The sequence below is a fragment of the Nitrococcus mobilis Nb-231 genome, from assembly GCF_000153205.1.
Taxonomy (GTDB): domain Bacteria; phylum Pseudomonadota; class Gammaproteobacteria; order Nitrococcales; family Nitrococcaceae; genus Nitrococcus; species Nitrococcus mobilis.
The window spans coordinates 1,763,997-1,808,825 of sequence record NZ_CH672427.1; the positions used below are offsets into that span (position 1 = coordinate 1,763,997).

Genomic DNA, 44,829 nt, shown 5'->3' on the forward strand with positions numbered 1-44,829 from the left:
AAAACATAAGCCAGCGCCTTTCTACTACCCTATCAACGCCTTTTCCGGTTCAGCCTTTTCCAAAGACGCATGAGCCTGAAAAAGGGGCGCGATTCCAGGAGAGGTGAGCCTGAAGAGCCGGGTTCTGGGATCATCCGGAGGATGATCGTGAACCTCGGTGCCCCCGCCGCATTTGCACTCACGGCTTCCGGGTAGTATCGGGTTTCAGCTCTTTTGGCGCCCCTCACCCAGGCGTGCCTTCCTCGTATGCAGTTCCTGCTCGTCGGGCCGGGAAGTTTGCCTACAGCTGCCTTCAGATCCCGCCTCGCGGCAGACACCCTTGCCGTTCGGCTAACGCTTCCCGCTACCAGGGGTTCGCAGGAAACTTCCACCTCAAGTCATCCCCGCCGCCGCCACCACAGTGACCGGAACAGCGCCAGTCATGGCGCGTAGCGCCTTGACTGGCGCATACAAAAAAGAAAGGGAAGCGGATGCCCCCCTTTCTTGCTAAGAGTACCCGAATGGTTTCAGCTAGCTTTGTAGCGTCGGATGAACCCCAACCCTAATATTCCAACTCCTAACAGGGCCAAGACGCTTGGCTCGGGCACCGCCTTCGCAGCATCAGCCTCACTGGAAGACCGGATGGCAAGCTGATAGTCGGTACCAGCAGTCAAAGCAACCGTCGTTGCGCTGAAAGCACCCGCATTGGCAGTGCCCAAAGCAAGGCCCCTGAAGCTAGCCCCGTTAAACGGCGCGTTCCGGGAAACACTGTCATTCAGGCTGAAAGGATCTGTCTCCGCAGTGAGACCAAATGCAGACGGACCGCCAACATCAGCTCCTCCATTCGGTGCCCATGTGACCACATTTGCTCCGGTATCGAGGTTATCAATAGTAAAGATTAGGCTGTAGGCTGCAGAAGCGTTGGTCGGAAAGATTGCGTCCGCGTTGGTAAAGGCTTCCAGATAGGCCTCAGCGTCATAATCGATAATTAACGGACCACCCGAGCCCAGTGCAAAATTGAAACTAACATTTAATCCATTATTAGCTTCGGCAGAACCAGTGTCGACCTCAGTGAGAGAAACATAGGCGCCGTGGCTCGCCTCAGCGCCCGCAACAGCTGGCCCTATGCCGGTTATGGGCGCGCCATCCTGAAGCTGATCCGATGCGGCAAAGTGAGCTGAGGGATCTCCTAATGCACTGCTCTTAATAGGGAAGCTGTTATTGGGGGCTATACCTGGGCACCCGCTACCTTGACACGCGATGGGCAGGTCGATCCCGACGGCCGGGTTCACGCCAACGTTAGCTGAACTTCCCGCCGCACCGGCAACAGAGGCCAACGAGGCTGTGGTATCTGCGGTACTATTACCACTGAGGGCAGTAAAATCGGAGATATCTAACACTCCACCCGCGTCGGAGATCGTCAAGTCAGTGAGTCTTAATACTGACGTGCCAAGAGCGCCGGCCTGGGCGGACCCAGCGAACCCCACAGCGGTCAGCCCACCGACCGCTGCCGCGAGAACTGACTGTTTGAATTTGTTCATTGTCATCTCTCCACCATTGAATTAGTACTGATCGATAATTTATAAGCAGATTTTATGCCATAAAAAATAAATCAATATAAATCAATGTATTATACAAAAAAGGTAGCAATTACATTACCCTTCCCACAGAATATGTAAACTATTTTGACAAATCTCCCAGGTGGACCAAATTTGCCTTCGCCGTTGCACAGGACGTCGAACTGAATCTAACGATGATCTCATCGCCCGCCTCTGCTGGCATAGTCCACGCTGCTCGCCGAGCCCGGTCACATTACATCTATCGCCAGCTTGCAAGGTAGACTTGCATCGATCAAGCATTATGGAAGTTGATATTAAGCGAGCGACATGTAAAGTTTTTCAACACGTTCCTGCATCGGGGGAACAGTAGGGGGCGCGAGCCGCCTCGGACCCTCCCTGTCAGGATCAGGGCTGTTCAATGCTGAGAGAATGATGCAGATTGTCTTGTAACCTGCAGGATTAATAGTGGTACCCATGCAGCTCAAGGCTTATCTATCAGCGATTCCCGATCATCGCCGGGCTCAGGGCCGGATGTATGACCTAACTCACCTTCTGCTGTTCAGCATCCTGGCCGTGGTCTCGGGCGCGACCTCTTAGTACTACAGTTGCAAATAATAATCGACGGACATCTCGACGATGATCCCCGCGATTCGCTGCCGTCTCACCCAGTGGTAGAACTGAGCGAGGCGTTGGTGTAGCCAACGCCAGCGGCACCACTGTAACGCCTGTTCAGGCCCTCCGCGTCGCCAGGCGATGGGAGTGAGACACAGCCACCGTCGCAGCTCGGCCACAGAGAGGGCCACGGGCATTGGCCGCCCAGGCTGAGCAGCAGGTTTTTTTTCAACTGGTGCCGCCGCAGCGTGACCAGCAGAGCATAAGCCGCCATCACCAAAGTGATATGCCGGTGCCAGCCCGTCCAGGTGCGCACCTCGTACTGATCCAGTCCCAGCTGTGACTTGCTCTCCTGAAAACAGCGCTCGATGTTCCACCGTGCTCCGGCCGCCAAGGCCAAATCCGCCAGCTCCGTTCCGTTCGGAGCAAAAATGAAAAACGCCTGCATCTCCTGCTCGGAGTCCAAGCTGCGGCGGACCAGTACCGCCCGCTGCCAGCCTTCGAACGGCGGCGGGTTGACCGCTAAGCAGGTCCAGTCGTACTCCCGGGGACCCTGACTACCGGCCCCGGCACTGAGCCGTGACCAGCGCGCCTGCGCATCGCCCCTCAAGGCCTCCAACAGCTCCCCCACTTTGCGTTGTTTACAGCCCTGCCAAACATAGGCTTTGCGGCTGACGGCCAGCACATACCCTTGGCCGCGCTCCTCCAGCATCCAGCGCAGTCGAAAATCATCGCCGTAGAGCGCATCGGCTGTGACCCAACGGGCGCTTACCCCGCTGTCCAAGGCACGCACCAACATCTGCCGGGCCAATTCCGTCTTGGGCTGATGAACCACCTCGTCCGGTATACCCGCCCGGCGGCAACGCGCACGATCCTCCGACCACTCCCGCGGCACAAACAGCGCACGATCCAGTAGCCCCTGGCCCCAACAACTGGCATAACCGAGAAATACACCGATCTGAGCGTTCTCGATCCGACCCGCCGTACCGCTGTACTGGCGTTTCACTCCCGCCGAGTGTATGCCCTTTTTTATAAACCCCGTCTCATCCACCACCAGCACCCCGGCGGCATCCTTCAGGACCTCGTAGACACGCTGCCGCACGGCATCGCGCACGCCTTGCTCGTCCCAGCGGGCACGGTTGAGCAAGTGCTGAAATCCATACGGATGGGCTTCACCCTGGTATTCGGATAACTGCCAGCTATTACGACGCTCAACCTCGCCCAGCAGCCCCCGCAGGTAGGCCCCCACCCGCTCACGGGCTTCGGCACGCTTGACATGGCCACCCAGTTGCCCTACCCAGCTACCCAGCTCCGCTTCCCAAGCGCCCGCCTGCTCACGCAAACCCTCCAGCGTCAGGAAATGGTTCATCTCTACCGCCACTTCGTTCAACTATCTGATAACGAAGTATAGCGTATTTATTTACAACTGTAGTATTAGAGCCTGTTCACAATCTCCGGAGCAACAGTGCCAAGAACGCCAGATGGAAGAACTGCGAGCGTAAGCTCAATACCAGTCTGCAGTTCGTCCATCTGGCGTTCCTCGTTCTGCTCATTAGAAGATTGTGAACAGGCGCTTAGTGCGCTTGGAATGGATCGGAACAGCGCCGCGGTTGTCTTTGGGTTCAAAGTGGTGCGCGATGAGCTGCCATTGTTCGTCGGAGAGGTCACTGTCGTACACGAGCTGATCTCTTGTGTGAGATTTAAATATATTTATATGATAAATAACAGCGTTTTAACAAGACAGCTTCTTAGAACATCATGCTGCGCGTGCGAATCTACCGCTGAATTCTGCAGGCGACAGACACTCCTGGCAGCGGTAGGCCGTTGGCAGCAAACGGTGTCCATTGCTGAACAAGACGTGCAGACATACAATTGTTGAATATTTCAACAATTCAAGGAGTGCGCCATGGCCACTGTGAACTTCAGTGTGCCTGAATCGGTCAAGCAGGCATTCAACGAAGCCTTCGCGGGTGAGAACAAGAGCGCCATTCTCACTCGTCTAATGGAGCAGGCGATCGAAGAGCGACGCCGGCAACAGCGTCGGGCAAGCGTGGTAGCGCAACTGCTCGAGGCGCGCCGCGAGCAGGCCCCGCTATCCGATGAGGCCATCGCCAAGGCCCGCCGGCAGGGTCGTCCATGAAGCTGGTGATCGACGCCAGCGTAACGGTGAAGTGGCTCTTTCCGGATCCGGCTGTCGAGCCGCAAGCGGATCAGGCTGTTGCGATCCTGGAGGGCATCCGCCGGGGCACGCTGGCGCCGCTGCAACCACCCCATTGGCTCATCGAGGTCGCCGCCGTCATCAGCCGGCTGCGCCCGGCAATGGCCGAGCGGGCGATCGAGCTCTTGGATGCGATGGAGCTGCCCATAATAAACGACCCCGGAATTATTAGGCGCGCCAGCCGACTCGCAGTCCAGTTACAACATCACCTCTTCGACACGGCCTATCATGCGCTCGCCCTGGAATGGGGAGCGACGCTGGTCACTGCCGATCGGCGCTATTATCGAAAGGCCCGCGCGCTCGGAGGCGTACGCGATCTGACAGATTGGCACTGAGCGCTTACCGGACGGAGACCTGAACGCGGACTGAGGGTCGGCCCTATCATCGGCCCAATGCACTTAACAGGAGCAAAGGACATGCTGCAACGCTGTGCCTGGTGCACTAACGATTCGCTTTACCTCGACTACCACGACCAGGAATGGGGCGTTCCGCTGCACGACGAGCGACGCTTGTTCGAGCTTCTCATACTGGAGGGAATGCAGGCAGGGTTGAGCTGGCTGACCGTGTTGCGAAAGCGCGAGAACTATCGCCATGCGCTCGAGCACTTCGAGCCGGCGCGGGTGGCCGGATTCAGCGACGCGCAGATACAGGCCTTGCTCAACAACCCGGGGCTCATCCGCAACAAGCGCAAGATCGAGGCGCTGCGTCCCAACGCCCGCGCGTTCCTGAGCATCCAGGAGACCTTCGGCCGCTTCGCTGACTATTTATGGCGTTTCGTCGACGGCGCGCCGATCATCAACCATTGGCGCTACCAGATCGAGGTGCCGATCAGCACGGCACGCTCGGATACGCTCTCCAAGGATTTGAAGGCGCGCGGCTTTCAGTTTGTCGGCAGCACCATTTGCTATGCGTACCTGCAGGCGGCCGGGCTGGTCATGGATCATACCACCGACTGCTTTCGCCATGCGCAGCTCGCTCAGACGGACGGCGGTCACGCCACTGCGCGCCTTACCCAGCCGCAGCCCAGGCCGGCCGAGTAATTCAACGTTAGGCGAAGTGCGCGAGCGGCGCTGCTCATCTCTCCGCGACGCAGCTGCGTGCATCAGCGCACCGGCTGTCCGTCAAAGGCCATGAACGGCCGCCTGGTCTGCTCAGCGGCAAGCCACTGGGTAACCCGCGCGGTCTGGGCCTCGTTAAAGCGCAGCCCCAGCTTGCTACGCCGCCAAAGCACATCCGCTGCGGTAACGGCCCACTCGGCATCGACCAGATAACGCAGCTCTGCCTCATACAGCCCGGCGCCGAAGTGCTCGCCCAGCCCGTCGAGTCCACGTGCACCGTTTAGAATCTGATGGAGGCGGGTACCGTAGCTGTGCGCCAGCCGCCGAGCCAACGTCTGCGGCAACCAGCGATAGCGCGCCACCACCCCCCGATAAAACCCCTCGAAGTCGGCATGCGGGATATCGCCGCCGGGCAGCGGCGCCCGGCGTGTCCAATCACCCGTATCGCAACCGAACACCGAGCTCAGTTTCCGCATGGCCTCCCATGCCAGCATTCGATAGGTCGTGATTTTCCCGCCAAACACCGACAGCAGGGGCGCCGGATCAGTGCGCCACTCCAAAAGATAATCGCGGCTGGCCGCCGAGGCCTCGACCCCCTCGCGCTCATCATACAAAGGCCGCACTCCAGAGTAGGCCCAAACGACATCCGCTGGCCTTATCGGCTCCCGAAAATAGCGATTGACGGCCCTGCAGAGGTAGCCGACCTCGATCTCAGTAGTTCGAGCTGCGGCCGGATCACCGTGATAGAGCGTTTCGGTGGTGCCGATTAACGTAAAGTCCTGCTCATAAGGGATAGCAAAGACGATCCGACCGTCATTGTTTTGAAGAATATAGGCATGATCGTGCTCGAAACACTTGGGTACGACGATGTGGCTGCCTTGAACCAGGCGTACCGTATGCTCCGGCCGAACTTGAACCGCTTCGCCTAAGAAGGAAGTAACCCATGGCCCCGTAGCATTGACAAGCGCACGGGCAACCACCCTCCGCTCACTGCCATTGCCTGGGCCGCGCAGCAGGACGCTCCAATTCCGCCCCCTCGCGCACGCCGTCACGCAACGTGTCCGTGGCAGCACCGTCGCGCCGCGTTGCGCAGCGTCCATAGCATTGAGAAGCACCAAACGCGCGTCCTGAACCCGGCAGTCCCAGTAGCCGAACCCCTTGACCAAGCTCGGCACCAGCGCCCGCCCTGCCGCATGCCAGCGCAGATTGATCCCCTTGGAAGGCGGTAACAGCTTGCGCTCACCGAGATGGTCATAGAGCATCAAGCCGGCCCGGATCATCCAGGCAGGTCGCCGGGAAGCGTTATGCGGCATCACGAAATGCAACGGCGAAATGATGTGGGGCGCATTGCGCAGCAGCACCTCCCGTTCCTTGAGGGCCTTCGTTACCAAACCGAACTCGTAGTATTGGAGATAGCGAAGCCCACCATGGATCAGCTTAGTGCTGGCCGAGGAGGTAAAACTAGCCAGATCAGCCTGCTCGCAGAGCAACACCCGCAATCCGCGCCCCACGGCATCTCGCGCAATACCGGTGCCGTTAATCCCACCGCCGACGACTAGAAGATCGTATGTCTCCACAGCGCTCACACCCCAGGCTCGGCCCTATTGACCTTTTACCAAAACCATGCTTTTCACTCATCAGAAGCAGGCCAAGCGGACCAGCCTATGGTATTCTTTTTAATTCCACAGTGGGCTTGTATTGCGCGGCAGCGCAGACGGTTTGGCGTTGGGAACCAGCAATCGGCGCAGCTGGCGGCGTAGACAAAGCATACGCAGCAAATCATAGTTGTACCTAAACTTAGTTTGTCGTATGGCCGGAGGCGCCATGAAGGATGCACGTAGAAGAGCGCGTGATGTCGTGGATAAGTTTTTACCCGTATATCACCGTGAAACAAAAGAGCTGATCGGATATTTAACCGATGTAACGGTCGATGGCGGCATGCTGGAGACGGGTGAGCCACTGGGTGAGGAGTTCTTCCCATTACGGATCGAGCTTGCCGATGAAATTAGCGGCGGCCGCCATATCGACATTGATGCACGTTGCGTATGGACACGCAAAGACCGTAACGCGATTTTTCACAACTCTGGGTTCGAATTTCAAGACATTTCGAGCGAAACGCGCACCCGAATTGCCGAGCTTGCAGAACGTTATCGCTTAAACATCTCAAAATAATTCACGTTGTTAGCCGCATGAGACGTAACTTCTCATTAAGTCCGGGCGTAATGTATGCGGGGTGGCGGAGGTAAGATTACGGTCGTGCATTAAATGCAAAATTATCAAGTGCTTATTGTTGATGGTAAGCAACGAACCACTCTCTTCAATGTCTTCTTGCCCGGACTTAATGAGAAGTTACCATGAGACTATAGCGCTAACGAACTCGAAATCGCAGCGGCCCGGGTTGCGAGCCTTCCGCACATGCCAAGCATATTCGGCAGACCGATAAACCGCATGAAGCCGCCAGGTGGGCACCAAAGGACTTACGCTATTGCTGCGGATGTTCGTAAACGCCTGCCGCCTGGCGCCCCATGCATATGCTTGGGATCGGTGATGGCAAAGGTTATACTTTGCCATCATCGCCAAAACCAATTATTTAGAGGTTCGATATGCAAGTTGCCAAAGGCAAAGTCGTGGCGATTAGTTACACGCTGCGCACTAACGGCGTGATCCGCTATATAACCAAAGAGAACAAACCTTTGGAATATCTCCACGGCGCCGGCACCATCATCCCGGGGCTGGAGAAGGCACTGGAAGGCAAAATAGGCGGCGATCAACTCAGCATCACTGTCCCTCCGGAGGAGGGCTACGGCGAGCGCGATGAAAGCCTTCAGCAGAAGGTGCCCGCCGAAGTTTTTCAGGGCGTGGAACAACTCGAACCTGGGATGCAATTCCAGGCCCAAGGCGAGGATAAGAAGCGCCTCGAAACCGTAACCATCGTCGATGTCGATGAAGAGGAGCAGACCATTACGCTCGACACGAATCACCCACTGGCTGGCCAGACGCTGGAATTCGATATCACTGTGAACAACGTGCGGGAAGCCACCGAAAGTGAGCTCGAGCGGGGTTACGTGGCCTCTCCACGAGCGCCGAAACGTACCCGTTACCGCCCCCCCGAGCCTAGCCATGATCATCACGGCCATGATCACAGCCACGACGACCACCATGAGCATGGGCACTGAATTGCCCAGCAGGCACCGCGCACCATCATTTTATCGAGAAGGCAAAAACAAGGGGTGCCTCCGGGAGGCACCCCTTGTTTTTTGCAGCCACAACAGCCGCGTTGGCCGACAAAATTGCGCTATCGATCATTACTTATGCAAGGTGGTGAGCGCACTCTCCTCACGCGACAGATAGGCTGCAATGTCGTACATATCCTCTTCGGAAAGGCCAGCGGCCATCCCCGCCATCATGGGATTCTTCCGATCCCCTTCCTTATAGCCTTGCAGGGCCTCAACCAGGTAGTCGCTATATTGTCCCGCCAAAATCGGGAATGTTGGGGCAGAGCTGCGCCCGCCTTCGCCATGGCAATTGGTGCAGCCTTTCTGTTGGTATTTCTGGCCACCCGCCCTGGCATCGCCGAATTCGATGGCAAAAGCCTGAACCGAAAACAGGAGGCAGGATAAGAGGCCGAGCGAAAAGACAAGTCTGCGCGTCATATTTTTGAACTCCCTAATTCGTTATCGGCTCGACTACACTACTTCCCGGCCCGGGCAAAATAGGCTGCGATGTCCTCCATATCCTGTGTGCTCAACTGATTCGCTTGAGCGCGCATCGTTGGATTATCGCGATTTCCGTTCTTGTACTCCTGCAGCGCAGAGACGATGTATGCCGCGTGCTGCCCCCCGACCTTTGGTACGTGGAATACCGGGGACTTTGTAGAAGAGTAACGGTAACCCGGGATAGCATGGCAACCTAGACAAGTCTCCGCCTTCTGCTGCCCTTTGGCCGGATTACCTGCGGCTTGTGCTGCAGTGGCCGCCGCGATCATCAAGCCAATAAAAATCAAAAACTTCGCTCTCATGGTTCCCTCTTAAAACCTCTGGAGGACCAAAATTACCGACGACGTAGCACCCATCCCGAATACCCTATGGCCGGCCGCCGGGCACTAAATAACTCGCCGTGTAACGCCGTTTTTTATGATAACATAAATTATATTGGAAGTAAAGGCATCAGGTCAACCCGACAACGCCGTTTCTCGAAAAAATAGCTGCCAGTCACACAATGTCGAATCCCTGGATGTTGGGGTCCGCTGCGGACTCGACCTCCACGGCCGTGACCCGGGACTGCGAAGGCCCCCTGCGCAACCACACGACCAGAGCATCAATTGCACGCGTCTCACCACAAGCGAGCACTTCGACGCGACCATCCGGAAGATTTCTGACATAGCCGCACAGCCCCAACCGGATGGCTTGCTTACGCGTACTGGCCCGATAAAATACACCCTGCACCTTTCCGGAGACATAACAACGGATGCACCGTATGCTCATAAGCGAAACGGATTGATCCAAATGAATTGCGCAGAGACTATCGGAGTTTCTTTGTTATATTGCAACCAAATTATGCGCCTCGAGGTGGGAAACTCAATTTGCTCTCATGCGGCTATGGCGTGCGTTGCACGGCCAATGCCGCCTTGCGCGCGGCAATTGCCCGCGCCCGAGCTGTCAATGCGGTCCGTCGCGCCAGTTTATATTCACCCCGATACAAGCTCAGCATGGCCTGCTCCATCAGACTCTGCGCCTCTTGAAAGCGCTTGGGCGAATATTGCGGGCTCCCAGCTGCGCGAGCCGCCTCGATAGCCTGGCGTGCATCGCTCATCTCCTGCACGGGTGCTTGCTCAGGATCGGCCGGCAAAGTAGCGCAACCCGCCGCCCACATGGCAGCGCCCAGCGTCACCGCAAGCAGGACACCCCGCACTACACCCGTTTGCCTACTCATCCACCGCAACTGCACTTTGTGATTTGATCGTGTGGCGAGCCCACAACGAAAGCCCCGTTTCGCAGTTATCTATTCTAAAACAAACCTGCACCGATCTGTTACAGCACCCATTGGGTAGGCTACACCGCTACCCCACGAGCCATGCTCGTCGCAGACCCGACCACGAAGCGAACGTAGGCGGCTACGGGCGATGACTGGCGGAAAGTTGTATTATCTCAGCTTTGGTTTTACTGCCCAGCCCCGGCCCCGCCTAGGAGGTAACCATGGCTGTTCGCATTTATCATAACCCCAACTGCTCCAAGTCCCGCGCTACACTCGAGCTGCTCCGAGACCGCGGCGTCGAACCCGAGATCATCGAATATTTGAAGACTCCGCCGAGCGAGGCCGAGCTGGAGGCCATTCTCACGGACTTGGGATTCACTCCACGGGAGTTGATGCGCCGCAATGAACCCGAATACCGCGACCACGCGTTGGACAGTGATTCATTAACACGCGAGCAGCTCATCCGCGCCATGGTTCAGCACCCTCGACTGATCGAGCGGCCGATCGTAGTCAACCGAGGGAAAGTCGCAATTGGTCGCCCCCCAGAGGCTGTTTTGAAGATTCTATAACAGCCGCGCCGCTTACCCGCTCCGGCAGAGATCGGCGGTCTCAACCCTCTGCGCCGAGGTAGAATATTATGTTAAATGTCCCCGTAGCAGCGTTGCTGTGATCTAATCGTTGTTCGCCTCGGCCAGCACCTTTTTGACAAACGGAACAGTAAGGCGACGCTGCGCTTGCAGCGATGCCGCATCGAACTTGTCAAGCAGCTGAAAGAAATAGCCCGTGTCGCGCCGGCAATGGTTGAGCAGATAACGCGCCGTCGCCTTGGGCAGTTCCAGACCGCGGCGCTGTGCTCGCCGAGATAAAGCCAGCACGTTGTCCTCGTCGCCGAGCTTCTCTAACCGTAGCACCAGCACCCCTTGCAGACGTGAAACAAGATCGGGCAAGGCTAGGCCCAGCTTCGCCGGACGCCGTGGGCCGGCCATGAGCAGTTCTCGGCCGGCGTCCTGCAGCCGATTGAATAGATGAAAGGCGGCCTGTTGCCACTCGATGGCTTTGGTCAAGCAGTCCAGATCGTCGAGCGCCACCACATCGACCCCTTCCAACTCTTGCAAAAGCCGTGGTGAGCGATTTACCAACTGCCGGAGAGGCAGATAAACCACAGCCCGCCCCCAAGCGCTGGCTTCGCCGCAAGCCGCCTGCAGCAAATGCGATTTGCCAACTCCAGGCTCGCCGTAGAGATAAATCACACGCCTACGATCACCCTTCCCGATAAGTTCCAGAGCCGCCACCGCCTCGGCATTTGGGCCAGCAACGAATCCGGCAAAATCGAAACGCTCATCCCATTGGAAATCCAAAGCCAGCTGCCGCCCACAGCTGCAATCATTGCTTCCTGTTCCGACCATACCAACCATCGCTCTGCAAATGGAACCTACCGCTTGCTACCAGTACCACGACGCAGCCTCTTTTAGCGTCGAGCTGAATACATCGGCACACTCTACCGCTCCTAATCCAAGACGCTAAGAGCAGCGGCAACAACAGAACAATAAGCGCAACCGCTCCGCGCCAACGGCGCTATGGCTCACTTTGCCCAAGAAAGCGGATTGATTCATCGGATCAGCCGATAGGTAAGCTCACTCTGAGCCGAGGACGGATTGTCGGCGGCACTTCCATCGGACGAGGCGAGCGGCAACGGGGCGGAGGATTCCAACCTTGGGTGATGCGCCAACTCCTGCTCAATCTGACTGCGGGCCACGTTCAGTGAGAGTTTTATGCTGACCCACTCCGCCTCGGCCCGACGTAAGTGTATCGCAGCCACACCTGGCAAACTTGTCAGCAGTTCCTCAAGCGCTGCAAACCGCTCCAGCGAGTCGACCCCGCCGATCCGGATCTGCAGCCGGCTGGACGCGGCCAGATCGGGTAACAGCGTGTAGCTGGAGCGCAGCCTCGCGGCCAACACCGGCACGCCTTGCGCCAACGCCTGCTCGATGCTGACACCCCCGCTCTCCCAGCTGCTATTCGAATCATCTTGATACAGCGACCAACGTCCCTGCCAGTTGCCCGAGCGGCTCCGAGTGATCCGCAGTATCAGCACTAACTCGGTCGAATAGCGGCGCGAGGCCGCCAGCACCGGCTCACTGAATCCATCGGCAACATCACTGTAGCTCACGCGCTGCCGATCCTGGCTATCCAAGAGTGGGAAAATCACCGGTATCCCAAGCTCGGCAACGGCCCTGCTCAGCGCCTCGTGCAGCTGCGACCCAGCCGCCGCGTTGACCAATTCCTGCTCACCATTGGAGTCAAATGCAAACCACACCAGCACTGGCGGCCGCGCGGCCTGCCAAATGGGAATCCCACGCTGGATCAAGACACGGCGCAGGCTCTGCCCATCGAAGCGCGTGATCAGCTCGAGTCGCCCCCCTTCGCCATGCTCGTAGTGATATTGCTGCAAATACGGCTGCGGGCTCGTCATCAACGAGGCTACCGGCGCCGCATGAGCAATATCCGCACGCCCGGTCAAGCGCACCAGAACTTGGGTAATAGCGGCCCTTAGCGCTTCAGCGCGGGCACCGGCACTTTGGTCGGTAACTGCCACCCGAGCGGTGGGCAAATCCTGCCCACAGGCGGTACGGCTTGAGCCGGCATACAGCAAGGTCAAGCCAATGCACACTATGAAAACCCTTGCCATGAGACCGGCGCCCATCGCCTTACCCCCCTCCGAGGCATACTCGACCACGGCTCGCATTTCGCTCACCTACGGTAGCATGAACACTAGGCAGGCCGTCCCCCGGCATTCATATTGCCGAGCTCGGGGACTACCATTAGGGATCTTGCAAGGAGACACATCGTGGCTGAGGACACCTCTCGGGCAAATCTGACGTACCGGGACGCCGGCGTCGACATCGACGCCGGCGCCCAGCTTGTGGAACGCATCAAGGCGGATGTGGCAACGACCATGCGCCCCGAAGTACTAGGCGGACTCGGTGGCTTCGGCGGACTGTTCGAGCTGTCACTGCAACGCTACCACAATCCCGTATTGGTCTGCGGCAGTGACGGGGTCGGGACTAAACTGAAATTAGCCATCGAAACAGGCTGCCATGAAACCATCGGGGTCGACCTAGTGGCGATGTGTGTCAATGATATCGTCGTCACGGGCGCCGAGCCGCTGTTCTTCCTCGATTATTATGCAACCGGCCGGCTCGAGTTGGATGTGGCGCAACGGGTGATTCGGGGCATTACGCGAGGATGCCGCGAAGCCGGTGCCGCACTCATCGGCGGCGAAACCGCGGAGATGCCAGGTATTTATGCGAGTAACCACTACGATCTGGCGGGCTTTAGCGTCGGCATCGTGGAAAAAGCCGCCATCATCGACGGCAGCCGCGTGCGCCCCGGTGATGCGCTGATCGGTATCGCCTCCAGCGGCCTGCACTCCAACGGCTACTCGCTGGTGCGACATGTGCTGGAAACCCGTGGCATCACCCTGGCCACCGAGCTGAATGGCCAAGCTCTAACGGAGCTGCTAATGACGCCGACCCGCATTTACGTCCGTGCGGTACGCGCCCTCATCGAGGAAGTGGAGATTCGCGCCCTCTGCCATATTACCGGCGGGGGGCTGCTCGACAATCTGCCGCGGGTCTTGCCGAGCAAAACGCAAGCCCGGATCGATGCCCACACCTGGGAGTGGCCCACGGTCTTCAGCTGGCTCCAGCGCGAAGGCGGCATCTCCAGGCAAGAGATGTACCGGGTATTCAACTGCGGGGTCGGAATGGTGGTTGCGCTCGCGCCACAGGACGTCGATCACGCACTGGGGGTGTTGCGAAGCGCGGGCGAAACCGCTTGGCAATTGGGTGAAGTGGCGGCGGGACCCACCGAGCGGCCACTGGTGCGAATCGAGGAGTGAGCAATGCCTGCAGCGGCGTTGCGCGTTGTCGTGCTGATCTCGGGCCATGGCAGCAACCTACAGATTTTCATCGATGGCCAAAATTCCGGGCACCTGCCCATCGACATACAAGCCGTGATCAGCAACCGAGCCGATGCCTATGGGCTCGTGCGCGCCGAGCGGGCAGGCATCGAATATGAAATTCTGACGCAGCGGGATTTCGCTGACCGAGAACACTACGACCGCGCCCTACGGGACCGAGTAGCCCACTACCGAGCGGAGCTGGTCATCATGGCCGGCTTCATGCGTATTCTCACGCCGGTATTCGTCTGCGCCTACGAGGGGCGCCTGATCAATATTCACCCCTCGCTGTTGCCCGCCTTGCGCGGGCTGCATACCCACGAACGGGTGCTGCAAGCGGGCCTGAGCGAGCACGGCTGCAGCGTGCACTACGTAACCCCGGAGTTGGATGCCGGACCGGTGATCGTTCAGGCCCGGGTACCCGTGCAGCAGGGTGACCGCGTAGAGTCTTTGCAGCAACGGGTGCAGCGCCAGGAATACCGCATCTACCCGCTTGCCGTTCGCTGGATCGCCGAGGGGCGTATCGAGCTGCGCGACGGCGCTGTCTGGTACCAGGGGCGACGCCAGGACCAGCCCCCGGTCGTGACCGCTGACGATGACCTGGACCGTCTTTAGCGAACAGGCCCGTCCCGTCAAGGTCGCGGTAAAGTAACGCCACGCTGGCCCATGTATTTACCGCTGCGATCCTTGTAAGAGCGCTCACAGACCTCATCGGATTCGAGGAATAGCATCTGCGCAACCCCCTCATGGGCATAGATCTTCGCCGGCAGCGGCGTGGTGTTCGAGAACTCCAACGTGACGTGCCCTTCCCATTCGGGCTCGAGCGGCGTTACGTTAACGATAATCCCGCAGCGGGCATAGGTGGATTTGCCCAGACAAATCGTGAGGACGTTACGGGGAATGCGCAGAAACTCGATGGTCCGCGCCAAAGCAAAGGAATTCGGCGGGATGATGCAGACATCGGCCTTGACGTCGACGAAGCTCGACTCGTCGAAGCGCTTCGGATCGACGATGGCCGAGTTGATGTTCGTGAAAATTTTGAACTCATCGGCGCATCGCACATCGTAACCGTAACTCGAAGTACCATACGAGATCAGCCGACCGGCCGAGCTCTGGCGGACCTGCTCCGGCTCGAAGGGCTCGATCATGCCCTCCGCCGCCATGCGGCGGATCCAACTGTCGGGCTTGATACTCATTCGCTCACCGGCCGCAAAACGTCCGACCCACGGCTAGCGGCCTTGTGCAGCACGCGCCGGCGCGGCGCCCATAGCAACATTTTCAATCCTCCACCACGATCTGGGGAAATGGGCTCGAAGGCGCCGCGGCAAGCTTCGAGAGCTGTGCGGCCGTGCGCAAGGCGGCTTGCCGATAAAGTTCGGCAACCCGCCCATCGGGCTCCGCGACCACACTGGGTCGGCCGTTATCCGCTTGCTCACGGATGCGCCCGTCCAGCGGCAACGCGCCGATCAATACCACGCCTTCCTCCTCCGCCAAGCGCTTGCCGCCGCCTTCCCCGAAGATGTGCTCCGCATGACCGCACTGACTGCAGGTGTGGATGCTCATGTTCTCGAGCACCCCCAGCACGGGCACCCTGACCTTCTGAAACATCCGAATGCCCTTGCGGGCATCGAGCGTTGCGATTTCCTGCGGAGTCGTCACTACGACGGCCCCGCTGACTGGTACCCGCTGCGCCAGAGTCAGTTGGATATCACCGGTACCGGGCGGCAGGTCCACGACGAGGTAATCGAGATCCTGCCAACGTGTGTCGTTGAGCAACTGGGTCAAGGCTTGGGTAACCATGGGACCCCGCCAGACCATCGGCGCCTCCTCTTCGATGAGAAAGCCGATGGACATGACTTGGACCCCATAATTCTCCAACGGCGTGATGCTCTTGCCATCGGGGCTCTCGGGACGCCGACCGGCCACGCCCATCATGCGAGGCTGACTCGGACCGTAGATATCGGCATCGAGCACCCCGACTCTGGCCCCTTCATCGGCGAGTGCCAAAGCCAGGTTGGCGGCGACCGTCGATTTACCCACTCCGCCTTTGGCCGAGGCGACGGCGATGATGTTGCGCACATTCGCAAGCGGCTTCAACTTCACTTGCACGGCCCGCGAAGTAACCCGCCAGCCGACTTCTACCGTAACCTCTATCCCAGGCAGCGCTGCCGTTACCACATCGACCAAGCCCGCACGCAGTTGCACCTGGTAGCGCCCGACCGGAAAACCCAGCCGCAATAGGATACGAACGCGCCGGTCTTCCGTTACGATCCGCTCGACCGCGCCGGCCGTAAGCAAATCCATACCTAAAAACGGTTCGGTCCACCGCTGGATCGCCTGCTCGATCGCCGTGCGGCTTACTTCAGCCATAACCGTGCCACCTTTTAGCAACGAATTCACCGTATAAATTCTAACCCCGGAGGCGATCCGAAACCCACCGCAGATTCGGCTCGCAGCGGCGCCCGCACGGTTGCGTTTCATCGTGTTTTCTGGCGCTATTGCGCGGTGTAACTGTCGTACCAACCACTGCCCAGTTTACAGGGATCTTCGAATGGCCGATGAGCGCAACAATATCGTGCTGATTGGTATGCCCGGCGCGGGCAAAAGCACAATCGGGGTGCTGCTCGCCAAGCAGCTTGCCAAGAATTTCGTCGACACCGATGTGATCATCCAAAGTGTTGAGGGGCGCACCTTGCAACACATAGTCGACCACGAAGGACATCTGGCGCTGCGCGCCATCGAGGAGCGGGAGTTGACCCAACTCAGCTTGTCCAACCATATCATTGCAACCGGCGGCAGCGCCGCCTACAGCGAGCGCGCAATGGCCGCTTTGCGCCGTAATGGGGTCATCGTCTATCTCAAGGTGGGTTATCCGACATTGGCCCGTCGCGTAACCAATCTTGGCAGCCGCGGAATTGCCAAAGCGGCCCACCAAACGCTCGCGGATGTCTTCGCCGAGCGTATCCCTTTATACGAACAACACGCGGATATCGTCATCGACTGCGACTCCCTGAACCAAGAGCAAATAGTCGAGTCCATCTGTACTGCGCTTGGCAACCACCCGCACCGGCAATAGTTGGCTGCTCGGTAGAGTTGGCTAAGACAGTGCTTCCATTGGAACACCGTCGACGAAAACGGCACGATGCACTCGCCCTCTTTGCCTGCGTGCCGCAGACACTTCACAAAGCTGGCCTTAAAACGCATCTGTACAGGAAAAAAACCACCTTACAACTATACTGGAAAAAGTGCGGGCACACCGGAAGGAGGAGGTGTAAGGACAGGGTAGATTGTTATCAGGTCGATCCATACGAACATGGTGGAGGCCAACATGTACACGGATCAGATCACAGGCAACTGGCATATCTTCAAGGGCAAGGTCAGGCAGCGCTGGGCAGAGTTCACCAACGAGGATTTGGACCATGTCATCGGCGGGTTCGAAGAAGAACTCTCCGGAAAGATCCAAACGATCTATGGCATCAGCAAGGAAAAGGCGGACCGGGAAATCAAGGAGTGGTTAATGAGCGATCATGATCCGCACTACTGGAGCGGCGGCGCATCAAGCGGTGGCGGAGGCTCTTGCTCGAGCGTTTGACTCTTTCACATAAAAATGTCGAGGGCAGGTGGGTAAAGTTTCTCTTGCCTTGGCGGGTGGGGGAAAAGAGGTATGAAGTAATCTCCCCCACCCGTGGCAGTAAGTGAGGAGAGAGCATTTTGGATTTTCTCGGTTAGCCGGAACTTTTGAACCCCACCGGCTCCAGCATCCAACCGCACCGAAAAGCATGTATCGGCGTGATGCCGAAGAGCTCCCCCAATTGCGCAACTCACCCAAGCACTCTGCGTAACGGAAATCGGCTGATCGTCGCCTGCCATGCCTTTGGTCGCGGTTTCGTATTAAGATTCCCCGTCCGCCCAATTACTGACAAGCCGCACGAAACCCATGCTCTGGCACAAAACGCTGCATTTCCTGACGATCGGGCTGATTTTGCTGCTACTCACCGGCGCGGCGGTGGCCGGGGTTCATCATAAGCTGCACATCACGCTGAAGCCGGATGGCCACCGCCTCGAGGCGGTCGATACGGTTACCCTGCCCGAGCATCATTCGACACCGGTGACATTCCGTCTGCATACTGGTCTCGATCCGCGCATCCAAGAACCCGACGTGCAGCTGCGCCGACTCGGCCACAAAGGCCTCACCGAGAAATACGCAATAGAGATCGATGCGTCCGTCCGTCGCTTCACCGTGGCGTACCAGGGCGAGATCTTTCATCCCGTCGCGTCGGCCAGCGAAGAATATGCACGCAGCTTTAGCGGCTCTGCGGGCGTGATTGGGCCGGATGGGGTTTTCTTGCCCGGCGCGAGCTTTTGGTATCCCCAACTGGGGGATGATCTCGTGACCTTCTCTCTTACGGTCACGCTCCCGCCGGGATGGCGCTCGGTCAGCCAGGGTGTGCGTACGCAGCCGGCTGCGTCCGACGCAGGCCGGGCGCGGGAGGAACTCTGGTCGATCGAGCACCCCCAGGAGGAGATCTACCTGATCGCAGGCGCGTTCACGGAATACCGCGCGCAGGACGGCGAGGTGGCCGCCATGGCCTTCTTGCGCGAGCCGGACGCCGCCCTGGCCCGCAAGTACCTCGCGGCCACCGCCCGCTATATCGAGATGTACCGCCGGCTGATTGGCGCTTATCCCTACCGGAAGTTCGCGCTGGTGGAGAACTTTTGGGAGACCGGCTACGGGATGCCCTCCTTTACCCTGCTCGGCCCACGTGTCATTCGCCTTCCCTTCATTCTGCGTTCCTCCTATCCCCACGAGATCCTGCACAATTGGTGGGGGAACGGGGTCTATGTCGACTACGCCACAGGGAATTGGGCCGAAGGGTTGACCAGCTACCTAGCCGACCATCTGCTCAAAGCGCAGCAGGGCCAGGGCGCAGCATACCGCCGAGAGACATTGCAGAAATACACCGATTATGTGCGCGAGGATCGGGATTTCCCATTGACCGAGTTCCGCGCCCGGCACAGCTCCGCCTCCGAAGCCGTCGGTTACGGCAAGGCCATGATGCTGTTTCACATGCTGCGCGAGCAACTCGGCGATGCGGCCTTCATCGAGGTGCTCCGGAAGTTTTATCATCAGCACCTGTTTCAGGTCGCAAGCTTTGAGGATTGGGCGGCCACCTTCAGTCGAGTGAGCGGCCAGCCTTTGCACGCCTTCTTCGAGCAATGGGTGGCACGCACCGGTGCCCCTTTGCTGCGGGTTTATGACGCCCGGGTCGTACCAGTAGGCGATGGCTATCGCCTCACGGCCACGGTCGAGCAGATTCAGCCCGGCGCAGCCTACCGACTGGAGCTACCGGTTACGGTTTATTTGGCAGGCCGAGATGCGGCCTACCAGACTCGTCTCGCTATGGCGGAGAAAACGCTGCGCCTCACGCTGCGCTTGCCGGCTCGGCCGCTGCGCCTGGATGTCGATCCCCAGTTCGACCTCTTCCGTCGACTCCACCGTGATGAGATTCCGCCCGCACTCAGCCAGATCTTCGGCGCTGAGCGGGTCCTAATCGTGTTATCGGCCGAAACGCCCCAGGCGGTGCAAAAAGGCTATGCGGCGCTTGCTCGGGCCTGGCAACGTGAGCGGGGCGAGCAGTTGCAGGTCACCACCGACGCCGCGCTGAGCGAATTGCCCACTGATCGGGCGATATGGCTGTTCGGATGGGAGAACCGCTTCCGTCCGGCGTTGGATCAAGCGCTCAAACAGGCTGTCTTCAGCGCGGCTGCCGAACGCGTGCAGATCGCCGGCTCCGAGCTCGAGCGGGCTCGGCATTCGATCGTGGTCGTCGCCCGCCAGCGCCAGAACCCCGCTCATGCCCTGGCCTGGCTTGCGGCCGACAACGTGGCCGCGCTGCCGGGGTTGGCCCGCAAGCTGCCCCATTACGGCCGATACAGCTATCTGGGCTTCACCGGTTCGGCCCCCGAGAATGTCATAAAGGGTCGGTGGCCAGTGGTGAGCTCGCCCATGTCGATCCCGCTCGGCGGCGCGCACGGCCCTCTTAAGGCCAGGCTGGCACCGCGCAAACCCCTGGCGGAGCTGCCGCCTCTGTTCAAACCCCGGCGCATGATGCGAGACATCAGTTACCTAGCCGACCCCGATATGGCGGGGCGGGGGCTGGGTACGCCGGCACTCGACCGGGCGGCCCGCTATATTGCCGAGCAATTGCAGGCCGCTGGGCTCAAACCGGCCGGAGAAGACGGCAGCTATTATCAGACCTGGACAAGCCGGGTGACTGGGCTCGGACGCCGCGTGGCCCTGCGCAATGTCGTGGCGCGTTTCCCTGGCACCCATCCGGAACGCCCGGCGGTAATCGTGGGGGCCCATTACGATCACCTAGGACGAGGCTGGCCTGATGTCCATCGGGGAGATGAGGGCAAAGTGCACCCCGGCGCCGATGACAATGCCAGCGGCATTGCGGTTATGCTGGAGCTGGCCCGCACCCTAGGCCCGGCCTGGCATCCCGCGCGCACGGTCGAATTTGTGGCCTTCACCGGCGAAGAAGCGGGCCAGCTCGGCTCGACTCACTATATGGAGCACTTGGCCGAGAATCCGGCAAGCCGCCCCATGGCCATGATCAACCTGGACACCGTTGGCCGTCTCGGCACAGACAAGCTCCTCGTGCTCGCCACCGGCTCGGCCCGAGAGTGGCCGCCCCTTTTCCGCGGGGCGGGCTTTGTCAGCGGCGTTCCTATCAAAATCGTCGCCCGTGACATCGGTTCGAGCGATCAAACCCCCTTCCTGAAGGCCGGCATTCCGGCGGTGCAGCTCTTCACGGGAGCGCACGGCGACTATCATCGCCCCACCGATACCGTCGACAAGATCGATTCGGCGGGTTTGTCCGGAATTACTGCCGCCCTGAAAGAGGTGGTGGAGCATCTGGCCAACCGAACTGAGCCCTTACACTCCGAGCGGCTCGCCGCCACCGCGCAGGCGACGCGTGCTACCCTCGGCACACGCCGGCCCGTGCAGCTGGGCTGCGTACCGGATTTTGCATGGGCGGGCCAAGGTGTGCGATTGTCGGGCGTCACGCCCGATACTCCGGCCGAAGCGGCCGGCCTGCGCGCCGGCGATGTCATTATCCGACTCGATGGCGCGACCATCGACACGCTGGCCGATTTCGCCAAGATCCTGCGCCGCTTTGCGCCAGGCCAGTCGCTGGTCATTGAATTGCTGCGCGATGGCAAGCCGCGGACCGTTACGGCGCGGGTGGTCGCGCGCTGACTTCGAGGAGCCGAGATGATGCAGACGATCAACGGCCTGACGGCCTGGCTGCTGCTGGTGGCGGTCTTGGGAGCCGGCGCTACCGCACGAGCGGCGGATAGCTCGGCGCCGACTGAGCAGCCGCTGCACTATACAGGTGAAAAGCATTTCCAGCACATCCGCCAGCTAACCTTTGGTGGGCAGAATGCCGAGGCTTATTTTTCCTTCGACGGCACCGAACTCATTTTTCAGTCCACCCGCGACGGTCGGGCGTGCGATGCCATCTACCGCATGGACACCGAAGGCCATAACGTACGCCGGGTCTCTTCGGGCAAAGGCGCGACGACTTGCTCGTTCATCGCACCGAACGGGCGCTCCATCATTTATGCTTCCACTCACCTTGCGGGCGAGCGATGCCCTACCAAGCCGGATCGTTCGCAGGGCTACGTTTGGCCTTTGTATCCAGGCTACGACATTTTCCGCGCTGGCCCGGAAGGGGAAAATCCGGCCCGCTTGACCGACACCCCGGGCTACGATGCAGAAGGCGTCTATTCACCTTTGGGAGACAAGATCGTTTTCACCTCGATGCGCACCGGCGATCTGGAACTTTTCATGATGAATCCGGACGGCAGCACCGTCGAGCAGTTGACCGACGAGCCCGGCTATGACGGCGGTGCCTTTTTCTCCCGCGACGGGCAGTGGCTCGTTTGGCGCGCCTCGCGCCCTCAAGACAAAGCGCTCGAGGATTACCGGCGCTTGCTCCGCCAAGGCTTGGTCCGCCCGGGACGGCTGGAGATCTACATCATGAACCTGAACGAGCGCCAACCCATCCAGCTGACGGATAACGGCGCGGCCAACTTTGCCCCCTATTGGCACCCGGACGGCCAGCACATCGTCTTCTCATCCAACATGCACGACCCGAGCGGGCGCAATTTCGATCTCTACCTCATGGATGTGGAGACGCGCGCCCTTGAGCAGCTCACCTACTATCCCGGCTTCGATGGCTTCCCGATGTTTTCCCATGACGGCAAAAAGCTGGTGTTTGCCTCGAATCGCAACGGCACAGTAGCCGGTGAGACCAACGTGTTCATAGTGGACTGGGAGCCGCGTTAAGCGGCGCTCTTCAGCGAATCGAAGCGCCCCCAAAGAAGTTTCCAAGCAAGCCAGAACAACAGCCCGGAACCGATGGCCAGCATGCATTCACCGAGCCGCTGCTGATCGTTGAGCAGGTAGTTGTTGCACAGCCGCACGGGCGAGGCCAGATACAACCAGCCCAGGCGGAAACACGTGGCGATGAGCTCGGCCAGCAACACGCCCCTGACGATGAAGCCCATGCGGGGCCAGCTCAGCGCGAACGGCAACCCGATCAGCAGCGGCGCCGACAGGTATTTGGCCACCGCCAACAGCGGCACCGTGGTGGCGGCATCGAGTACGCGTGGCAGCATCCAGTAAGCAGCGGTGAGAGTCGCGAGAACGAGCCCGGCGATGCCGCGATAATTCCAATTCTCGGTCCTTGCGAGTATTCGTTCAGGTACGGCAGCGCGCAATAACCATCCCACGGCGATCAGCAGCGGGATCTGCACCAGCACCTGCGCAGTCAGGCTCGCCTCCAGGGCCTGTTTCACCGGCGGCATCAGCAACACGAGAAAGAGCAGCGTCGCGCTGCCGGAGGAGCAGGACTGTGCTCGGATTATCATTGACCGAGCTCCCGCAGCAGGATCCGGGCGACGCGGCCAGGGTTTCCCCGGTCGAGGATTGCAACCAGCCGGCCACGCGGATCGACGATATGAATGGCAGCGTTGTGGGTATAGCCGCCTTGAGCGTTGGGGATAATGGTGATGCCGAATACCCGTTTGATTTGCGCGAGTCCCTCCGGGGTAACCGGCCGTGCCGCGAGCCAGCCAGCAGCGCGGCTGCGCGAGCGCTGCAGGTAGGTGGCGAGCCGCGCCGGCGTATCGTGCGCCGGATCGAAGCTGATGCTGAGCAACCGCACGCTGCCGCGCGCCAGCGGTGCGCCGAGCCGGTCCTGCAGCTGTGCAAACTCGTCTCCCAGCGCCACGCAAGAGGTCGAGCAACGGGTATAAATGAAATCGATCAGCAGCCACTGGCCGCGCAAATCGGCGAGATTGATGCGTGCGCCGGACTGGGTCTCTAGCATCACCACCGCCGGGGTTGCTACCGGATGCTGGCGGAGCGCGACGCGGCGCGCCGTCTCGGTGGTGAAGGCCTGGAAACGGTCGGTGGCGCCCATCAGTATGGTACCACCGGCCGCTGCCACGATTACGCTAGCCAGCAGGGTGCGCTGGATCGACATGAGCCGGCGCCCTCAACAATCCGGCGATGATGCGCCCGGTAAACAGCAACATCGCGGCGATCACCAGGATGGCGGCGATAGAACTGGCCTGATCGTACGGCACCCATTGCGGTAAATGCACCGCGTAGCGCCGTGGCGCGCTAACATGCCCTGCGGCCAGGAGCGCAACAGCGAATGCCAGGCCGCCGACGGCATATATTGGAAAGCTCAGCTTGTCGGTGGTGGCATCGGCGAGCGATTGTGCGCGGCCGGCGATCACGTGAAACATCAGTGCGAGAATCATCGGCAGCACCCCGAGCAGTAGATAGAAATGAAAGTGACCCGGCACCCACTGGGTGTTGTGCATCACTTCGTTGATGCGGATGGTGGCGTCGATGATTGCCGGCACGATGCCCGCGGCCCAGCCGTACATCGACAGCATCATAAGTTTTGCCGGCATGCGCCAGCGTATTCCGCAACGATAGACGTTGGTCAGCGCGCCGTATGCCGTTACCACGAACACCGGTAGCCCGCTCGCATAGGAGACGATCTGGCCCATCACCAGCATCCAGTGCGGCATGACATAATCCATCAGCAGGTGGTGCGGATAGACACTCAGAACCATGACGGTGCTCGCCGCCCACGCCCACAGGAACGGGCGCGAGATGCCATAGGGCCGTCCGCTGTAGCGTGGCAAGAGTTCGTAGACCGCGATCACCCCCATGTAGATGGTGGCGTTGATGAACGTGTGGCCGAAGAGGTAGATCAGATTCTTGGCGAGCAGCGCATTGAGCGCCAGCTCCGGGAAATAGGCATTGATGATCGACATCACCAGCACCACCGCACCGGCTAGGGTACCGATGGAGTTGGTGATGATCACCATGGTGCTCGCCACCACGGTCTTCGGGTGCACCGGGTCGATCTCCCCACCGAACAGCCATTGCAGACCCAGTGCCCGGCCGAGATTGCCATAGACTCGGATGACGCCCGCCATTGCATCCAGATAAAAGAGCAGGAAGCCGACGCCGATTGCAATGTAGCCGAGCATGAACAGCACCGCGGCATGCACGGTCCATTCGCCCATGGAATGCACCGGCAGGGGGTACAGAAACGTCCACGCGCCAGCGTAGCCGCCGATGAAAACAGCCGCCAGAATGGCCAGTGCGCCGAGCGTGAACAGTACATAGTTGGTCAGGAACGCCCACAGATTCAGACGCACGTATTTGCGCAGGAAAAACCACATCACGGCACTGCTCGCGAGTCCCATTGTGCCGACCGTGCCTGCCCCGTGTGCGGTCATGATCTGGTAGAAAAGGGTGGGCGGAAGGCTGAGCCAGGTACCCTGCGCCATGCGCATGACCAGCCCGAACAACATCATCAGGACAAACACCACCAGCGCGGTGATGATGTAAAGGTTGAAAACGACACGCTCGCCGCGCGTCAGCCTTTCGTCTTCGGGGTAGAGCGTGGGCACACTCATGATTGATCCCCCCTGGCAGCGGCGACGACCTCGAGCTCCGCCATCATAGCGTGATGCTCCAGGCCGCAGTACTCGAGGCAGCGGATGCGGTAAGTGCCGGGTTGGCGGAAGGTGTACAAGAGCTTATTGGTGAACCCCGGCATGGCCTGCGTCTGAATGACGATTCGCTCATCCGGGGCGTAAATCGCGAAGCCGTGATTAACGTCGGCGCTGGTCACCCGGAACTCCACCGGGACTCCGGCTTCGAGCTGATTTCGGCTCAGTTGCCAAGCCCACTGGTGCGCCACCACGTTGACAACCTGCGCGGCCTTCAGGGGCGTGTGCTGGTCGGGGATCGGGAACGGTTTCAAGGTAGCCCAGGTGACGCCGATGCCGAACACCACCAAAGCCAGGAACCACCATCGCCGTATTGCGTTGGCAGTGTTCTGCACCCGGTTCGAATCGGTGGGCTTTCCGGCTTGGGCGATCACGAAGATGAACCCCAACGTGACGGCCGCCAAGCCCAGAAGCGTGATCAGCCAGATTTCGTTCTGCAAAATCATAGCAGGTCCCAATAAACGCGAAACATGCATGAAAACTATTGAAATATAGACGGCCTCTGAGCGACTTTCAGCCGGCGTCGCTTAGCAGCGGCAGGGGATTCGCAATGAAGAACCCGGAGGCTGAGCTGTGGAGACAAGTGTTACTCGGCCTTGGCATTGTCTTCGCGCGGCTCGCCAAGCAAGCTCAGAGGCTTCGAATGGGGGAGGGCATTTGATGAACCATGCCAGCAAGGTGGGCGTAATGTTGCCGCCGGCGCCCCGCGGCATGCTGCCGCAGCTCACGGTCAAGGCCGTGATCCTCGGCATCATACTGGCGATAGTGATGGCAGCCGCCAACGCCTACCTCGGCCTGTTCACCGGAATGACGGTGTCGGCGTCGATTCCAGCCGCCGTCATTTCGATGGGCGTTCTGCGTTTGTTCCGCCACTCCAACATCATAGAGAACAATATCGTGCAGACCGGCGCGTCGGCGGGGGAGGCGCTTGCCGCCGGCGCCATTTTTACGCTGCCAGCACTGATTCTGCTGCACCACTGGAGCCACTTTCATTATTGGTGGGTCGTTGGCCTCACCGGGGCCGGCGGGCTACTCGGCGTACTGTTCACGATCCCGCTGCGCCGCTCGCTAATCGTCGATCAGAAGCTGGCATTCCCTGAAGGAACGGCGACCGCCGAAGTGCTTAAGGTCGGCGACCATCCGCGGGCCGGGCTAAACGCGCTGGCGCTCGCCGCGTTGCTCGGCGCACTGGCCAAGCTCGCCACGACCGGCTTGCAACTCTTTCCCGGCATCGCTGTAGCCGCCGGCTATATTAGTCGCCGTGCGGTCGGCTATGTCGGCCTGCATATTTCACCGGCACTGCTCGGAGTGGGCTACATCGTCGGGCTGAACATCGCGTCGCTGGTATTCCTCGGCGGCGCGATCTCCTGGTTCGTCGCCATTCCGATTTTCGGCGCGTATTTCATTACCACGGATCCGCAACTGGCAGCGTTGGCGGCTACGCATCCGGGCGCAGCCGATCTTGCCAGAGAAATCTGGTCGACTCAGATCCGCTACCTTGGTGTTGGCGCCATGCTGGTCGGCGGCCTCTGGGCGCTGCTCTCGCTGCGCGCGTCGCTGTTTGTCGGCATCAAAGGCGGCCTGGAGCAGCATCGCGCTGGCCGCGCGGCGCTTGCCAATCGCTCGGAAACGGACAAAGACATACCCATGCAATGGGTGCTGATAGCGGTTGCTGCCTTGGTCGCACCGCTCTTCTATCTTTTTCAGAGCATCACCGGCGCGCTCGTCGTCAGCCTGCCGATGACCGGCATCATGCTCGTCGCCGCATTCCTGTTCGCGTCGGTCGGCGGCTACATGGCCGGCCTCGTCGGCTCGTCGAATAACCCCATCTCCGGGATTACCATTACAACCATTCTGTTCGCCGCGCTGGTGTTGTTATGGCTGATGGGTGCGCGTTCCACAATTGGCCCGGCCGCGGCCATCCTGATCGGCGCAGTGGTCTGCTCGGCGGCTGCAATCGCCGGCGATAATTTGCAGGATCTGAAAGCCGGACATCTGATCGGCGCGACGGCCTGGAAGCTGCAGATAATGCAGGGCGTCGGTGTGGTCTCGGCGGTGCTGGTCATGGCGCCGATTCTGAACCTCCTCCTACGCGCTTACGGCTTCGGGGCGCCGACCACGCTGCACCCGCAGGCGCTACCCGCGCCGCAGGCAAGCTTGATGGCTGCAGTCGCGCAGGGGGTGTTCGGCGCGGGGCTACCATGGGCGATGATCGGCACCGGCGCGGGCATCGGTATTGCCGTCATCGCCTTCGACGAATGGCTTAAGTACCGCAAGGCCCGCTGGCGTGCGCCGGTGTTGGCGGTAGCTGTTGGTAGCTATCTACCGTTGGAGCTCGCGACACCGATTTTTCTCGGTGGCTTGGTCGCGTACGGCGCGCGTCGCTACAACGGGCGACGCCACGGGCTGGGGCACACCGAGGAGCACATGCGCCGCGGCATGTTATTCGCAGCCGGGCTCATCACCGGTGAAGCGCTGCTCGGGATCGCGCTCGCGGTACCGATCGTGATTACCCATGACGCGAATGTTGTCGCGCTGCCGGAGGCAATACGGCAAGGCAGCTGGCTAGGATTGCTCGTGATCGTGTTGATCGCAGCGGGGTTGGCACGGGTCGCGATGCGTGCGTAAGCTGCTCCGAGCCATAGCCACTCGGGTGAGTATGCCGTATAGGTTGGAATGTTTGGCCCGCTCACACAGTTGTCTTAGCCGGGTTGTTGAACTAGCTTTGCAGGTCACCTATGCGCGGTTAGATGCCTATCACACCCCAATCCATGGGAGTTGCCACTATGGATGAGCTCATTGCCTTGGTCGCCGAGAAGACCGGCCTTTCGCCCGAGCTGTCGCAAACAGCCGCCGAGACGGTACTGGACTTTCTCAAGGCCAGACTGCCCGAGCCGCTGCCTAGACAAATCGACGCTGCGCTGGGCAACTCAGGTACCAGCAGTGGCGAGGACGCCGCCAATAAAATGGTCCGCAGCCTCTTCGGAAAAGAATAGGCGGAGTCCAGCACGAAGCGTACCTTACCGAGCGCGCTCGGCAAGGTACGCAGAGGAGAAGACTCTCCGTTCGGTGTCACCGCTTATTCCAAGGCTTGAGCCGGCCCGAAGAACTCGAAGTGACGCCGGTGTTGCGGCACGCCAACTTGGCTCAATAACCGCAGCATCTTACGCATGAATGGCACCGGACCAAGAAAGTAAACCTCGCTGTCGGGCAGCAGATATTGCGAGAGCACTTCTGCGTTCACCTGCCCATATACATCAGCATCATCGCCTTGATCTGCTTGATCGTAAAGGTAGCAGCGCTCGATGTGGTCATGAGACTGTGTCAGCTGATCTACATGATCACGAAACGCATGATGTCTCTGCTTGGTGGCGGCATGCACGAAGCGAACGGGGCGCCTGCTGCCGGCAAGTGCGTTGAGCATGGCGATGGCCGGTGTGATACCGACTCCGCCGGTGAGCAGTACCACCGGATGATCCCCCTCACGTAGCTTGAAGTTGCCGCTTGGTGGATAAAGATTAAGGGTGTCACCGACTGCAACGCTCTCATGCAAATACCCCGAAACTCGGCCCCAAGGCTCGCGCTTGACGGAGATTCGGTAGTGCCGACCATTGGGGGCGTCGGAGAGGGAATAATTACGCCGCACGGGCTCCCCGTCGACGATCACATCCAAGCCGATGTATTGCCCGGGGGTGAAGCCCATGATCGGACCACCGTCTACGGGCTCGAGGTAAAAGGAAGTAATGACCTCGCTTTCGGGCTGCTTGCGAGCGACGCGGAAGGTTCGTAGCCCGCGCCAACCACCCAGCTGACGTTCGCGCGCCCCGTAGAGGGCCTCCTCGCGCTCGATAAGCAAATTGGCGAGCTGCCAATACGCGGCCTCCCAGCTTTCAGCGAGCTCCGGGGTTAACGCATCGCCAAGCACCTCGGCCATTGCCTGCAACAGGCAAGTACCGACGATGGGGTAATGCTCAGGCAGAATGTTCAACGACACGTGCTTGTTGACGATCAATTCAATCGCATCGTTGAGGATCTCCGGCTGCTCAATGTGGCGCGCGTAGGCCAGGATCGCGCCGGCCAGCGCGCGCTGCTGCGCCCCGTCGCTCTGATGGGTCTGGTTGAACAGCGCGCGTACCTGCGGGTAATCCCGGAACATGAGTTGATAGAAATGGCGCGTCAGCGACTCGCCGTGTTCAACCAAGGCAGGTATGGACGCTTTGATCAATTGAGTTTGGTGTTCACTCAGCGACATATCCGATTGCCTTCCTTCAGCTTGTGATGAGATGTAGCGGGCTGACCCAACCGACACTAGCGCGTGGAAACAGCCATAAAATGCCTTCCTAATCGATTGCTAGGCGCATCGGCCCTTTTCTGGGACAGGTCTTTCACTACCGGCGAAGACAGCTTTGACCAACAATCGGGAACAACTATACATGAATAAGAAATATTTAAAATATTTTTTTAGAGGGCGGCCCCCGAGCTTACCCTGAGTCTATTCACAGCATCTCTCGACCCTCGCCTCGCCGTAGGGCACTGAAAATCGCTGGATACCGCGGATTAACCGACATCGACATGGCTGAACTTTGGTGCGTAGTCAGGAAAATTTAATGCTGCATTGAACCTCTAGGCGATTCACCAAGGCTATGGTATGGTCAGCGCGGTTGTGAGTATGGTTGTCAACTGACGGCTTTTTTGCAGAGACCCCTATCCGGTATTAGCGCAATGCTTTCAACACTGCAGTTCCTGCAGCCTTGGGAACCATCGCTAGCGATCCAGCTGCTGTGCACACTCGCCGTAGGTCTCTATATAACAGGGCTGGTGGAGGGGTATCGCAGCGGTCATCGCGAGGGGTTTTGGAAGCCGTTCGCTTTTTTACTCGGCGTGGCGCTGATGTATTTCGTCACGCAGACACAGTACGACTATCTCTCGCAATACATGTTTTTCATCCACCGGATTCAGCATCTGGTGTTGCACCACATGGGGCCTTTTCTGATAGCGCTATCAGCCCCGGCCGCTGTGCTGGGGCGTGGCGTGCCGGATAGCATGCGCCGCCATGCCGGTTTTCTACGGCCGCTTCTGCTCCCCGTGCGGATTGCTTATCGCATTCTACAACAGCCGGTCATTGCCACCGTGTTGTTCGTTGGTCTGATTTTTTTCTGGTTGACCCCATCGATTCACTTCGATGCCATGCTCAGCGCGCAGCGCTACGCCCTAATGAACTGGAGCATGGCGGTCGATGGGCTGCTGTTCTGGTGGCTGATTCTCAATCGCGCCCCGGATGGGTTAACACCGCAGCTGAGCTATGGCCGCCGCATTCTGATCCTGGCGGTGATCATGCCACCGCAGAGCATTCTCGGCGCTTATATTGCGTTGAGTAGACAGGATCTCTTCGATGTCTATGCGGTCTGCGGTCGTGCCTGGCCGGTGAGCCCGATAGTCGATCAGCAGATTGGTGGATTGGTTACCTGGATTCCTGCTTCCATGATGAGTGTGGTGGCCGCCGTGATCCTACTTAGTTTCATGTTCCGTGAGCACCGGTCCCGCCGGTCCACCCCTATGCCGGCCTGTTCACCGAGCAATCCGATCTCCTCGACCACCCCGGTTTGAATTGACATCATGACTCTAAAACGCCGCCGTATTCTAATCAGCCTTGGCCTTTGTCTGCTGCTTGCCGCCTGTGGCGACGGTATTAATTGGCAAACCAAAGGGATTGCCGGACTGATGCCACCATTGCGCTTTGCGTTGACGGAAGACAGCGGCAACCCGGTTCAGGCCAAGGACTTCCGTGGTCATATCACGTTAATGTACTTTGGCTATACCCATTGCCCAGACATTTGCCCGACCACTTTGGCCAAGCTGAAAGCGGCTATCAATCGGCTACCGGAATCGGCCGCACAGAATGTGCGAGTGCTGTTCGTTACCGTGGATCCAAAGCGGGATGGACTCGAACGCTTGCGCGCTTATACGGCGGCGTTCGGGCCGCAGTTCGTGGGCCTGCGGGGCGGCGATGCCGAATTGACCCAACTGACTAAACGCTACCGCATCACCTACGGTTACGGTAAGCCCGACGCAAACGGCGATTACGAGGTTTCCCATAGCAGCGCGGTCTTTGTTTTCGACCGTAGCGGGAAGGCACGCCTTATGGTCCGCGACTCCGACGGAGTGGATGCCCTCGCCGCGGATCTTGAACACTTGGAGAGCACGGCGTAGGTACGCATGACCTCAGCCGTCGTGCTCCAGCCCCCGTCGGGGCCACCCTGGAGGGTGGTCGCATCAGTCGAATAGATCTTTGTCCGTAACCGCTCCAATGCTCGCCGAGGAGACCAACTTGGCGTACTTCGCGAGCACACCGCGACGATAAATAGGCCGTGGCGGCTGCCAGGCGGCTCGGCGCTGGACAATTTCCGTGTCGGCGACATGGAGCATCAGCAGATTGCGATCGGCATCGATCGTGATTTCATCACCCTCCCGCACCAAGGCAATCGTACCGCCGACTGCCGCCTCTGGTGCAACATGACCGACCACCATCCCATAGGTACCACCGGAGAAGCGCCCGTCGGTAATAAGACCTACCGCATCACCCAAACCTTTACCGATGATCGCCGAGGTCGGCGCCAGCATCTCGCGCATGCCCGGCCCACCCTTCGGGCCCTCATAACGAATCACGACGATGTCACCCGCCACGATTTGATCCGCCAGAATCGCCTCCAGGGCACCCTCTTCGGAGTCGAAAACCCGTGCCGGACCTGTGATCCGGCGCTGTTTGATGCCGGTGACCTTGGCGACGGCACCCTCCTCCGCCAGATTGCCGCGCAGGATGGCGAGATGTCCCTGCGGGTACAGCGGCTGCTTGAAAGGCCGAATGATATCCTGGTCGCTCGGCGGCTCGGCCGGTATGTCGGCCAACAATTCAGCAATAGAATGCCCGGAAACAGTAAGGCAAGCGCCGTGCAATAAGCCGTGGGCCAAAAGGATCTTCATGACCTGCGGAGTACCGCCGACCTCATGAAACTGGCTGGTTACGAAGCGCCCGGAGGGCTTGAGCTCGCAGAGCACGGGCACCTGGCGGCGGATGGTTTCGACATCGTCAATGCTAAAATCGACCTCCGCAGCGTTGGCGATCGCCAACAAATGCAGCACGGCATTGGTCGATCCGCCGAGCGCCATGACCACCGCAAAGGCGTTTTCGAACGCCTGGCGGGTCATTATGGCACGCGGTAAACGCTGTTCCTGGATGGCGTCTACCAGGACTTGAGCCGAGCGCCGCGCACTCTGCACTTTCTCCGGATCCTCCGCGCACAGGGTGGAGGAGCCCATCAGGCTCATACCCAAGGCCTCGAAGGCGCTGGACATGGTATTAGCCGTGTACATCCCGCCGCAGGCACCGGCACCGGGGCAAGCGTTGCGTTCCACGCCCTGCAAATCCTCGACTGAGAGTTTGCCGGCGGCATACTGTCCAACCGCCTCGAAAGCGCTGACGATGGTCAGATCCTGACCCTTATAGCGACCCGGCTTGATGGTGCCGCCATAAACGAAGATCGCCGGAATATTCATGCGTGCTATGGCAATCATGGCGCCCGGCATGTTCTTGTCGCAACCACCGGTGGCGAGCATGCCATCCAGGCACTGGCCGTTGCCTACCGTTTCGATGGCATCGGCTATGACCTCGCGCGAGACCAGCGAGTACTTCATCCCCTCCGTGCCCATGGATATACCATCAGAAATAGTGATGGTGCCAAAGCTGACCGGCATGGCACCGGCTTCACGCAGCGCCTGTTCGGCCTGAGCCGCTAATGCACCGATGCCCACATTACAGGGTGTGATGGTGCTGTGGGCATTGCCCACTCCAACGATCGGTTTATCGAAATCAGTGTCGGTAAAACCGACAGCGCGCAGCATGGCCCGATTAGGCGTACGGGCCACACCGTAGGTGATCACGCGGCTGCGGCGATTATCGGCCATCATTTCTCCTCGCGGGCACTCGGAAATCAGATCAAGTAGACAGAACGATGTATTGTAGCAGGCAAACCATCATAGGGTCCGTCGCCGAATTACCGTATGCACTGCCCACTCGCAGAAGGGATTCGTCCCACTCCCTCCTACACGCTGCCGCTCTCTCGGTGATCTGTTACAGACCTACACATTCATCATTTCAATCAGCCTGCCGGTCGACGCCCTGCAAAAGACGATCACACGCTGTTTAACGTGAACGGATCGAGCCGTCTAAAATCTTCTTGTGATCTCCTAAGAATATTACTTAACTTCCCATGTTAATTATAAAATCCTGGGTATTCCACAGATTCTGTGGATAACCCTGTGGACGAACTGGGGGAACATCGACCGAAGCGGCGCTCTACAAGGCTTCTTGTTAGTTCGGCCAACTTTTCATCAGCCAAAAAATTTTTTTATAAAACAATAAATTATAATTGTGGCTGCAATTCGAGCCAGCCAGCCAGCACCGCCGGCCCGAGGCCCGATCGAACTGTGCATAACTCGATTTGTCAAGACGAATAGACCCTCAAAGCATCAATGCGGCAACATGCCGAGCGACACTGCGCGCCAGCGCCTGCAGATTGTAGCCGCCCTCAAGCGTGGAGACGATTCGACCCTGGCAGCAAGCCTCGGCAACTGCGACCAGCTCTTCGGTCGCCCACTGATAGTCATCATCGGTCAGTGCCAGCTCGGCCAGGGGATCGGATTCGTGGGCGTCGAAGCCCGCTGAGACCAGAATCAGGTCGGGACGGAAATCCGCTAGAGCGGCTATGATTTCGCTGCGGAAGTGCTTCCGGAACGCCGCGGAGCCGGCTCCAGGCGGCAAGGGGATATTGTATAGCACGCCGGGACGGTTCTCCTCGCGCCGCCCCGTATTCGGAAACAGCGGCTGCTGATGCGTCGATGTATAGAGAAAGCCCTCGCGGCCAGCCAACATGGTTTGAGTTCCATTGCCATGGTGGACGTCGAAATCCACGACAGCAATATTGCGCGCCGCATATCTGCAGCGGGCCTGCAGCGCACCCACAGCCACATTGTTGAACAAACAGAAACCCATTGCCCGGGCCGGCTCAGAATGATGGCCGGGCGGGCGCACCGCGCAGAAAACCCGTCTGGCCGCACCGCTCATCACCGCATCCACAGCTTGCCTGACTGCGCCAACCGCTCGCAAGGCCGCCTCACCGGAGGCCGGACTGATCATGGTGTCCGGATCGAGGGAGCGCCAGCCCGAGGCGGGAATCATCATCAAGATTTGCTCTATGTAGCGCCGCTCATGGACGCGCCCAATCTCCTCCAGAGTAGCCGCTTCGGCTTCACACCGCACCAGTTCGGCAAAGGCGGGGGTGTCGAGCGCCGCGAGAATCGCCCGTAGCCGATTAGCGCATTCGGGGTGATCATAGCCCGTGTCATGCTGCAGGAAAGCGGGATGAGTGATAAGCCACGTGGCCATTTTGTCTACATGCTCCTGGCCGAATTGACGAATATTGCCCGATCCGCTGGCGCCGAACAATTCAGTCCTCTTGATCGAACGTCAGCTGCGGCAGAAGCGGTAAATTGCGATCTCGGCGAGCAGATTCGGCAGCACACCGGCGATTACCGGGCGACGCAGATCATGCGAGAGGACTTCGCGTTCCAGAATACGGATGCCTTTTTGCAGGCACAGTTCCTCGAAGTCTTTGATCGAGCACAAGTGGATGTTCGGCGTTTCGTACCAAGTGTAGGAGAGGGCGCCGCTCATAGGCATACGACCTAGCACGGTCAAATAGTAACGCAGACGCCAAAAGGCAAAATTGGGGAAGGTGACGATCCCCATGCGGCCTACCCGCAATATCTCGTCGAGCAACAAATCCGGGCGGCGCACCGCCTGCAGGGTCTGAGTCATGACCACGTAATCGAACGATCCAACATCAAAATCCGACAACCCCTGGTCGAGATCGGTCTGAATCACGTTCACGCCGTTACGGATGCAGTGAACGATTTTCTCGGCATCGATCTCCAGCCCGTAGCCGGTGACGGACTGGTTGTCCTGCAGGTGGCGCAGCAGCGTACCGTCGCCACAACCAAGATCAAGCACCCGAGCACGGGGCGTGATCCAGTCCGCCACGATTTGCAGATCGGCTCGCAGTCCGTTCACACCCCGCTCTCCGCGCTCTCCGCGGCCACCTTATCCATGTAGGTGCGGAATACTTCCAGGTACTGGGGCACCGGCATCAGGAACGCGTCATGGCCGTGATCGGCTTCGATCTCCGCATAACTGACCTCCTTGTCGTTATCCAGCAAAGCCCGAACGATCTCCCGTGAACGAGCCGGCGAGAACCGCCAATCGCTGGTGAACGCGACAACTAGGAACTGCGCCGCAACACCCACCAACGCCTTGGCCAAATTCCCTTCAAATGCCGCGGCTGGATCGAAATAGTCCAATGCCTTGGTCATCAGCAGGTAGGTGTTGGCATCGAAACGATTGACAAACGACTCGCCCTGATAGCGTAGATAGCTCTCTACTTCGAACTCTACCTCGTAGTGAAAATCGAAATCATCCTTGCCCCGCCGCAAATCGCGACCAAATTTCGCTCGCATCGCCTGATCCGAAAGGTAGGTGATGTGCCCCAGCATCCGTGCCAGCATTAATCCACGACGGGGCACAACCTGATGATTCTGGTAGCGGCCGCTATGGAACTCCGGATCCGAGCGGATGGCCTGCCGAGCCACTTCGTTGAAAGCGATATTTTGAGCCGACAACCGCGGCGCGGCGGCAATCACCACTGCATGGCGCAGCCGGTGCGGGTATTCGATAGCCCATTGCAAGGCCTGCATGGCACCCAGACTGCCTCCGGCTATCGCTGCCCAGCGATCGATCCCCAGATGATCGGCTAGGCGCGCCTGGCTATGAACCCAATCCTGCACGGTGATGATGGGGAAATCGGCCCCGTAAGGCTCACCCGTGGCCGGATTGATGGTCGTGGGACCGGTGGAGCCATGGCAACCGCCCAAATTGTTGCAGCAGATGACGAAGAAGCGGTTGGTATCGATGGGCTTGCCGGGGCCGATACAAACTTCCCACCAGCCGGGTTTGCGATCCGCTGGGCTATTGTACCCCGCCGCATGGTGGGTTCCGGACAGCGCATGACAGATCAATATCGCGTTGCTGCGCTCCGCGTTGAGTTTCCCGTAGGCTTCGTAGACGAGCTCATAGCTCGGCAGGCTACGGCCGCACTCCAGCGTCAGCGCCGTATCGAAGCGGGCGCATTTGGGCTCGACCAGGCCCACTGAATCGGGCGGAATCGATTCAGGCATCGTCCCCGCTGCCATGCTGATGAATTGAGAATTGGGATAAAAGTTTAAAATGATAACAGAGCGCTATTGCAACGCAACTGGACCCCGGACGGATTTGTTCTCCACAGGGTTCCCTGCTCTGCCAACGACTTAAAATAAATATTTGGACATCCGCGCCACGCCCGGGCATATGAGAAAATGCTCTCAACTTAAGCCCTCCTTCAGCATTGTAACCGGTAGGCGCTGTAGGCATGTGGCTTAGTTGAGGGCGGGCATGGGTAGTGCCGCCCGGCTGGATGCGGCATCTGGTTTGCACGATGACGGCGAGTGCATCGCAGAGCGCTGCCAGGCAGTGCTTCACGTTGAGCAGGCAACCGGCCAGGATGGGCTTGAGGGTAGCAAGTGCATAGGTGCGGTTGGGGCGTGAGACGAGGCGCGCGCAAGCATCATCATCATCGTCTGACAGCGCTCACCCTTGCAGCGCGACTCATGCCTCGAATACCAGCCTTGCGCATCAACCGGCTGAGGTGCGCTGTGGCCAATACGCTAGCCCTCATCCCTGAGCTCTGGATAGATGCGCTTCCCATAGAGTGTTTGGAGCGCAACGCACCGGCGCCCGTTACTGAGTATTATTGCCTCAAGCTATCAGGTGGGGGCAGTAATGCGAATTACCCGTCAAGATCTCATCGACGCCGTCGACGACGGAACCTTGACTCGTATCCAGGCCGAATTGCTTTGGACGCGGTGGCAAGCACGGGGTTTGCACCGCCCCCGCTTCGATTTTTCCCACGTCGCTTGGTATCTCGGTGCTTTGATAGTGATCTCGGCCATGGGTTGGTTTATGACCGAGGCATGGATGCGTCTCGGCGGTGCGGCACTCACCGCGATTGCCATTCTTTATGCGATCGGTTTTGTCGCTGCTGGGCATACTCTCTATTTCCGGCAAGGTCAGTCTGTATCAGGTGGGTTGCTGTTCACCCTAGCCGTGTGTATGACGCCGCTTGCCATCTTCGGCATCGAACATGCGACCGGTTTCTGGCCGCAGGGGGATCCCGGCGAATATGCCGCCTACTTCCACTGGATCAAGGGAAGTTGGTTGTTGATGGAGGTGGGCACTATTGTGGTTGGCGCCCTAGCGCTGCGGTGGGTGCGTTTCCCTTTCCTCGTTGCACCCATCGCGTTCACGCTTTGGTACCTTTCCATGGATCTCACACCATTATTGTTCGGCAAACTGGAGTTCGCTTGGCACGAGCGGCTGTGGGTTTCGTTATGGTTCGGCCTTGCAATGCTGCTGGTAGCCTGGTTTGTCGACCGCCGCACTCGCGAGGATTATGCTTTCTGGCTCTACCTGTTCGGACTGATAGCTTTTTGGGGTGGGTTGTCGCTCATGGACAGCGACAATGAGTTCTCGAAGCTCTTTTATTGCCTGATCAATGTCGCGCTAATGGGATTTTCGCTGTTGCTCCAGCGGCGGGTGTTCATGGTTTTTGGCGCCGTTGGTGTGTTCGGTTATATCGGCCACCTAGCCCAGTCGGTGTTCCGGGACTCGCTGCTATTTCCAGTGACGCTCACGCTTGTGGGACTAGGAGTGATTTGGGCCGGGTTGCTGCATCATCGCCACGGTGCGCGCTGGGAGGCGGCGCTGCAGGCACGGATGCCAACCTGGTTGGGGCGGTTGAGCGGTCGCCTTGGCTCCCTCGATCAATAGCGTATCTCTCAAGCCGGCGCTCAGATTGCGGCCCCGATCAGCAACTTGCCATAAGCGCTTATTTGATCTGCGTTTGTCGGTGGCTATTTGGGCAGGTACGATCAAACGAATTGGGAATGCCATGAAAAGGCTTTGTATCTATTGCGGCTCCAGCCCGGGCCGTGATCCGGTCTATCTAGAGGCTGCGCAGGCGCTGGCGCGGCGCCTCGCGCATCGAGGTATTGGCATCGTTTACGGTGGCTCCAGCGTTGGCCTCATGGGTGCAATGGCGGATGCCGCGCTGGCCGAGGGAGGTAAGGTGATCGGCGTCATTCCTGACCCGCTCATGGACCGAGAGCCAGGCCACCCTAGCCTGACGGAGCTTCACGTGGTGGTCTCCATGCACCAACGCAAAGCTATCATGGCTGAGCTAGCGGATGGTTTCATCGCCCTTCCCGGTGGGCTCGGCACATTAGATGAGCTGTTCGAGATTCTCATCTGGGCTCAGCTTGGCCTGCACCGCAAGCCTTGCGGCGTGCTCAATGTAAAGCACTATTATGACCCCTTGATGCGCCTCCTTGATCATGCGATGGAAGCCGGTTTCGTGCGGCCACAACACCGCGGGATATTGGTGTTGGAGGCCGATCCGGAGGTGCTGCTGATGCGTTTCGAGGAGCGTATCGCCTTCGGCTAAAAGTTGCAGAGGATCGATCGGAGCGATATCTGAAGCGGTTTCGGATACCCTTGCCGTAGGAGCAAGTGTGTGGCAGGCAGGTTTCCGCATCGGTGCCCGCCCCTAAAAAAGCACTCAGCGGCGTTCAAATCACACCGAACGAAGACGAGAGCAAAGGCCCCAGAATATAAAATGTTCCGGCTAAGGCAGCCTTTCGTGCCGACGAGTCTAGTTTTCACTGCTTACCGGGTTGTGAAGTACGGTTTTTGTCGGTCAGCGCGCCGAGGAAGGCGGTGATATCGGCAACCTTTCGGTCGGGCAGTTCGAGCCCCAGTTGCAACCAGGCCATTTGGCGTACTGCCTCCGTCAGGCTAGATACGGCCCCATCGTGGAAATAAGGGGCGGTAATCGCCACGTTGCGCAGCATCGGCACCTTGAATAGATATTTATCGCTCTCTTTACCCGTCACATCGTAGCGCCCAAGATCCGCCTCATTGCTATACGGGTGCGCCACCCCCATCTTTCGGTAGCCCATACCGCCGAGCAACGGCCCTTTATGGCAGGCGGTGCAGCCGGTAGCCATGAAAGTTTTCAGGCCCTTGCGTTCCTGCTCCGTCAGGGCGCGGTCGTCACCGTTGAGGAAATCATCGAAACGATCATGCGTGATCAGCGTGCGCTCAAATGCGGCGATTGCCTTGGCTACATTGTCGTAGGTTACCGAATTGGCGGTATTCGGGAAGGCCTGGCTAAAGGCAGCGACATATCCCGCGTTACCGGTGATACGCTCAATCACGGTGCTCTCATCCGGCATGGCCATTTCCACGGGATTGAGAATCGGCCCCTTGGCCTGCGCCTCCAGCGTTGGGGCACGACCGTCCCAGAATTGGGCGATCTGGAAGCCGGCATTCAAAACGGTAGGCGTATTACGGGTGCCCGGCTCGCCGTGCGCTCCCAGCGAGGTCGGCGTGGGGCGGATGTCGGCGCCACCCAGGCCGTTGTCTAGGCGGTGACAGGTATTGCAGGATTGGGAGCCGTTAATTGATAACTGTTTGTCGAAATACAAGCGCTTTCCCAATGCGATTAGCGCGGGGGTATCTTGCTCCGCACCGGGCATGGTTTCAGGCAGCGTGTCGAATACGGCCTTGGCCTGGTTACGCAAACTCGCCGCATCCGCCGCTAACGCGCCGGTTGTGCTCAGTGCCACGGTGGCAAGCAGAATCCAACTCATCTTCATTGGATTATCTCCTTATAAAATGCGGGCTGGCTGAACTTAACAGAGGCTTTCTGGGCGGGCCAACCTGGCGTGATTTTAGTGCGAGTGCGCGCACATCCAAAGCCCCCCCGCAGGCCGATCTTGCCGCATTATCGATTGACACGTGGTGACCGCCCGGCTATCTGAAGCGATTACCATGGGTTGCAAAAGAAAGGCGGTGTGCAGCAATATCTGAAAATCCTATTTATTCGCAAGCAAGTGTATTCGGCTCGGCGGTCATGAAGTGTGGCTGCGTCTTCGATGGTCGGTGTGCGCTTGTGTTGCCTCCGTGACCAACCGGGCGAGTGAGGTTTTGCAATGCCTGAACAAGAGACGGCTTCTGGACTCTGTTACGAGGATCTGGTACTCGGCAAAGGGAAAAAAGCAACCGGTCGCGGCGAGACCGTGTTTGTTCACTATACCGGCTGGTTGGAAGATGGTACTCGGTTCGATTCAAGCCATGATCGTGGTGAGCCGCTCGAATTCTCCCTAGGTGCCGGCTTAGTGATTCCCGGCTGGGAAGAGGGCATTATCGGGATGCGGGCTGGCGGGAGGAGAAAATTGACGGTGCCGCCCGAACTCGGCTACGGTGCCCGTGGCGCCGGCACTGTGATTCCGCCCAATGCCCGCTTGATCTTCGAGATCGAGCTTTTGAGCGTAATGGGAAAATTCTGAATCTCAATCAAGTGTTGCATGTATTGAGTAACTAGCGACATTCAAGTCAGCCGTATGAAAGCAGCGACGAGTGCAACAAAAGCCGAGAAGCGGCTGACGGGTTTCTCATCATGATAAAACCGGGGGCCATGCCCGATTACGCCAATCTCACCGCCCACCTGGTGGAAACCGCGCAACTACACCAGTGACACCCTTGCTGTTCAGCTAACAGTTCCCGCTACCAGGGACGGGGGCTTCCACCCCAAGTCATCCTCGCTAGCACAGTGACCGGGACAGCGCCACGCATGACGCGTAGCACCTTGACTGGCGCACACAAAAAAAAACCCCCGCGTAAAAAGGCGGGGGTTTTGCATTAAACGCCTAGCGATGACCTACTTTCACACGACAGCGAGGCCGCACTATCATCGGCGCTGAGCGGTTTCACTTCCGAGTTCGGGATGGTATCGGGTGGTTCCCACTCGCTATGGTCGCCAGGCAAACCAGCTTCTTGTTCCCCTTAAGGGAACAAGAGAAATAGGGAAGTTACCTTGGTATGCCTTCGTCAGGACAACACAAATCGCCAAACCGTTTGGGTGTTATATGGCCAAGCCACACGGGCAATTAGTACCGGTTAGCTTCGCTCATTACTGAGCTTCCACACCCGGCCTATCAACGTGGTAGTCTTCCACGGCCCTTTAGGGACCTCATGGGTCCGGGAGACCTTATCTTGGGAGGGGCTTCCCGCTTAGATGCTTTCAGCGGTTATCCCTTCCGCACATAGCTACCCGGCAATGCCACTGGCGTGACAACCGGAACACCAGAGGTGCGTCCACTCCGGTCCTCTCGTACTAGGAGCAGCTTCCCTCAAGTCTCCGACGCCCACGGCAGATAGGGACCGAACTGTCTCACGACGTTCTAAACCCAGCTCGCGTACCTCTTTAAACGGCGAACAGCCGTACCCTTGGGACCTGCTACAGCCCCAGGATGAGATGAGCCGACATCGAGGTGCCAAACTCCCCCGTCGATGTGGACTCTTGGGGGGAATCAGCCTGTTATCCCCGGAGTACCTTTTGTCCGTTGAGCGATGGCCCTTCCATACAGAACCACCGGATCACTAAGGCCGGCTTTCGCCCCTGCTCGACTTGTGGGTCTCGCAGTCAGGCACCCTTATGCCTTTACACTCACGGCGCGATTTCCGACCGCGCTGAGGGTACCTTCGCGCTCCTCCGTTACTCTTTGGGAGGAGACCGCCCCAGCCAAACTACCCACCACACACTGTCCCTGATCCGGATAACGGACCTAGGTTAGAACCTCAAGCATGCAAGGGTGGTATCTCAAGGGTGACTCCACGAGGGCTAGCGCCCCCGTTTCAAAGTCTCCCACCTATCCTGCACAAGCAGACTCAAAGTCCAGTGTGAAGCTGTAGTAAAGGTTCACGGGGTCTTTCCGTCTTGCCGCGGGAACACTGCATCTTCACAGCAATTTCAATTTCACTGAGTCTCGGGTGGAGACAGCGGGGCCATCGTTACGCCATTCGTGCAGGTCGGAACTTACCCGACAAGGAATTTCGCTACCTTAGGACCGTTATAGTTACGGCCGCCGTTTACCGGGGCTTCGATCAAGAGCTTCGCCCGAGAGCTAACCCCATCACTTAACCTTCCGGCACCGGGCAGGCGTCACACCCTATACATCCTCTTTCGAGTTAGCAGAGTGCTGTGTTTTTAATAAACAGTCGCAGCCCCCTGGTCACTGCGGCCTCCTTCCGCTCCAGGAGCAAGTCCTTTCACGTACAAGAGGCGCACCTTCTCCCGAAGTTACGGTGCTATTTTGCCTAGTTCCTTCACCCGAGTTCTCTCAAGCGCCTTGGGATTCTCACCCTGCCCACCTGTGTCGGTTTCCGGTACGGTCGGTCACAACCTGAAGCTTAGAGGCTTTTCTAGGAAGTATGGCATCAGTGACTTCGCTCCCGTGGGAACTCGTCATCACGTCTCGGAATTATGTACTCCCGGATTTACCAAAGAGTACTTCCTACACGCTTAAACCGGGATATCCGACACCCGGATCACCTAGCCTTCTTCGTCCCCCCATCGCAGTTATGACCGGTGCAGGAATATTAACCTGCTTCCCATCGACTACGCCTTTCGGCCTCACCTTAGGGGCCGACTAACCCTGCGCCGACTAGCGTTGCGCAGGAAACCTTGGGCTTTCGGCGAGGAGGTTTTTCACCTCCTTTATCGTTACTCATGTCAGCATTCGCACTTCCGATACCTCCAGAGGCCCTCACGGGTCCTCCTTCGCAGGCGTACGGAACGCTCCCCTACCATGCCTTACGGCATCTGCAGCTTCGGTACATGGCTTAAGCCCCGTTAAATCTTCCGCGCAGGCCGACTCGACCAGTGAGCTATTACGCTTTCTTTAAAGGATGGCTGCTTCTAAGCCAACCTCCTGGCTGTCTTTGCCTTCCCACATCGTTTGCCACTTAGCCATGATTTGGGGACCTTAGCTGGCAGTCTGGGCTGTTTCCCTTTCGACGACGAACCTTATCACCCGCCGTCTGTCTCCCGTGATTGCACTTCTCGGTATTCGGAGTTTGCATCGGTTTGGTAAGCCTCGGAAGGCCCCCTAGCCGAAACAGTGCTCTACCCCCGAGAGTGAGACACGAGGCGCTACCTAAATAGCTTTCGGGGAGAACCAGCTATCTCCGAGCTTGTTTAGCCTTTCACTCCTACCCACAGCTCATCCCCTGGCTTTTCAACGCCAGTGGGTTCGAGCCTCCAGCGGGTATTACCCCACCTTCACTCTGGCCATGGGTAGATCGCTCGGTTTCGGGTCTACTCCCAACGACTAAGCGCCGGTTAAGACTCGGTTTCCCTATGGCTACCCTATTCGGTTAACCTTGCCATTGAGAGTAAGTCGCTGACCCATTATACAAAAGGTACGCAGTCACCCTTACGGGCTCCCACTGCTTGTACGCATACGGTTTCAGGTTCTATTTCACTCCCCTCACCGGGGTTCTTTTCGCCTTTCCCTCACGGTACTGGTTCACTATCGGTCGGCAGGGAGTATTTAGCCTTGGAGGATGGTCCCCCCATATTCAGACAGGATAACACGTGTCCCGCCCTACTCGATTTCATCCTATAAATCCTTTCGTATACAGGGCTATCACCTTCTATGGCCAGGTTTTCCAACCTGTTTTACTAGTTTTCACAGGACTTAAGGGCTAATCCCCGTTCGCTCGTCGCTACTAAGGGAATCTCGGTTGATTTCTTTTCCTCCGGGTACTTAGATATTTCAGTTCCCCGGGTTCGCTTTGCATGCCTATATATTCAGCATGCAATGACCACCTTACGATGGCCGGGTTTCCCCATTCGGACATCCCCGGATCAAAGCCTGTTTGCCGGCTCCCCGAGGCTTATCGCAGGCTACAACGTCCTTCATCGCCTCCTGCCGCCTAGGCATCCACCGTATGCGCTTAACCGCTTGGCCATATAACCCCAAACAGTCTGGATAATCGACCAATGGTTGACTTAATGACGAATGCTGGCATACCACACACATATCGAACCCGACATGTGTCTTACGGCAACTTCCCAAATTGTTAAAGAGCAAAACCAACTGTATTCCATGAAAATCTGGTGGAGCCAGGCGGGATCGAACCGCCGACCCCCTGCTTGCAAAGCAGGTGCTCTCCCAGCTGAGCTATGGCCCCGATGTTGTCTTCACCGAAATCGTTGTCAACCAACTCCTCGGCCCAATACAATCGGGCGTATTGACGTTTTGATCGCGGTGAGCGCAACGCGGCAGGTCTATTTGAATATACCAATG

42 protein-coding genes, 1 tRNA gene, 2 rRNA genes and 1 pseudogene are annotated in these 44,829 nt (G+C 58.8%); 21 read left to right on the forward strand and 25 right to left on the reverse strand.

Annotated elements, in window-relative coordinates; all coding sequences use genetic code 11:
* Positions 1-506: 506 nt before the first annotated feature.
* Positions 507-1,520 carry an EDSAP-1 family PEP-CTERM protein gene (locus NB231_RS08095; RefSeq protein WP_005001492.1) on the reverse strand — a complete coding sequence of 338 codons (1,014 nt, stop codon included), beginning with the start codon at positions 1,518-1,520 and terminating at the stop codon, positions 507-509.
* 492 nt (positions 1,521-2,012) lie between these two features.
* Here NB231_RS08095 and NB231_RS20265 point away from each other — a divergent pair, with 492 nt between their 5' ends.
* Positions 2,013-2,135: a transposase family protein gene (locus tag NB231_RS20265; RefSeq protein WP_084766277.1), complete on the forward strand. Its 123-nt coding sequence runs from the start codon at positions 2,013-2,015 to the stop codon at positions 2,133-2,135.
* A gap of 64 nt (positions 2,136-2,199) precedes the next feature.
* Here NB231_RS20265 and NB231_RS08100 read toward each other — a convergent pair whose 3' ends face one another.
* Entirely contained in the window at positions 2,200-3,519 is a 1,320-nt protein-coding gene (locus tag NB231_RS08100; RefSeq protein WP_005001493.1) for an IS701 family transposase, read from the reverse strand.
* 101 nt (positions 3,520-3,620) lie between these two features.
* Here NB231_RS08100 and NB231_RS18490 point away from each other — a divergent pair.
* Positions 3,621-3,716, forward strand: a pseudogene (locus NB231_RS18490) (IS5/IS1182 family transposase); the annotation flags it as partial.
* On the opposite strand, the gene NB231_RS20025 reads toward NB231_RS18490, so the two are convergent.
* Positions 3,703-3,828: a hypothetical protein gene (locus NB231_RS20025; RefSeq protein WP_005001494.1), complete on the reverse strand. Its 126-nt coding sequence runs from the start codon at positions 3,826-3,828 to the stop codon at positions 3,703-3,705. The pseudogene NB231_RS18490 and the gene NB231_RS20025 overlap by 14 nt on opposite strands.
* 228 nt (positions 3,829-4,056) lie before the next feature.
* Between NB231_RS20025 and NB231_RS08105 the strand changes: the two genes are divergently transcribed.
* The 3 genes from NB231_RS08105 (at position 4,057) to NB231_RS08115 (ending at position 5,408) form a co-directional block, all read left to right on the forward strand.
* Positions 4,057-4,290, forward strand: coding sequence for a hypothetical protein (locus NB231_RS08105; protein WP_005001495.1), 234 nt, complete (start codon positions 4,057-4,059; stop codon positions 4,288-4,290).
* Positions 4,287-4,703 (forward strand): type II toxin-antitoxin system VapC family toxin, encoded by a 417-nt coding sequence (locus tag NB231_RS08110; protein ID WP_005001496.1) that lies wholly within the window; start codon positions 4,287-4,289, stop codon positions 4,701-4,703. The genes NB231_RS08105 and NB231_RS08110 overlap by 4 nt, the downstream gene beginning before the upstream one ends.
* 81 nt (positions 4,704-4,784) lie before the next feature.
* Positions 4,785-5,408 carry a DNA-3-methyladenine glycosylase I gene (locus NB231_RS08115; protein WP_005001497.1) on the forward strand — a complete coding sequence of 208 codons (624 nt, stop codon included), beginning with the start codon at positions 4,785-4,787 and terminating at the stop codon, positions 5,406-5,408.
* A 62-nt stretch (positions 5,409-5,470) separates the two neighbouring features.
* Here NB231_RS08115 and glpD read toward each other — a convergent pair whose 3' ends face one another.
* Complete coding sequence (gene glpD / locus NB231_RS08120) at positions 5,471-7,003, reverse strand: glycerol-3-phosphate dehydrogenase (RefSeq protein ID WP_005001499.1); 1,533 nt, start codon at positions 7,001-7,003, stop codon at positions 5,471-5,473.
* A gap of 247 nt (positions 7,004-7,250) precedes the next feature.
* Between glpD and NB231_RS08125 the strand changes: the two genes are divergently transcribed.
* Both NB231_RS08125 and NB231_RS08130 read left to right on the forward strand, forming a co-directional pair.
* Positions 7,251-7,598 (forward strand): PilZ domain-containing protein, encoded by a 348-nt coding sequence (locus NB231_RS08125; RefSeq protein WP_156776948.1) that lies wholly within the window; start codon positions 7,251-7,253, stop codon positions 7,596-7,598.
* Positions 7,599-8,029: 431 nt separating this feature from the next.
* On the forward strand, positions 8,030-8,602 hold the full coding sequence (locus NB231_RS08130) for an FKBP-type peptidyl-prolyl cis-trans isomerase (RefSeq protein WP_005001502.1): 573 nt from the start codon (positions 8,030-8,032) through the stop codon (positions 8,600-8,602).
* 129 nt (positions 8,603-8,731) lie between these two features.
* Here NB231_RS08130 and NB231_RS08135 read toward each other — a convergent pair whose 3' ends face one another.
* The 4 genes from NB231_RS08135 to NB231_RS08150 form a co-directional block, all read right to left on the reverse strand.
* A complete protein-coding gene (locus NB231_RS08135) occupies positions 8,732-9,079 on the reverse strand; it encodes a c-type cytochrome (RefSeq protein ID WP_005001503.1) in 348 nt (115 codons plus the stop codon).
* A 38-nt stretch (positions 9,080-9,117) separates the two neighbouring features.
* On the reverse strand, positions 9,118-9,444 hold the full coding sequence (locus NB231_RS08140; protein WP_005001504.1) for a c-type cytochrome: 327 nt from the start codon (positions 9,442-9,444) through the stop codon (positions 9,118-9,120).
* Positions 9,445-9,637: 193 nt separating this feature from the next.
* The gene (locus NB231_RS08145) at positions 9,638-9,910 is read right to left on the reverse strand and encodes an acylphosphatase (protein ID WP_005001505.1); all 273 of its coding nucleotides are present in this window, start codon (positions 9,908-9,910) and stop codon (positions 9,638-9,640) included.
* A 112-nt stretch (positions 9,911-10,022) separates the two neighbouring features.
* The gene (locus NB231_RS08150; protein ID WP_232210423.1) at positions 10,023-10,358 is read right to left on the reverse strand and encodes a DUF4398 domain-containing protein; all 336 of its coding nucleotides are present in this window, start codon (positions 10,356-10,358) and stop codon (positions 10,023-10,025) included.
* A gap of 263 nt (positions 10,359-10,621) precedes the next feature.
* On the opposite strand from NB231_RS08150, the gene arsC reads away from it, so the two are divergent.
* Positions 10,622-10,969: an arsenate reductase (glutaredoxin) gene (gene arsC / locus NB231_RS08155; RefSeq protein WP_005001507.1), complete on the forward strand. Its 348-nt coding sequence runs from the start codon at positions 10,622-10,624 to the stop codon at positions 10,967-10,969.
* Positions 10,970-11,071: 102 nt separating this feature from the next.
* Here the strand turns inward: arsC and hda are convergent, their stop codons facing one another.
* A complete protein-coding gene (gene hda / locus NB231_RS08160; protein ID WP_005001508.1) occupies positions 11,072-11,806 on the reverse strand; it encodes a DnaA regulatory inactivator Hda in 735 nt (244 codons plus the stop codon).
* 203 nt (positions 11,807-12,009) lie between these two features.
* Positions 12,010-13,146 carry a DUF2066 domain-containing protein gene (locus tag NB231_RS08165; RefSeq protein WP_005001509.1) on the reverse strand — a complete coding sequence of 379 codons (1,137 nt, stop codon included), beginning with the start codon at positions 13,144-13,146 and terminating at the stop codon, positions 12,010-12,012.
* Between the two features lie 102 nt (positions 13,147-13,248).
* On the opposite strand from NB231_RS08165, the gene purM reads away from it, so the two are divergent.
* Together purM and purN are read left to right on the forward strand one after the other, a co-directional pair.
* Positions 13,249-14,301 (forward strand): phosphoribosylformylglycinamidine cyclo-ligase, encoded by a 1,053-nt coding sequence (gene purM, locus NB231_RS08170; RefSeq protein ID WP_005001510.1) that lies wholly within the window; start codon positions 13,249-13,251, stop codon positions 14,299-14,301.
* A 3-nt stretch (positions 14,302-14,304) separates the two neighbouring features.
* Positions 14,305-14,976: a phosphoribosylglycinamide formyltransferase gene (purN, locus tag NB231_RS08175; protein ID WP_005001511.1), complete on the forward strand. Its 672-nt coding sequence runs from the start codon at positions 14,305-14,307 to the stop codon at positions 14,974-14,976.
* A 17-nt stretch (positions 14,977-14,993) separates the two neighbouring features.
* Here purN and dcd read toward each other — a convergent pair whose 3' ends face one another.
* A complete protein-coding gene (gene dcd, locus NB231_RS08180) occupies positions 14,994-15,557 on the reverse strand; it encodes a dCTP deaminase (protein WP_005001512.1) in 564 nt (187 codons plus the stop codon).
* Between the two features lie 82 nt (positions 15,558-15,639).
* Entirely contained in the window at positions 15,640-16,731 is a 1,092-nt protein-coding gene (gene apbC / locus NB231_RS08185) for an iron-sulfur cluster carrier protein ApbC (RefSeq protein ID WP_040663578.1), read from the reverse strand.
* A gap of 181 nt (positions 16,732-16,912) precedes the next feature.
* Between apbC and NB231_RS08190 the strand changes: the two genes are divergently transcribed.
* From NB231_RS08190 to NB231_RS08205, 4 genes are all read left to right on the forward strand, one after another.
* On the forward strand, positions 16,913-17,437 hold the full coding sequence (locus NB231_RS08190; protein WP_005001514.1) for a shikimate kinase: 525 nt from the start codon (positions 16,913-16,915) through the stop codon (positions 17,435-17,437).
* Positions 17,438-17,689: 252 nt separating this feature from the next.
* Positions 17,690-17,953, forward strand: coding sequence for a CsbD family protein (locus tag NB231_RS08195; RefSeq protein ID WP_084766278.1), 264 nt, complete (start codon positions 17,690-17,692; stop codon positions 17,951-17,953).
* A 345-nt stretch (positions 17,954-18,298) separates the two neighbouring features.
* A complete protein-coding gene (locus tag NB231_RS08200) occupies positions 18,299-21,625 on the forward strand; it encodes a M20/M25/M40 family metallo-hydrolase (protein ID WP_005001517.1) in 3,327 nt (1,108 codons plus the stop codon).
* Positions 21,626-21,640: 15 nt separating this feature from the next.
* Complete coding sequence (locus NB231_RS08205; protein ID WP_005001518.1) at positions 21,641-22,717, forward strand: TolB family protein; 1,077 nt, start codon at positions 21,641-21,643, stop codon at positions 22,715-22,717.
* On the opposite strand, the gene NB231_RS08210 is transcribed toward NB231_RS08205, so the two are convergent.
* The 4 genes from NB231_RS08210 to NB231_RS08225 are packed head-to-tail and all read right to left on the reverse strand — an operon-like array spanning position 22,714 to position 25,919.
* Positions 22,714-23,301 (reverse strand): hypothetical protein, encoded by a 588-nt coding sequence (locus tag NB231_RS08210; protein ID WP_005001519.1) that lies wholly within the window; start codon positions 23,299-23,301, stop codon positions 22,714-22,716. The two genes, NB231_RS08205 and NB231_RS08210, sit on opposite strands and share 4 nt — an antisense overlap.
* Entirely contained in the window at positions 23,298-23,918 is a 621-nt protein-coding gene (locus NB231_RS08215; RefSeq protein ID WP_005001520.1) for an SCO family protein, read from the reverse strand. Before NB231_RS08215 ends, NB231_RS08210 begins: the two co-directional genes overlap by 4 nt.
* Positions 23,890-25,377 (reverse strand): cbb3-type cytochrome c oxidase subunit I, encoded by a 1,488-nt coding sequence (locus tag NB231_RS08220; RefSeq protein ID WP_005001521.1) that lies wholly within the window; start codon positions 25,375-25,377, stop codon positions 23,890-23,892. Before NB231_RS08220 ends, NB231_RS08215 begins: the two co-directional genes overlap by 29 nt.
* On the reverse strand, positions 25,374-25,919 hold the full coding sequence (locus NB231_RS08225; protein WP_005001522.1) for a cupredoxin domain-containing protein: 546 nt from the start codon (positions 25,917-25,919) through the stop codon (positions 25,374-25,376). Before NB231_RS08225 ends, NB231_RS08220 begins: the two co-directional genes overlap by 4 nt.
* Before the next feature lie 241 nt (positions 25,920-26,160).
* Between NB231_RS08225 and NB231_RS08230 the strand changes: the two genes are divergently transcribed.
* Both NB231_RS08230 and NB231_RS08235 read left to right on the forward strand, forming a co-directional pair.
* Positions 26,161-28,101, forward strand: a complete 1,941-nt coding sequence (locus tag NB231_RS08230) for an OPT family oligopeptide transporter (RefSeq protein ID WP_040663587.1) — start codon at positions 26,161-26,163, stop codon at positions 28,099-28,101.
* A 158-nt stretch (positions 28,102-28,259) separates the two neighbouring features.
* Positions 28,260-28,469, forward strand: coding sequence for a DUF2267 domain-containing protein (locus NB231_RS08235; RefSeq protein WP_050756077.1), 210 nt, complete (start codon positions 28,260-28,262; stop codon positions 28,467-28,469).
* Between the two features lie 83 nt (positions 28,470-28,552).
* Here the strand turns inward: NB231_RS08235 and hmpA are convergent, their stop codons facing one another.
* On the reverse strand, positions 28,553-29,725 hold the full coding sequence (hmpA, locus tag NB231_RS08240) for an NO-inducible flavohemoprotein (protein ID WP_005001526.1): 1,173 nt from the start codon (positions 29,723-29,725) through the stop codon (positions 28,553-28,555).
* A gap of 470 nt (positions 29,726-30,195) precedes the next feature.
* On the opposite strand from hmpA, the gene NB231_RS08245 reads away from it, so the two are divergent.
* Together NB231_RS08245 and NB231_RS08250 are read left to right on the forward strand one after the other, a co-directional pair.
* Positions 30,196-31,080, forward strand: a complete 885-nt coding sequence (locus NB231_RS08245; RefSeq protein WP_005001527.1) for a cytochrome c oxidase assembly protein — start codon at positions 30,196-30,198, stop codon at positions 31,078-31,080.
* A 9-nt stretch (positions 31,081-31,089) separates the two neighbouring features.
* Positions 31,090-31,683 (forward strand): SCO family protein, encoded by a 594-nt coding sequence (locus tag NB231_RS08250; RefSeq protein ID WP_005001528.1) that lies wholly within the window; start codon positions 31,090-31,092, stop codon positions 31,681-31,683.
* 63 nt (positions 31,684-31,746) lie between these two features.
* Here the strand turns inward: NB231_RS08250 and ilvD are convergent, their stop codons facing one another.
* The 4 genes from ilvD to metX all read right to left on the reverse strand — a co-directional run bounded on the left by ilvD (position 31,747) and on the right by metX (position 36,759).
* On the reverse strand, positions 31,747-33,438 hold the full coding sequence (ilvD, locus tag NB231_RS08255; protein ID WP_040662073.1) for a dihydroxy-acid dehydratase: 1,692 nt from the start codon (positions 33,436-33,438) through the stop codon (positions 31,747-31,749).
* 553 nt (positions 33,439-33,991) lie between these two features.
* Complete coding sequence (locus NB231_RS08260) at positions 33,992-34,915, reverse strand: histone deacetylase family protein (RefSeq protein WP_040663590.1); 924 nt, start codon at positions 34,913-34,915, stop codon at positions 33,992-33,994.
* Positions 34,916-34,996: 81 nt separating this feature from the next.
* On the reverse strand, positions 34,997-35,599 hold the full coding sequence (gene metW / locus NB231_RS08265) for a methionine biosynthesis protein MetW (protein ID WP_005001531.1): 603 nt from the start codon (positions 35,597-35,599) through the stop codon (positions 34,997-34,999).
* Positions 35,596-36,759: a homoserine O-succinyltransferase MetX gene (gene metX, locus NB231_RS08270; RefSeq protein WP_005001532.1), complete on the reverse strand. Its 1,164-nt coding sequence runs from the start codon at positions 36,757-36,759 to the stop codon at positions 35,596-35,598. Before metX ends, metW begins: the two co-directional genes overlap by 4 nt.
* 640 nt (positions 36,760-37,399) lie before the next feature.
* Here metX and NB231_RS08275 point away from each other — a divergent pair.
* The gene (locus NB231_RS08275; protein ID WP_005001533.1) at positions 37,400-38,446 is read left to right on the forward strand and encodes a hypothetical protein; all 1,047 of its coding nucleotides are present in this window, start codon (positions 37,400-37,402) and stop codon (positions 38,444-38,446) included.
* Between the two features lie 121 nt (positions 38,447-38,567).
* A complete protein-coding gene (locus NB231_RS08280) occupies positions 38,568-39,119 on the forward strand; it encodes an LOG family protein (protein WP_005001534.1) in 552 nt (183 codons plus the stop codon).
* Between the two features lie 214 nt (positions 39,120-39,333).
* On the opposite strand, the gene NB231_RS08285 is transcribed toward NB231_RS08280, so the two are convergent.
* A complete protein-coding gene (locus NB231_RS08285) occupies positions 39,334-40,332 on the reverse strand; it encodes a cytochrome-c peroxidase (RefSeq protein WP_005001535.1) in 999 nt (332 codons plus the stop codon).
* A gap of 336 nt (positions 40,333-40,668) precedes the next feature.
* On the opposite strand from NB231_RS08285, the gene NB231_RS08290 reads away from it, so the two are divergent.
* Positions 40,669-41,025: an FKBP-type peptidyl-prolyl cis-trans isomerase gene (locus tag NB231_RS08290; RefSeq protein ID WP_005001537.1), complete on the forward strand. Its 357-nt coding sequence runs from the start codon at positions 40,669-40,671 to the stop codon at positions 41,023-41,025.
* A gap of 358 nt (positions 41,026-41,383) precedes the next feature.
* Here NB231_RS08290 and rrf read toward each other — a convergent pair.
* The 3 genes from rrf to NB231_RS08305 form a co-directional block, all read right to left on the reverse strand.
* A 5S ribosomal RNA gene (gene rrf / locus NB231_RS08295) occupies positions 41,384-41,500 on the reverse strand.
* Positions 41,501-41,604: 104 nt separating this feature from the next.
* A 23S ribosomal RNA gene (locus NB231_RS08300) occupies positions 41,605-44,490 on the reverse strand.
* A gap of 147 nt (positions 44,491-44,637) precedes the next feature.
* A tRNA-Ala gene (locus NB231_RS08305) sits at positions 44,638-44,713 on the reverse strand.
* Positions 44,714-44,829: the final 116 nt, after the last annotated feature.

What these genes read in the sequence shown, in the direction of transcription:
- NB231_RS08135 (WP_005001503.1), bottom strand. Translation starts at nt 9,079, where the DNA reads ATGACGCGCAGACTTGTCTTTTCGCTCGGCCTCTTATCCTGCCTCCTG.
- NB231_RS08130 (WP_005001502.1), top strand. Translation starts at nt 8,030, where the DNA reads ATGCAAGTTGCCAAAGGCAAAGTCGTGGCGATTAGTTACACGCTGCGC.
- purN (WP_005001511.1), top strand. Translation starts at nt 14,305, where the DNA reads ATGCCTGCAGCGGCGTTGCGCGTTGTCGTGCTGATCTCGGGCCATGGC.
- NB231_RS08215 (WP_005001520.1), bottom strand. Translation starts at nt 23,918, where the DNA reads ATGTCGATCCAGCGCACCCTGCTGGCTAGCGTAATCGTGGCAGCGGCC.
- NB231_RS20265 (WP_084766277.1), top strand. Translation starts at nt 2,013, where the DNA reads ATGCAGCTCAAGGCTTATCTATCAGCGATTCCCGATCATCGCCGGGCT.
- NB231_RS08220 (WP_005001521.1), bottom strand. Translation starts at nt 25,377, where the DNA reads ATGAGTGTGCCCACGCTCTACCCCGAAGACGAAAGGCTGACGCGCGGC.
- NB231_RS08150 (WP_232210423.1), bottom strand. Translation starts at nt 10,358, where the DNA reads ATGAGTAGGCAAACGGGTGTAGTGCGGGGTGTCCTGCTTGCGGTGACG.
- NB231_RS08190 (WP_005001514.1), top strand. Translation starts at nt 16,913, where the DNA reads ATGGCCGATGAGCGCAACAATATCGTGCTGATTGGTATGCCCGGCGCG.
- NB231_RS08290 (WP_005001537.1), top strand. Translation starts at nt 40,669, where the DNA reads ATGCCTGAACAAGAGACGGCTTCTGGACTCTGTTACGAGGATCTGGTA.
- NB231_RS08235 (WP_050756077.1), top strand. Translation starts at nt 28,260, where the DNA reads ATGGATGAGCTCATTGCCTTGGTCGCCGAGAAGACCGGCCTTTCGCCC.
- NB231_RS08195 (WP_084766278.1), top strand. Translation starts at nt 17,690, where the DNA reads ATGTACACGGATCAGATCACAGGCAACTGGCATATCTTCAAGGGCAAG.
- NB231_RS08245 (WP_005001527.1), top strand. Translation starts at nt 30,196, where the DNA reads ATGCTTTCAACACTGCAGTTCCTGCAGCCTTGGGAACCATCGCTAGCG.
- ilvD (WP_040662073.1), bottom strand. Translation starts at nt 33,438, where the DNA reads ATGATGGCCGATAATCGCCGCAGCCGCGTGATCACCTACGGTGTGGCC.
- NB231_RS08110 (WP_005001496.1), top strand. Translation starts at nt 4,287, where the DNA reads ATGAAGCTGGTGATCGACGCCAGCGTAACGGTGAAGTGGCTCTTTCCG.
- NB231_RS08275 (WP_005001533.1), top strand. Translation starts at nt 37,400, where the DNA reads ATGCGAATTACCCGTCAAGATCTCATCGACGCCGTCGACGACGGAACC.
- arsC (WP_005001507.1), top strand. Translation starts at nt 10,622, where the DNA reads ATGGCTGTTCGCATTTATCATAACCCCAACTGCTCCAAGTCCCGCGCT.
- NB231_RS08280 (WP_005001534.1), top strand. Translation starts at nt 38,568, where the DNA reads ATGAAAAGGCTTTGTATCTATTGCGGCTCCAGCCCGGGCCGTGATCCG.
- NB231_RS08165 (WP_005001509.1), bottom strand. Translation starts at nt 13,146, where the DNA reads ATGCGAGCCGTGGTCGAGTATGCCTCGGAGGGGGGTAAGGCGATGGGC.
- hda (WP_005001508.1), bottom strand. Translation starts at nt 11,806, where the DNA reads ATGGTCGGAACAGGAAGCAATGATTGCAGCTGTGGGCGGCAGCTGGCT.
- NB231_RS08205 (WP_005001518.1), top strand. Translation starts at nt 21,641, where the DNA reads ATGATGCAGACGATCAACGGCCTGACGGCCTGGCTGCTGCTGGTGGCG.
- NB231_RS08250 (WP_005001528.1), top strand. Translation starts at nt 31,090, where the DNA reads ATGACTCTAAAACGCCGCCGTATTCTAATCAGCCTTGGCCTTTGTCTG.
- metX (WP_005001532.1), bottom strand. Translation starts at nt 36,759, where the DNA reads ATGCCTGAATCGATTCCGCCCGATTCAGTGGGCCTGGTCGAGCCCAAA.
- NB231_RS08230 (WP_040663587.1), top strand. Translation starts at nt 26,161, where the DNA reads ATGTTGCCGCCGGCGCCCCGCGGCATGCTGCCGCAGCTCACGGTCAAG.
- NB231_RS08200 (WP_005001517.1), top strand. Translation starts at nt 18,299, where the DNA reads ATGCTCTGGCACAAAACGCTGCATTTCCTGACGATCGGGCTGATTTTG.
- NB231_RS08100 (WP_005001493.1), bottom strand. Translation starts at nt 3,519, where the DNA reads ATGAACCATTTCCTGACGCTGGAGGGTTTGCGTGAGCAGGCGGGCGCT.
- NB231_RS08115 (WP_005001497.1), top strand. Translation starts at nt 4,785, where the DNA reads ATGCTGCAACGCTGTGCCTGGTGCACTAACGATTCGCTTTACCTCGAC.
- NB231_RS08125 (WP_156776948.1), top strand. Translation starts at nt 7,251, where the DNA reads ATGAAGGATGCACGTAGAAGAGCGCGTGATGTCGTGGATAAGTTTTTA.
- NB231_RS08210 (WP_005001519.1), bottom strand. Translation starts at nt 23,301, where the DNA reads ATGATAATCCGAGCACAGTCCTGCTCCTCCGGCAGCGCGACGCTGCTC.
- hmpA (WP_005001526.1), bottom strand. Translation starts at nt 29,725, where the DNA reads ATGTCGCTGAGTGAACACCAAACTCAATTGATCAAAGCGTCCATACCT.
- NB231_RS08095 (WP_005001492.1), bottom strand. Translation starts at nt 1,520, where the DNA reads ATGAACAAATTCAAACAGTCAGTTCTCGCGGCAGCGGTCGGTGGGCTG.
- apbC (WP_040663578.1), bottom strand. Translation starts at nt 16,731, where the DNA reads ATGGCTGAAGTAAGCCGCACGGCGATCGAGCAGGCGATCCAGCGGTGG.
- NB231_RS08260 (WP_040663590.1), bottom strand. Translation starts at nt 34,915, where the DNA reads ATGGCCACGTGGCTTATCACTCATCCCGCTTTCCTGCAGCATGACACG.
- NB231_RS08145 (WP_005001505.1), bottom strand. Translation starts at nt 9,910, where the DNA reads ATGAGCATACGGTGCATCCGTTGTTATGTCTCCGGAAAGGTGCAGGGT.
- NB231_RS08225 (WP_005001522.1), bottom strand. Translation starts at nt 25,919, where the DNA reads ATGATTTTGCAGAACGAAATCTGGCTGATCACGCTTCTGGGCTTGGCG.
- NB231_RS08140 (WP_005001504.1), bottom strand. Translation starts at nt 9,444, where the DNA reads ATGAGAGCGAAGTTTTTGATTTTTATTGGCTTGATGATCGCGGCGGCC.
- dcd (WP_005001512.1), bottom strand. Translation starts at nt 15,557, where the DNA reads ATGAGTATCAAGCCCGACAGTTGGATCCGCCGCATGGCGGCGGAGGGC.
- NB231_RS08105 (WP_005001495.1), top strand. Translation starts at nt 4,057, where the DNA reads ATGGCCACTGTGAACTTCAGTGTGCCTGAATCGGTCAAGCAGGCATTC.
- NB231_RS08285 (WP_005001535.1), bottom strand. Translation starts at nt 40,332, where the DNA reads ATGAAGATGAGTTGGATTCTGCTTGCCACCGTGGCACTGAGCACAACC.